The following is a 54651-nucleotide window of genomic DNA, read 5'->3' on the forward strand; positions in this document are numbered from 1 at the left end:
GCCGCCCGGTCGCGTACCGCTGTTCCGACCCCATCCGCCCCCGCGGGGGCCGGGCCGCGCCGGGCCGCCGCCGCGCCGCTCCCGGCGGACGCCGCGCAGGCGCCCGCCGGGAGTGCCCGGCCGCTGCCGGCACCGCCCGCCGCTTCATCCGAGGGGGCGGACGGCTCCCAGGCGGCGGCCCACGAGGCCGGGCCCGCCCGGTGGCGCACCGGGCTGGCCGGCGGCCTCCTGCTGCTCGCCGCGATCGGGCTGATCACCCGCCGGGTGTTCGCCCGGGGCCCGGGTGCCCGACGGCGCTGACCTGCGCCGGAACGTCCGAGACCACACCAACGGCCACTTGACATCACCCCGACCGATCGATCATGTGTCTGCGCGTCAGGTCAACTTCGGACGATTCGTCAGGAAATGTCGACACACGACGGATCAAATGTCGCATTTGATGACGTATGAACTTAGCCTGACTCTGGCACTGCCCGTCAGATCCGGGCCGCCCGTTGCGCGACACACCGACCCCGAGGATCCGTGCATGGACGTCACCCGCGATTCTTCGCAGCGACCCGACCACCTGCCCACGACGTTCCCGCCGGTACTGCCGGAACGTTCCGTCAGCGGCGCGAGTGCGCTGGCCAAGCCCGCCAGGACGGCCGCCGCGGCCGACGGCGGGGAGGCCACCGCCCCCCTCGTGGTCGTCCCCGGACCGGCCTTCGGCAGAGCCGACCCCCGCGACCCGCTGGAGGCGGCCGCCGCGGAGGCCGTCGAGCTCCCGGACGCCACCCCGGCCGGCGGCATCGTGGCCGTGACCTCCCGCCGCCCCCCGCGCGCCGACCAGGCGCTGCGCGAGCACGTCGCCACCGTCCTGCCGGGCTGGTCGGCGCTGTTCGCGGTGCTCGTCGGCGTCGCCGGCGTCCTCGCGGTGCTCCTGCACGACGGAGTCGTCCCGTACTGGGACGCGCTGCCCGACCTGCGCGGCACCGCCGCGCGGGAGAGCGGCCGGACCGAGGTGGACGTCCTGTCGGTCGCCGCGGTGGGCGCCGCCGGGCTGCTCGTCGTCTACGCCCTCGCCGGACTGCTCGCCAACGCCGGCGGCGAGACCCGGGTGCTCACCCGGTGGGGCCGCTACCGGGGCACCGTCCGCCGCGCCGGCCTCGTCTGGGTCAACCCGCTGCTGCGCCGCCGCCGGGTGGACGTGCGGCTGCGGCACTGGCGCAGCGAGCCGGCCAAGGTGGTCGACCGCACCGGCACCCCGATCGTCGTCCGGCTGCTGGTCGTCTGGCGGATCAAGGACACCGCGCGGGCGCTGCTGGCGATCGACGACCACGAGGGCTACCTGCGCGAGCAGATCCAGGCGGTGCTCACCCGCACCGCGTCCACCCTGCCGTGCGACAGCAACGCGGCCCCCGGGCCCGCGCTGCGCGACGGGCAGTGGTTCGCCGACGAGCTGACCCGGGCGCTGGCCGCCGAGGCGGCCCCGGCGGGCCTGGAAGTGTACTCGGTGCAGCCGCTGGCGCTGGACTACGCGCCCGAGGTCGCCGAGTCGATGCGTCGCCGCCGGCTGGCCGACCTGGACGCGGGTCTGCGCACGGTCCTGGTGGACGACGCGGTCGAGGCGGCGGCGCTCGCCGTCCGCCGGCTGGAGCGCGCGACGGCGCACGAACTGGACGAGGCCGCCCGCAGCGCCCTGATGGAGCAGCTGCTGGTCGCCTTCGTCGCGCCGGCCGGAGTGGCCGCCTCGGTACCGTCCCCGGCCGCCCGGGCCGGGAGGAAGGAAGGACGACCCGCATGAGGATAGCCACCGGCGCGTACGCCGGCCCCGGGACCGCCGTCGCCGACGTCGACGCCGACTTCGGGACGATCGGCTTCGAGGAGAGCCTCGGCAGCATCCCCGCGATCGCGGGCTGCGGCTGCCCGAACTGCGCGGCCCGTCCGCGCACCGCCCGCTCCGGGGCGGCGGCCGGGGGCAGCCGAATACACCGCGCCGTGCGAAGTACCTGCCTGGCCACCACGGTGCTGGCGGGCGCCGGCGTCGTCGGTCTGACGGCCGGCGCCGGATCCGCGCACGCCGCGGCCGGCAAGCAGGGCTGGGACGGATCGCGGTACTGGTTCAAGAACTCCGGCGGCGAGTGGCGCTGGACCGGCCACTACGACGTCTACGCGAGCCGCACCGGCCAGTCCGCGAAGCCCGGCAAGTCCGGTGGCTCCGGCGGCTCGGCCGACACCGGCGGACGGTCGTCCGGGTCCAACGGCCAGGCCGCGTCCGCGGGGCTGCGGCAGGGCTGGGACGGGGAGCGGTACTGGTTCAAGAACTCCGGCGGCGAGTGGCGCTGGACCAGCCACTACGACGTCTACCTGAACCGCACCGGCCGGTCCGGCGACTCCGGCCCGGCGCCGTCGCGGCCGTCCTCCGACGGCGGCTCCTCCGGGAGCGCGTCCTCCGGGAGCACGGAGTCGGCCGTCGACTACGCGCTCGCCCAGCTGGGCAAGCCGTACGTCTGGGGCGGTGACGGGCCGTCCGGCTACGACTGCTCGGGACTCGTCCAGCAGGCGTACCGGCGCAGCGGGATAAGCCTGCCGCGGGTGGCCGACGACCAGTACGCCGCCACCACACCGATCGGCGCGGGGCAGCTGCGCCGCGGTGACCTGGTGTTCTGGTCGGACAGCGGGCGCGCCTCGGGGATCCACCACGTGGGGATCTACCTGGGCGGCGGCACGTTCGTGGAGGCGCCGCGGCCGGGCAGGACGGTGCGGATCTCGACGCTGAACGCGGGGTACTACCCGACCCACTTCGGTCGGCCGTAGTACGGCCGGCTCCGGGCCCCCGGCGGTTCGTACCGCCGGGGCCCGTCGCGTTCCCGGTGGGGTCAGCCCCCGGAGCGGCCGAGGGCCGCGGCGGCGTCGGTGCGGCCGGTGCCGTAGACGGCGCGCAGCTGCTGCTTGTCCCAGTCGGCGGCGAGGCCGTCCGGGTCCGGGTGGCCGTGTTCGCGCCGCCACTGCTCGACCATCGCGGTCACGCCCTCGTGGCCGGTGCGGCCGTCCGGGCCGGTGAGGGTGTTGCGCTCGATCCGGCCGGCCGCCGCGGCGTCGATGGCATCGAGGGCGCCGCTCTGCCAGTCGGCGATGCCGGCCGCCAGGACCCGCCGGGTCAGTTCGCCGAGCCCGGGGCCGGGGACGAGCTTCAGCGGGGCGTCGAGGCCGGTGTACAGGCCCTTGGCCTTCCAGGCGGCGACCTTGGCGGCGTCGTCGCGCTGGTCGAGCACCGCGTCGGCCTGGACGGCGTCGAGCACGCCGAGGGCGACCGCGGAGTTGGCGAGCAGCCCCTTCCACTCCGGCTCGGAGGTGCCGGCCGGGAGAGCGCCGATCCGTTCCGCGATGTGCGTCAACTCGGCCTGCTGGACGAGGTGGTGGGCCTCCGGGAGGTCGGCGAGGCCGCGCAGGGCGCGGATCAGCGGGCCCTTCTCCACGGCCATCCGGACCTCGCCGGTGCGCTCGTCGGTCCACACGCCGGCGGCCGCGGCGGCCGCGTGGTCCTTGGCGGAGCGGCTGGTGCCGGAGAGGACGGCGTGGGTGTCGGCGGCGTAGTCGGCGAGGGCCGCGGCGACGGGGGCGTGCAGGCCGGGCGGGAGGTGTTCGCGGCCGATGCCGGCGTCCAGCAGGGTCATGGTGTCCCGCATCACCCGGGCCTGGGCGGCGCTGTGGGCGTGGAACCCGTCCGGGTGGCCGCCGGTCGCGGCGGCCTGGACGGCGAGGCCCAGCGCGTGGTGGCCCCGGACGTGGGCGCCGGCCACCAGCTCCTCGGGCCAGCGGCGCTCGCGCAGCAGGTAGGCGAGGTGGTCGCCGCGCCGCGGGTCGCCCGGGTCCAGGAACGCGGTGGCGGCGGCCGGGTGGTGGGCCAGGGCGGCCAGGAAGCCGGTCACCGGGTCGCCGCCGCGGCCCTCGCCGAGGTGGTCCCAGGCGGGCTCGGTGCCGTCGGGGCACCACAGCAGCTGCGGGGGCACCCTGGCGCCGCGTTCGGTGGCCAGCAGGCCCTCGCCGTAGGCGGCGAGGAAGCCGGGGGCGTACCGGCCGGAGCGCAGCAGGGCGCTCATCAGGTGGTAGCCCGTCGGCATCGGGCCGCCGCCGGCGCGGGCCAGTTGCTTCGGGCCGAGGCGCAGGACCTCCTGCTCCCAGGTGCGCATGGCCGGGTCGGTGCTGTGGGTGGCGGTGCCGAGGACGGTGCCGAGGGAGGACTGGAGGCGGCGCAGGGCGTCCGCCCGCCCGCCGGCCGAAGTGGCGGACAGCGCTGGGTCGTTGAGGTCTCGCCAGAGTTCGAGGGCGGGGCGCGGGCCGAGTGTGGTGGCGAACCCGGCGGCGAAGGCGGGGTCGTCGGCGTGGGCGGAGAGCAGGGCGTCGAGGCGGGTCAGTTCGTCGGGGGTGAGCGCGGCGCGTTTCGCCGCCAGGGTGAGGGCGGCGCCGAGGTCCGCGCGGGCCTGCCGGGCCTGGGCGAGGGAGTGGCAGCCGTCCGGGCCGAACGGGCGGTTCCCCGGGACGGGCGGGGCCGAGCGCAGGGCCCAGGCGGCGGCCTCGTCGGCCTCGGTGGCGGCGCGCCGGGCGGACTCGATGCGGCCCGCCAGCTCGGCGATCACGCGGTGGCGCTCGGGGAGGAAGACCGACCGGTACTCGGGCTGGTGACGGGCCGACTCGTCGTCGTGCAGCGGGTGGACGTCCGTCACGGCGCCGGTGGGGGAGACCCGGAGGTGGGCGGCGGGGGCGTCCTCGTCGGCCAGGCGGACGAGCTGTCGCTGGGCGTCGGTGAACTGGCCGGCGGCGTCGGCCAGCAGGGTGCCGAGGTCGGCGGACTCCTGGCTCGCGGCGGTGAACTGGCCCGCCACCTCGGCGATCAGCGCGCGGGCGGCGGTGGCCGCCTCGCCGTCCCACCCCTCGGCCAGCGGGCCGGCGATCTCGCCGTCGAGCCGGTCGCGCAGGCCGAGGTAGCGGGCGCGCAGGGCGGTCCACTCCTCGGCGGCGGTGGTGAGGGCGTCGAGGCGGGTGGAGCGGACGGTCTCGTAGCTCAGCACCGGCCGCTCCCCGCCGGGCGGGAGGCCGAAGCCCGGCACGGGCGGGGTGGCACCGCGCTACTCCTCGGCGTCCGGGCCGCGGTCGGTGGCGGCGTACGCGGCGCCGGTGGTGCGCAGGCGGTGGGCGAGGTCGTGGAGGATGCCGCCGAAGGCGGCCACCTGGTCGTCCCAGCGGTCGGCGCGGGCGCGGAGTTCGGCTCCGGTGCGCCAGCCGGCCAGGGCGGCGTGCGCGCCGGCGGTGCGGTCGCGGGCGGGGTCGTCGGCGGCGGTGAGGCCGGCGTGGAGTTCGTCGACCGTCCCGGCGTGGGCGGACAGGTCGGACGGGGAGACGGCGAAGCCGTTCCGGGCGGGTTGGTCGGGCACATCGGGCCCCCGGGTTGCGGTGGGTCGGTCGAGCTCGAACCATGGTGGCCCGGAAACGGCCGCGGGCCGCGTGTCACCACCCGTACGGGCGGCGCGCACGTGGCCCGCGGGGGCGCGCGGTGGTGCCGTCAGGCGGACGCCTCGTCGAGCAGCGCCGTCTGTTCGGGGGTGAGCTCCAGCGCGGCGGCGGCCAGCAGCGGCGGGAGCTGCTCGACCGTGCGGGCGCTGGCGATCGGGGCCGCGACCGTCGGGCGGCCCGCGAGCCAGGCGAGGGCGACCGTGCCGAGCTCGACGCCGTGCTCGGCGGCGACCACGTCCAGCGCCTTCAGCACCCTGGGGCCGCGCGGGTCGTCCAGGTAGCGGGCGGCGCCCTCGGAGCGGGCGCTGGCCACGCCGGGGCCACCCGGGCGGTACTTGCCGGTGAGGAAGCCGGAGGCCAGGGCGTAGTACGGCACGGTGGCCAGGCCGTGGTCGGCGACCACGTCGGCCAGCGGGCCCTCGAAGGTGCCGCGCGACACCAGGTTGTAGTGCGGCTGGACGGCCACGTACTTGGCCAGGCCCTCGCGCTCGGCGAAGGCCAGCGCCTCGGCGAGCCGCTCGGCGCCGATGTTGGACGCGGCGACCGCGCGGACCTTGCCCTCGCGGACCAGCTCGTCCAGCGCGGTGACGAACTCCTCGACCGGGGTGTCGTCGTCCCGGTGGGTGTAGTAGAGGTCGATCCGCTCGACGCCCAGGCGCCGCAGCGAACCCTCCGCCGAGGCCTTGATGTTGGCCGCGCCCAGGCCGCCCGCCTCGGGGTGCATGCCGACCTTGGTGGCGATCACGACGTCGTCGCGGTTGCCGCGGCTGCGCACCCAGTTGCCGATGATCGTCTCGGACTCGCCGCCGGTGTTGCCCGGGGCCCAGGCGGAGTAGACGTCGGCGGTGTCGACGAAGTTGCCGCCGGCCGCGGCGTAGGCGTCCAGGACGGCGAAGGACTGCTCCTCGTCGGCCGTCCAGCCGAAGACGTTGCCCCCCAGGGAGAGCGGGTGGACGCTGAGGTCGGAGCCGCCGAGCCGGATCCGGCGTGCGGCATCACTGTGGTTTCCGGTCATGGACGCAGTCAACAGGATCACGCCGTACGGCATTCCGGGCTTCGGGCGGTCTTCACGTGGTCGTCGTACCGCCGTTGCGCGTGCGGGTGGTCCGGGGCCGGACCGAGGGTCCGGGGTGTCGGGCCGGGTGCCGGATTCGTTAGAGTCCGTGCCATGGCTGACAACGACTACGACCCCGCCGGCAGCACCCAGATGTTCCGGGCGTTCGTCGACGAGACCCCCGCGCCGCAGAGCCCCGGCTCCGTCTCCACTTACGGCCGCAGCAGCGGCAACCGCACCGGCGTGATCGCGCTGATCGCCGTCATCACCCTGGTCGTGCTGGGCGGAGTCGTCTGGCTCGCGGTCAAGTGACCTTCGCGCGGGTGACCCCCGTCCGGGTCACCCGCGCGACGGGAGGCCGTCGGGCGCGGCTCAGCAGGGCTTGCGCCACGCGTCCAGGTCGAGCTTCTTCTGCATCGAGCTGAAGCCGAGCGCCTTGGCCTTGGTGCAGAACTGGTCCGTGCCGACCTTGTACTCGACGTGGAAGACCGCCTTGCCCTGCTTGACGAACGGTTCGACCCGGTCGCACTCGTCGTACTGCGAGCACTCCTCGTTGACCGCGAAGTCGAAGTCGTTCAGCAGCGCCGGGATCTGGTCCAGGTCGTTCTTCAGGCCGATCGCCAGGCCGCGCTCGTGGGCGAGCTGGGCCAGCATGCGGTTGTACCGGATCTGGTCGTCACCGGTGAGCGGGAAGCCGCTGTCCTGGTTGTAGGCCTCGATGGTGTCCGGCTCGACGGCGTCGAAGCCCTTGCTCCTGCACATGTCGAAGCGGGCGGCCATCAGCGGCTTGAGCTGGTCGACCTGCCGGATGTCGAACCACTTCTCGCCCTTCCAGCCGGTGTCCGAGCCCTCCAGGGTCTTGGCGAAGGCGGCCGCGTCGGGGCGGAAGCTCTCCCAGGAACCGGCGTTGATGTAGCAGATCACCTTGCGGCCCTTGGCGTGCAGCGAGGCGACCACCGAGGCGTCGTTCTCGAAGCCGTCGATGTCGTAGACCGGCACGTCCACCGACTGGTCGACGCCGCCGCCGAGCTGCCACTGCCAGGCGAGGCCCGGGGCGGGCTGCCAGCGGGCGCCGGACGGCGGCGGGGCGGTGGTGCCGCCGCCCGGGGTGCCGGGGGCGGACGGCCTGCCGGACGCCGACGGGGTCCCGGGAGTCCCGGTCGGCGTCGGCGTGGGTGTGTCGGGAGCGCTCGGCGTGCCCGGGGCGCCGGGGGGCGCGGTGTCGCTCGGGGTGCCGGGAGTGCCGGGAGCGGTCGCCGCGGGCGGCTCGCTCGGGGAGTCACCGGCCGACGGGCCGTGGTCGTCCCCGGAGCTGCTGCACGCGGTGGCCAGCAGGGCGACGGCGAGGGCGATGGCGGCCGGTAAGGGCCGGGTGCGGCGGTTCACGGTTGTCGAACTCCGGATCTGGTCAGGTCAGTTCAGCGGCGGTCAGACCGTGGGGGAGGGTGCACCAGGGGTTGTCCCCGGAGCCCGGAACGGCGGCGCTGACGCCCGCCCGTCGGGCGGCGATCAGCGCGGTGACGTCCCCTGCCTGGTCGGCGGGGACGTCGTACACCAGGTGGCAGAAGCGGGAGGCCGCGTGGCGGCCGGTCCACAGGGGCAGGGTCATCTCCCGGTAGGCGTCCCAGGTGCCCTCGAAGGTGACCAGCAGGTCGGCGAGGCCGACCTCGGCGTAGCCGGGGTCGGGGTGCTCGCCGTGGCCGAACACGACGGTGCCGCAGCCGGCCGCGCGGGCCGCCGTGGCCAGCCGCCGGTAGTGCGCCAGCGCGCCCGGGTGGCAGGCGACCTGGTCGAGGTACACGCCGGTGATGCCGTGGCGCTGGCGGTACGTCAGGATGTCGGCCACCACGGCCGCGTGGGAGCGCCGGCCGTAGTCGGTGTCGGCGTAGCCGAGCAGCGGCAGGCCGGCGGCCCGCAGTTCCTCGGCGGCCTCGGCGAAGACGTTGTCCGGGACCTCGCCGGGGCCGTCGGCCAGGTTGAGCACGATGGCGGCGATCCTGGCGGGGTCGGCGGCGGCGACCGCCCGCCAGGCCGCCGGGTCCACCGCGGGGTGGACGTACAGCGGCACCAGCAGGCGGCCGTCGGGGGTGGTCCCGGTCATCCGAGGACCGGGGTCGGGCCGGGCCCGGTGCTGAGCCACAGGTCGCGCAGGGTGTCGGCGAGGTCGGTCTCCGGGTGCCAGCCGAGCTCCCGGGCGGCGGCCGACACGTCGGCCTGCTGCCAGGAGACCGCGGCCGAGCGCTCGGAGCCCGCCCCGCTCTCGTCGATCCGGCCGGTGAAGCCGGCCGCCGCGACCAGGCCGTCGGCGATCGCCCGGACCGGCCTGGCCCGCCCGGAGGCGAGGTTGAGCACCCGGGGGAGCGGACGGTCCGCGGCGGCGGCCAGGCCGACCGCGCGCGCGATGTCGCGGGCGTCGACGAAGTCGCGGTGGGCGGAGAGGTCCCCGACCCGCACGACGCCGTCGGTGCCCTCGGGCGCCACCCGGCGCAGCTCGGCGGCGAGCCGGCCGGGCAGCGAGCCCGCCGGTGCCCCCGGGCCGACCGGGTTGAACACCCGCAGCACCACCGCGTCCAGCGGCGAGCCGGCCACCGCGAGGGAGCCGGCCAGCTTGGTCGCGCCGTACACGCCGACGGGACGGGCGTCCGCCTCCTCGGACAGCGAGCTGCCCGTCTCGCAGACGCCGTACTCGCCGGCCGAACCGATGTGCACCAGCCGGGTCTTCGGGGCGCCGAGCTGCAGCGCCTCGCAGAGCACCGCCGGACCGCGGGCGTTCACCTCGGCCAGCTTGACCGCGCTGCCGGCCACCGCGCCGGCGAAGTTGACCACCACGTCGGGGGCCAGCGCGGCGAGTTCCTCGCCGAGCGGGCCGGGCTGGGCGGTGGCCAGGTCCAGCCGCAGGTCGTGGGCGGGCCGCCGGCCCGCGGTCAGCACGGTGGCACCGGGCAGCGACCGCAGGACGGCGGTGGCGTGGCGGCCGAGGAAGCCGTCCCCGCCGAGAAGCAGGATCCTCACGCGGCCCGTCCGTCGCTCTCGGCGCCCGCGGTGGCGGGCGTCTGGTCGGTGTCCGCCGCAGTGCGGGCGGCGGGGACCGGCAGCTCCGTGACCGACGGCGTGACGGTGCCCGCCTCGAAGGGCATCAGCACCGGGCGGATGCTCGCGAACTCGGCGTTCGCGCGGTCGTAGTCGTCCGGGCGGCCGATGTCGAGCCAGTAGCCGCCGAAGTCGTAGGAGGACGGCGGGGTCTTGGCGGCCAGCAGGTCGAGCACCAGCTCGTCGAAGCCGAGCGGCAGGCCGGGGGTGTACTTGGCGAGCGCGGAGCGGGACACGCCGTACACGCCCATCGAGACGCGGTAGTCGATGCTCGGCTTCTCCTGGAAGCCGGTGATGCTGCCGGACTCGGTGGTCAGGACACCGAAGTCGATCTTCACCTGGCGGGCGTAGGTGGCGATGGTCAGCGGAGCGCCGGACGTCTCGTGGTGCTTGAGCACCCCGGCGAAGTCCAGGTCGGTGAGGATGTCGCCGTTCATCACCAGGAAGTGCTCGGGCAGGCGGTCCTGCATGGTGAGCAGGGGGCCCATGGTGCCGAGCGGGCTGTCCTCGACGGCGTAGCCGACGCGCAGGCCCCACTGGGAGCCGTTGCCGACGTACGCGCGGATGATGTGGCCGAGGTGGCCGATGGCCAGGGTGACGGTCTTGAAGCCCGCGGCGGCGAGCTGGCGCATCACGATCTCCAGGATCGCGTGCTGGTCGCCGATCGGGACGAGCGGCTTGGGGAGCGCGGTGGTGTACGGGCGGAGACGGACGCCCTTACCGCCGGCCAGGATCACTGCATGCATGGTGTTTCCCCCACGGAAGGTATGTGCAGGACACGAGCCTTGAGAACCAGAGATGGCTGGATCGGTGCGGCGGGTCAGACGTTGTAGATGTCGGTCTTGTAGCGGGCCAGGTTGGCCGGGTCCTGGAAGAACTCGATGGTCTGCTCCAGGCCCTGCTCCAGGCTGAAGCCGGGCGCCCAGCCGGTCGCCTCGCGCAGCTTGGTGGCGTCCGCGACCAGGCGCATGACCTCGGAGTTGGTCGGACGGATGCGCTGCTCGTCCTCCTTGACCACGAGGTCGACGCCCATCAGCTTGCCGACCAGGGTGACCAGGTCGCCCACCGAGATCTCGCCGCCGGTGCCGGCGTTGAAGGTCCGGCCGACCACGGCCTCGGCGGGCGCGGTGCCGACGGTGCGGAAGGCGTTCGCGGTGTCCTTGACGAACATGAAGTCGCGGGTCGGGCGCAGGTCGCCGAGGGTGATCTCGGTCTGGCCGGCGGCGACCTGGGCGATCACGGTCGGGATGACGGCGCGCATCGACTGGCGCGGGCCGAAGGTGTTGAACGGGCGCAGGGTGACGACCGGGGTCTCGAAGCTGGCGTAGTAGCTGTCGGCCAGCCGGTCCCCGCCCGCCTTGGAGGCGGCGTACGGGGACTGGGTGTTGATCGGGTGCTCCTCGGTGATCGGCACGGTCTGCGCGGTGCCGTAGGTCTCGCTGGTCGAGGTGTGCACCAGGCGCTGGATGCCCAGGTGGCGCACCGCCTCCAGCACGTTCAGGGTGCCGGTGACGTTGGTGTCGACGTACGAGTGCGGGGCCCGGTAGGAGTACGGGATCGCGATCAGGGCGGCCAGGTGGTAGACGGTCTCGGTGTTCTTGACCAGGTCGATGACCGAACCCGGGTCCCGGACGTCGCCCAGGATGATCTCGACCGAGTCCAGCACGTCCTTCGGCAGGGTCTCCAGCCAGCCGAACGAGGAGAAGGAGTTGTACTGGACCATCGCGCGGACCTGGTGCCCGTCGGCGACCAGGGTCTCGACGAGGTGGGAGCCGATGAAACCCTCGGCTCCGGTGACGGCGACGCTGCTCATGCGTGATTCGCTTTCTGCTTCTCGGGGGAGCGGCCGGGCCTGTCGCGGTCCGGCCGGTGGTGTTGTCGGCCGGCGCTGCGGTGTGCGTCCGGCCGGGCACGTGGTTCGGTCGTGCGTGTTCTTCGGTGGTGTTCAGCGGTGCTGGGTGGTGCGGCCGAGCACGGGCCCGGCGATGGCGGTGAGGACGAAGGCGGCCGTCCCGCAGCCGATCAGCTGCAGGAGGGTCGGATCCGCACCGGTCAGCAGCCCGGCGCTCTCGGCACCCGCGGCGGCCAGACAGATGAGGGCGGTGCTCCAGCTGAGCCCGAAGGCGTTCAGCAGCAGCGCCAGCCAGAGCGAGCCGCCGAGGAGCAGCAGCGCGCCGAGCTGCGGGACGCCGAGCGCGGGGGCGCCGGGCCACAGCACGGTCGCGGCGGCGTCCAGCGCGGCCACGGTGGTGAGGTAGATGAAGAGGCAGCCGAGCAGCACCCCGCCGGTGCGGCGGACGAACTCGCCGGAGGTGTGGCTGACCCGCAGCGCGGCGACGGCCATCGCCCGGTAGCGGAAGAGCAGCCACTCGGCGAGGCCGAGGCTGAGCGTCAGGGCGATCATGGCCGGGCCGGTGGGGGCGGTGTGGGCGCCCCGCGCGGCGCCGGTCTCGACCGCCTGGTGGATGGTCACGCCGAGGCCGGCGATCAGGGTGAGGGTGCCGCAGGCCAGGCCGAACAGCAGGTGCGGGATCTCCTGACGGAGCTGCAGCCTGACCGCGGCGGCGTCCTTGGCCTCCTTGTCACCGCGGATGCAGTTGACGAGCTCGCGGACCGCCAGGCCGACGGCCAGCACGAGCGAGCTCAGCAGGACCACCGTCCGGACGACCTGCGGGACGTCCACCGCGAGCACCACGCCCGCGCCGATCGAGGCCGGTGCCAGCGCCAGCAGCAGGAACTTCTCCCGCCCGAGCACCAGCAGCACGGTCGCCGCGCCCAGGTAGGCGGACTGCCCGGCGGCGAACAGCAGGGAGGCGAGCGGCCCGCCGACGACGTACGCCGCGGCGGAGGCGATCAGCGCGCCGATCGGTGCGCCGATGCTCAGGCAGACCGCGGAGTCCCGGCGCCGCAACCGGCTGAGCCAGCGGTACGCGCGGTGCGCGAGCGCCTGGTTGAAGGCCCAGCTGGCGACGGTGGCGACGGTCAGCGCGAGCATGCCCGAGGGCAGGCCGAAACGCATCCGGGTGGCCGCGAACAGGTTGGCGCCGAGCAGGTAGCCGAGCCCGGGCAGGGCGAACACCAGGCCGCGCACGACGCAGCGCCAGGGGTCGGCCCGCCAGGGGTTGGCGAACTCGGAGCTCGGGCCGGGGTAGCGGCGCTCGACCTTCTCGAACAGCTCCTCGGCGACGGTGAAGGCGTCGGGGCGGCCGTACAGGAGGGCGGCCTGCTCGTCGGAGAGGCCGTCGGACTCCAGGAAGGCCGCGATCTCGAAGGGGTGGACGGCGTCGGCGCAGACGTCGCGCAGCCGCTCGGCGAGTTCGTCCAGCGGGTCCGCGGAGAGGCCGAGCTCCTCCTCGGGCGCCGGCTGGGCCGGCAGGACCGGGCGGCGGCGCCCCCGCGGCAGCGTGCGCAGCTGCATCGTCCGGTCGGCGCCGGCCTCGTCCGGAACGAGGCGAATGGGACCGCTCATGCGCCCACCTCGCTGCACTCGGCGGCCGCTTCGCGGAACGCGCACCTCTTCATGGTTCTCTTGCTGCGCTCGTTCACGCCCCCACCTCGCTCGGCTGGGGCCGGGCGACGGCGAGCTGCTGGTCCCAGTCGGTCGGGACGTCGTCGCCGACGGCCACCACGCCCTCGGGCATCCAGCGGGCGGTGCCGAGGAGCTCGGTGTAGATGCCCCGGAAGCCGTCGATGTTCTGGCGCAGCGTGAACTGCTCGATGACCCGCAGCCGGGCCTGCTCGCCGAGCCGCCCGCGCCGCTCGGCGTCGCGCAGCAGCTCGATCGCGGCGGCGGCCATCGGCTCGGGCTCGCGCGGCGGGACGACCAGGCCGGTGTCGCCGACGGCCTCGCGCACGCCGCCGACGTCCGTCGAGACGGTCGCGCGGCCGCAGGACATCGCCTCGATGAGGGTGAACGGGAAGCCCTCGCTGATGCTGGAGAGCATGACCACGTTGCCCGCCGCGTACGCGTCGGTGATGTCGGCGACGCGGCCCTCGAAGGCCACCGAGTCGGCGATGCCGAGCTCGGCGGCCAGGGCTATGCAGCCGTCCCGGTACGCCTCGCCGCCCTTGGGAGTGCCACCGAAGAGCCGCAGTCGCGCCTCGGGGATCTCCCGCTGGACGATGGCGAAGGCGCGGATCAGCGTCTCCAGGTCCTTGATCGGGTCGACCCGGCCGGCCCAGCTGAGGGTCGGGGTCTGCGGCTCGGGTCCGGCGGGCGGGAAGGCCGCCGGGTCCACGCCGTTGTAGACGGTCCGGATGTTCTCCGACGGGGTGCCGCCGCGCTCCTCCCAGCGCCGGTTGTACCGGTTGCCGGGGGTGACGAGGGCGGCCTGCCGGTAGCTCTCCTCGGCGAGCATCCGGTAGAAGCCGAGCAGCAGCGCCTTGACCGGCCAGCGGTACGGGCCGGTGCGGTAGCCGAGGTAGCGCTCGCGCAGGTAGATGCCGTGCTCGGTGAGCAGGAACGGTACGCCGTACTGCTGGGCGGCGATCAGCCCCGGGAGCGTGGCCAGGCCGCCGCTGGCCGCGTGGGCGACGCCGTCCGTCGGCGGCTCGACCGACAGCGGGCGCAGCGCGTGCTCCAGGAGGTCGGTCGCGTTCAGGGCGTCGTGGAGGGTGGGCCGGGAGACGGCGGTGGGGAGGTAGTCGCGGGTCCAGACGTGCTGGAGGGTGCGCAGGGCCCGCTCGCTGCGCAGCGCGGGGCTGAGCAGTCCGCGCCGGGCGAGGTCGGCGAAGCCGTACAGCTCGGTGCCGAAGTGGGTGGTGTAGACCGGGTCGAGGATGGAGTGCAGGAAGCGCTCGTACGCGTTGAGGAAGCGCCGCATCTCGCTGCCGCGCGGCGCCCTGGCCTCGGCGGCCGGGCCCCACAGCGGTGCGGTGGTGACGGACCGGACGTTGGCGGGCAGCTCCCAGGCGAGCGGCTCGTGACCGGTTCCGGTGACGGCGATGATGTCGAAGTCCACGTCGGGCATGCCCTGAACGAGCTGGTCGCACCAGACGCTCACGCCGCCGTGCTGGTGCGGATACGTCCCCTCGGTGAGCAGGGTGACGCGCATCTCCTGTCCCCCCTCCTGTTCTTGCGTCGGGTGTCCGGCCTGGGTGGCCGGAACGTGAGCCGTGGCAGGGCCGGGCCGGGTTCGCCGGCGCCGGCCCCACCATCGGGTCTTGCGTGTTACCGGGAGCCGGGCTTGCCGGCCTGCTTCTTGTTGAGCCCGGCCGTCCCCCCGGAGGCCACGGAGCTCTTCACGACACCGGCTGCGCCGCCGTTGCCGTTCTGCTGGACGCCCTTGCCGGGCACCGGGGTTCCGCTGCCCGGGACCAGGACCGGAGCCTTGGTGCGGGTGGTGTCGCTGGGGCCGGCGGGGACCGGGGTGGCGACGCCCTGGGGAACCACCTTCTTGTCGGCCGGGGCCGGGGCCGGGACGGACTTGGCCGCGACGCTCGGCGCGACGGCGGCCGGGGCCGCCGGAGTGGCACCCGAGGACAGCTGCAGCGTGACGGAGCTCTGCAGCGCGCCCGGCGCCACCCAGCCGGAAAGCGTACCGGCGTAGGCGGAACCGAAAGCGGTCGAACCGATGGCCAGCTTCTGAGTAGTTCCCGTCGGCATGGTGGCCTCGATCTGAACGCCGGCCGGCGCGGAGACGGTGACGTTGTTGCCGATCTTGTACGCGGTCACCTGGCCGGCGGCGACGGCCGCGCTCCAGGCCCCGCGCTTCTGGAACTCCTGGCCGATCTCGCGCTCGCCGAGGTTCACGACGGGGGCGCTGTCGGCGTAGAGCGCGCGGTAGTTGCCGAGGATCTTCTCCAGCACCGGGTAGATGATCCGGCCCTCGGAGAGGTTCGACTGGTGGATGTAGTGCGGCCGCGGGTCGTTGCTCATGATGTGGCCGAGGTCGATCCGCGCCTCGAGCGGCACGATGTACGACTGGAAGCCGGTGTTGACGTCCAGCGGCTTGGGCAGGCAGGTGGAGCTGGGGTTGTTCTCGCAGATCCCGCTGCCGCCGTTGGCCTTGCTGGTGTAGATCCAGTTGTACTCGTCGGTCTCCTCCACCGCCGAGCCGGCGTTGTAGAAGACGTTCATCGGGTAGCGCGGCACCGTCAGCGTGGAGGGGCCGACGGCCCGCTGGCCGGACTCGCGGGAGGCGTCGCTGCCGGTGAACTTGATGCCGTTGGCGGCCAGCGCCGGCGCCAGGTTCGGGTTGTCGCTGGTCTCCTGCGGGGCGGTCAGCAGCCCGGAGTGCTCGCCGGTGACGAGGACCTGCGGGTCGACCTTGGTGAGGCCGTTCTTGGTGGCCCAGTCGAAGTTGTTCTTGACCTGGGTCTGGATGGTGTTCTGGTCGACCCAGACGGTGTTGCCGGTGGCGTCCTTGGTGCAGCGCCACGGCACCACGGTGACGTCCTGGACGCAGCCCAGGTACGGGTGGCTGTAGGTGTGGTTGACCCAGCGGTAGCTGTTCTGGTCGGCGATCAGCTGCTGCGCCGTCGGGTCGACCGTGGTGCTGTGGTCGGCCTTCCAGTCCTCGCTGCCGCCGCCGTTGTACAGCAGGTCCAGCGTGAAGTTGTTCGTGGTCATCCACTGCTTGGCGTACTGCGCGTCGGCGGGGCTCATCCGGATCGGGGTGCCGGTGTCCGGGGTGCCGGGCGGGCAGGTCACGTCGCCGGGGGTGCACTTCAGGGTGGTCGACCAGCGGTCGTCCGCCAGGAAGACGTCGTCGATGTGGGCCGCGAAGTAGTTGCGGTCGTACCCGAGGTGGACGCCCTGGGTGATCCAGTCGACCATGCCGCGCGCCAGCAGGCGGTACTGCTGCTGGTACTGGTTGTAGACGAACGTGACGACCAGTTCCTTGCGGCCGTCGTGGGTGTACTCACCGACCAGCGAGCCGCGCGAGGAGGCGCCCGGGATCGGGGCGTCGACGAGCGGGGTGAACGAGGCGCCGGCCGGGAGGCTCGCCAGGGGGGTGGCGAGGTACCCGTAGCTCTCGCTGACGTTCGGGTCGTTGTCCTCGAAGGGCACGGCGCCCTTCAGGTAGCCGAACGGGCCCGAAGTGCCGGCGGTGGTGGTGGCGGCCTGGAAACCGTCCAAGGTGCCAATGTAACCGGGATTTTGGGCCCAGTTCAGACCGACCGCCGGGCTGGCGAACGTGTACGCGTCGATCTGGCGGACGTTGAATGCCGCCTCGTACGTCGCGATCGCCGTCATCTCGGCCGGCGAGTTGGCGAAGGGGTTTTCGTTGGGCATCACGATGCCCTGGTACTTGCCCCGCGGCAGCCCGTTGATCGTGTCGCTCAGGAAAGCGGCGTTGATGACGGGGCGGTTGGGGTCGCTGAGGGTGACGACCTTGTACGGGGTGCCCTGGCTCTTCAGTTCGGCCGTGATGGCCGCGACGGAGGGACCGCCGTCGTCGATGACGAGGACGGTGAGGTCGATCCTCGGCGTCGTGGTGTCGCCGTGGGCCAGGGTGATCTGCAGGCCGCTGGCCAGCAGAACTGCCGCCGCGCAGGCGGCAACTCTTCGGGTCGCTCGACCCATGGTGATCCTCCCCTTGGGACAGGCGCATCGCTGCTCGGCGGTCGCCTGCCCTGTAGCTGTTCGCGGGCAGCAGGACTGCCCGGCGCCCATCCTGGTCGAGGGTCGGCTCCGCGAGGGACCAATTGGGCGAGAGTGCAGCAAACCTGTTACCAACGTTCATGGCGAAGCCATGAAGGCGCTGATTGTGACCGGAACAGCATCGGCCATGCAAATGATGAATTGAAAATGAAAAACCGGAACCTGAGTGCTACGCGTCGTTACCAAGCGTTGTTACCGCTCGGGCGAGGTGGTGGGGCCCGGCGGACACCTACACTGGGGTCGTTGCGCATGACACTCTCGCACATCTCGCCGCCGCATTGGGCAGGTTCATGCAATATCGGGCACCGCTGTGCCATGTGACAGTCCGAATATGCAATGGAGGCGCCCGCATGGCCGATCAGCAGACCGAGGCCGGGGGATTCGGCGGCGTCCGGAATGCGGTGTCCAAGTGGAACGGAATGCCCCAGGTCGGGCGCAGTCTCGGTCTGCGCGGCGCGGTCAATGCCCGCGATCTGGGGGGCTGCCGGACGGCCGACGGAAGGGTCCTTCGCCCCGGGACGGTCCTGCGCAGCGATGGCCTGAACCACGTCACCGAGGATGACCTGAACGCGCTCCGGGCCCTCGGGCTGCGCCGCGTGGTCGACCTCCGCAGCCTCGACGAGGTCCGCGAGGCCGGCCCCGACCGCGTCCCCGGACTCCCCGTCCCCGAGCTCGCCCGCGACCTCCCCGCGGGCACCGCGCTGACCGTCGAACCGGACGCCGAGGACGGCGTGACCCTGCACCATCTCCCGGTGTTCGCGCCCGATTTCGACATCTACGTGACGCTGCGCGACGCCCTGGCCGACCGCAGCCCGGCGAGGCAGCGCGCGCTGCTCGGCGACGGCCGCGCCGCCGCGATGATGACCGGGCTCTACCGCTGGTTCGTCACCGACCGGCTCGCACGCGAACGGTTCGCGGACGTGCTGCGCCTGCTGGCCGCCCCGGACGGCCCGCCGCTGCTGTTCCACTGCACGGCCGGCAAGGACCGCACCGGCTGGGTCTCGGCGCTGCTGCTGACCGCCCTGGGCGTCGACCGCGAGGCCGTCGTCGCGGACTACCTGCTGACCAACGAGCGCGCGGCGCCGGTCGTCGCGCGGGTGATGGACGACTTCGGCACCCGGGGCCTGATGCACGAGCCGCGGCTGCTGCTGCCGGTGTTCCGGGCCGACGCCGCCTACCTGACGGCGGCCTTCGAGGAGATCGAGGCCGGCTGGTCCGGCTTCGGGGCGTTCTGGCACGACGGCCTCGGCCTGGACGACGGCGTGCTGGCCGGGCTCCGCGACAACCTGCTGGACGGCGCGGCGGGCTGAGCCCCGCCGCGCTCGTCAGCCCTCGCTGATGAGCCCCTCCCGGAGCTGGGTGAGGGTCTTGGTGAGCAGCCGGGAGACGTGCATCTGGGAGATCCCGATCTCCTCGCCGATCTGCGACTGGGTCAGGTTCCCGAAGAAGCGCAGCATGATGATCCGGCGCTCGCGCGGCGGCAGCTTGGCCAGCAGCGGCTTGAGCGACTCCCGGTACTCGACGCCCTCCAGCGCGAGGTCCTCGTAGCCGAGCCGCTCGGCCAGCGGCCCGTCGCCGTCCTCCTCGCTCGGGCTGGAGTCGAGCGAGCTCGCGGTGTACGCGTTGCCGACCGCGAGTCCCTCGACCACGTCCTCCTCGCTGACGCCGAGGCAGGCGGCCAGCTCGGGCACGGTGGGGGAGCGGTCCAGCCGCTGGGCCAGTTCGTCGCCGGCCTTGGTGAGGGCGAGCCGCAGCTCCTGGAGGCGCCGCGGCACCCGGACGGACCAGCTGGTGTCCCGGAAGAAGCGCTTGATCTCGCCGACCACCGTGGGCATCGCGAAGGTGGGGAACTCCACCCCGCGCTCCGGGTCGAACCGGTCGATCGCCTTGATCAGCCCGATCGTGCCGACCTGGACGATGTCCTCCATCGGCTCGTTGCGGCTGCGGAAGCGCGCCGAGGCGTAGCGGACCAGCGGCAGGTTGAGCTCGATCAGGGTGTCGCGGACGTAGGCGTGCTCCGCGCTGCCGGGCTCCACGGCGGCCAGCCGCAGGAAGAGCGAGCGGGAGAGCGTGCGGGTGTCCAGCCCGGCGCCGGCTGACGCCGCGGGGGGCGTGTCGGGGACGGGCGGTGCGGTGGACGGCCCCCGCTGCAGCGGGATGCGCTCCTCGGCGACCGCGGTGCCGTTGGCCTGACCAGCGTGGATCTCCGCAGTGCCCAGCTCTCCGGACATGCGCCCACCCCCTTGTGACTGACGGTTGAACGGGCGCCGACGCGCGGATGTTCCCGGCGACGGCCCTCCCCCTCCATACCGGCACACGATCCCCGGCAAACCCGATCGTCGCAAGATGTCACGCGGCGGTAACGCGGAGCGATGTCACTCTTCCCAGGAGTTGCCGGTGCGAAGCCTCGTCAGGATCCGCGAGAGCAGCCGGGAGACGTGCATCTGCGACATCCCGAGCTCGGTGCTGATCTGGGACTGGGTCAGGTTGGCGAAGAACCGCAGCATGACGATCCGCCGCTCCCGCTCGGGCAGCTGGACCAGCAGGTGGCGGACCACGTCCCGGTGCTCGACCTCGGCGAGCGCGGAGTCCTCGTAGCCGAGGCGGTCCAGCAGGGCGAGCCCGCCCTCGTGCTCCTGGGCCGCCTCCAGGGACGCCGCGTTGTAGGCCCGCCCGGCGTCCAGGCAGGCCCGGACGTCCTCCTCGGGGATGCGCAGGCTCGCGGCGATCTCGGGCACCTTGGGGGCCCGTCCGTGCAGCACCGTCAGCTCCTCCATGGCGCCGCTGACCTGCACCCACAGCTCCTGGAGCCGGCGCGGGACGTGCATCGTGCGGACGTTGTCCCGGAAGTAGCGCTTGATCTCGCCGAGGATGGTGGGCAGCGCGTAGGTGGGGAACTGGACGCCCCGGGTGGGGTCGAACCGGTCGATCGCGTTGATCAGGCCGATGGTGCCGACCTGGACGACGTCCTCCATGGGCTCGCTGCGGCTGCGGAAGCGGGTGGCCGCGTAGCGCACCAGCGGGATGTTCACCTCGATGAGCGCGGCGCGCACCCGCTCGCGCTCGGGCGCGTCGGGGGGGAGCTCGGCCAGGCGCTCGAACAGCACCCGGGTCAGCGTCCGGACGTCGACCACCGGGCGTCCGCCGGGGCCGCGCAGGCCGTCCGGCCGGAGCTCGCCGGCCGGACTGATGATCCCCGCGAGCGCCTCGTCCACGGACACGTCACCCCTCCCAAAGTCGACTACGGCGGGCCCTGCGGAGCGGGTGTCGTGGCTGGTTCTTCACCTCGCCATGTCCGGCAAAACCGGTCATAGCATCACAAGGCGGGCGCAGGTCGGGCAAGCACCCGGTGGAGGTGTGTTGGTGCGGTGCCGGGCCTGCACGGGGCCGATCGGGGAGGCGCCGCAAGGATCGTTCCCGGACGGACCGCGGCGCCCCGCCCGAGGCCCGGGCGGGGCGCCGCGATCCGTCCGGGGGAAGCGCCCCGGGCGGATGGTGGTATCAGACCTCGATGTCAGCGATCACCCAGGTGGCGAACTCGCGCCACTGGCCGGCCGCGGCCTGGTGGGCCGGGTGGGTCAGGTAGGCCTGGAGCGCGTCGCGGTCCTCGACCAGGCTGTTGATCGCGTAGTCGTACGCGATGTCGCGCTCGGTGGTGTTCCAGGCGCACTCCCACTCGCGCAGCTCGGGGATCACCGAGCCGAGCCCGGCGAACGCCTCGGCGCCCGCGAGCGCGCGCTCGTCGTCCTTGCTGACGCCTTCGTTGAGCTTGAACAGGACCAGGTGCCGGATCACGATGCCGCTCCTCGCGGACGGGGGTACAGAGGGTCCCGCCCACCGTAGCCGGTGTGCAGCGGCGCCTCCGCGGCCGTCCGCCCCCTGGTCGGGCCCGTCCGGCGCCCGGGGCGGTCACCCGCCCGGGGCGGTCACTTGATCAGCCCGGTCATGAAGGTGCCGACGGCCTTGGCGGCGTTCGAGATGCCCTCGAAGCCCGACTGGACGAGCTCGGCCGAGCGGGCCGGCGAGGTGATGATCGAGTAGAGGACGAAGACGAGCAGGAGGACCATGCCGATCTTCTTCGCCTGCGCCATCGGGTGACCTTCCTCCCAGCCGTGGGCCGCCGTCATCCGGGTCCCCGAGCGGCCCTGCAGGGGCAGCTTATCCACCGGACGGGCTATCAAGTGTGCGACGCGTTCGCCCGGCGGGACGAAGGTCCCCGCGAGTGGGGTCTTTCTCCGGGTGCCCACGGGCGTACCGGGCGGCAGGATGGATGGCGTACCGGGGATCTGGCAGGAATTCCCGGTGCGTGGATCCGGAGCTCCCCGCTGTGGGACCGGTACCGCGGCTCCTCCCCCGACCGCGGCACCGGTTGTGGGACTCCGTCGGGGGAGCGGTTGGTCCCCCCGAACCGCTCCCCCCTCCAGGCTCCGTACTCGACAAGGGCGTTGGTGGTCATCGGCCCCGGGTGCGGAGCCCTTTCCGCGTCACGAGGGTGCGCGGAAACGCCGAGGGCCCGTCCGGATCGGACGGGCCCTCGGGCTTTCTGGCGGTAGCGGTGGGATTCGAACCCACGGTGGAGTTGCCCCCACACACGCTTTCGAGGCGTGCTCCTTTGGCCGCTCGGACACGCTACCGAGAGGAACTCTACCGGACGGGTGCGGCGGTCACGAAATCCGTATCCCGGCGGACCTTCAGCGGGGGGTTTCGCGGTGGTCGCCGAAGAACGCGCGCAACTGCTCGCCGCACTCGTCGGCGAGGACGCCCCAGATCACCTCGGGGCGGTGGTTGAGCCGCCGGTCGCGCATCACGTCGAAGAGCGAGCCGGCAGCGCCGGCCTTCTCGTCCAGGGCGCCGTAGACCACCCGGTCGATCCGGGACAGCACGATCGCGCCGGCGCACATCGTGCAGGGCTCCAGCGTGACGACCAGCGTGCAGCCACCGAGCCGCCATTGCCCGACCTTGTCCGCCGCCTGGCGGATCGCGACCACCTCGGCGTGCGCGGTCGGGTCGCCGACCGCCTCGCGCTCGTTGTGGCCGCGCCCGATCACCTCGCCGTCCGGGCCCAGGACGAGCGCCCCGACCGGGACGTCGCCGGTGGCCGGCGCCAGGGCGGCCTCGGCCATCGCGAGGCGCATCGGCGCCGCCCAGCGGTCACGGACCGGGTCGGGGCGGACGGGGGCGGGCAGCGGGGTGATCGGGAGGGCTGCGGGGGTGGCGGACTGCATGGCATCCAGTGTCGGGCATCCGGCGGCGGACACCGGTCGGCCCGCTGCCCGCTACCGGACCGCTTCCAGGACCTCGCCGCAGCCGAGGGCCTCGGCGATCTCCTCCAGGGCGTCGCCCGGCACGGCGCCCTCGCCGCTGAGGGCGAGCAGCTCCTCGGAGGGCAGGCCGAACTCGGTCAGCAGGTGGGAGTCGCCGAGCGGGCCGACCGGGACGCCGCCGTGCGGGGCCGCGTCGTCGGCGGCCTCGTCGGCCTCCTCCGCCTCCTCGCTGTCCTCCAGCTCCACGACCAGGTGGTCGAGGTCGCCGAACTCGCTCTCGCCGGCCTGGTCGACCAGCTCGTCGGTGAGGACCGAGCCGTACGAGCTGCGGGCGGCGGCGGCGCCGTCCGACACGAAGATCCGCGGGTCCTCCTCACCGTCCACCCGGACGATGGCGAACCAGGCGTCCTCCTGTTCGATGAAGATCAGGACGCTGTCGTCGTCCTGCGCGGCGTCGCGGGCCAGGTCGGCCAGATCGGCCAGGGTTTCGACGTCGTCGAGCTCCGTCTCGCTCACGTCCCACCCGTCCTCGGAGCGAGCAAGCACTGCAGCGAAATACGCCACCAGGGACACTCCCAAGATCATCGGTCTCGGCTGTCGGCGCGCACGGGCGACGCGAACATCTGGCCGCCCCCGCGCCAGAGGCGGTCCGCTGTTCGGACCGTCCCATCGGAATCGTGACAGAAAGCCCGCCCTCGCGGGGGGTGTTCGGCAGCGCGTCTTTGCAGGTCGTGTCGGAAGCGTCGGCCGGCGGCCGGCCGCGCGCCGCCCCGACCGTCCGGGGACGGCCGAACGGCGGACCCGGGCCCTCCGGAACCGCCTCAGATCCGGAAGGTTCGCATCCGCATCGCTTCGCGCATCCGGCGCTCCTTGGTCCGCCTGGGCTGGACCCGCTCCCGCAGCTCGCGCGCCTCGGTGAGCTCGCGGAGGAAGACGGCCCGCCGCTTGCGGCGCTCCGCCTCGGTCTCCTGGGGGCTCGCGGGCGGGCCCGCGCGGCCGCCCGAGGGGCCCCTGGGCTCCTCCGCCGAGCCGTCCCCGGCCTTCGGGTTGCTCGTCATAAGACGTGACATTCCCAGAACGGCCCGGTTGATACCACGGCGACCGGTTCCGTCCTGACATTCGCCGTGCGTCACGGCGTGTCACGGCAGAGTGAGCCCCGCCGCGCGCCGCGGGCCCGCGGCGTGTCGTACAGGCGTCCAGGGCCGGGCTAACCTCGGTACATGCGTCTCCACGTCGTCGACCACCCCCTGGTCGCCCACAAGCTCTCCACCCTGCGCGACGAGCGCACCGACTCGCCGACCTTCCGTCGCCTGACCGACGAGCTGGTGACCCTCCTCGCGTACGAGGCCACCCGGGACGTCCGCACCGACGAGGTGGAGGTCACCACGCCGGTGGCGGTCACCACCGGCACCCGCCTCAGCTACCCCCGTCCGCTGGTGGTCCCGATCCTGCGCGCCGGCCTCGGCATGCTGGACGGGATGACCCGCCTGCTGCCGACCGCCGAGGTCGGCTTCCTCGGCATGGTCCGCAACGAGGAGACCCTGGAGGCCTCCACCTACGCCACCCGGATGCCGGACGACCTCTCCGGCCGCCAGGTCTACGTGCTCGACCCGATGCTGGCCACCGGCGGCACCCTGGTCGCGGCGATCAGGATGCTGATCGAGCGCGGCGCCACCGACGTCACCGCCGTGGTCCTGCTGGCCGCGCCGGAGGGCGTCGAGGTGATGAAGCGGGAGCTGGCGGACCTGCCGGTCACCGTGGTCACCGCCGCCCTGGACGAGCGCCTGAACGAGAACGGCTACATCGTCCCCGGCCTCGGCGACGCGGGCGACCGCCTCTACGGCACCGCCGGCTGACGCACGATCCCCCGAACGACCGAGAGCCCCCCGGCGCACTGCCGGGGGGCTCTCCGCGTCCGAGTGCGCCGTGCGCTCAGCAGCTGCCGGTGGCGGTCGGGGTGGGGGAGGGCTTGGTGGCCAGGGCGAGCGCGGCGGCGGCCTGGGTCTCGTCCAGGAGGGCGTTGTAGCTGTCGCCGATGACGAAGTCCACGCTGGCGTCGGTCCGCGCGTCGGCGGTGGCGGTGGCCCCCGCGATCTGCGAGCTGAGCAGGGTGGACGCGCCGGCGCCGGCCGGGCCGGCGATCACCTGGGCGGTGCCGGGCACCTTCTTGTCCAGCTCGGCCGGGGCGTTGCCGACCTTGCCGATGGTGAAGCCGCGCTTCTTCAGCTCGTCGGCGGTCCGTCCGGCGAGGCCGGCCTTCGTGGTCGCGTTGTAGACGTTCACGGTGATCGTGGCCGGCTGCGGGATCGCGTGCGGGTCGCCCGGCGCGCCGGCCGGCGCGCCGGAGGCGGCGGGTGCGCCCGGCGTGGCCCCCGGGGTGGGGGCGGCCAGCGCCTTGCCGGAGGGCGTGGCGCAGGCCTGCGCGCTGGTGTGCTTGTTCTTGCCGGTGAAGATGTCGTAGAGCTGCACGCCGCCGAGTCCGATGAGGGCCAGCGCGAGCAGCGCCGCGAGCCCGGCGATCACCTTGCGGCTCTTCTTGGGCGGCCGGCCGAGACGCGGATAGGCGTTGCCGGTGACGCGGTACTGCTTCCCCTTGAGGCCTTGGGGAGTCAACATGCTCACGGTTTGTCTCCCCCTCGGTGCCGGGGCGGGGTCGGGATGACACGGGATCTCGGGATGACGACGAGTCGGCCGGAGGGGTCGGTTCCCCAGGTCGCGGCCGTAGTCAGCAGATTAGTGCCCGTTGCCTGCGAAGGTACTAAACGATCATCATCTGGAGTACCCGGCTACCCGAAAGGGTGTACGAGAGGGGCGTGCGGAGGCGCCCGGGTACGACGGGACCGCCCTCCGCCTCGGCGGCGAGGGGGCGGTCCGGAAGCGTGCGGGCGGGCCCGTCACTCCATGTCGAGGACACGGGCGTGCAGCACCTGGCGCTGCTGCAGCGCGGCCCGTACGGCCCGGTGCAGCCCGTCCTCCAGGTAGAGGTCGCCGCGCCACTTCACCACGTGGGCGAAGAGGTCCCCGTAGAAGGTCGAATCCTCGGCCAGCAGGGTTTCGAGGTCGAGCTGGCCCTTGGTGGTCACCAACTGGTCGAGTCGCACCGGGCGCGGGGCGACGTCGGCCCACTGGCGGGTGCTGGTCCGGCCGTGATCCGGGTACGGCCGCCCATTGCCGATGCGCTTGAAGATCACACGGAAAGCCTACCGTTCGGACGGCGGATGGCGCAGCAGCCGCGACGCCGCCACGCGCTCGGGTGTGAACTGCGGGTGGACGTTTGCGGCTGTTTGATGGGAAATGTCGCGAACTTCGCCCACGATTTCCGACCGGGTTCCGCCCCATTGGCGCGGCCCGGTCCCGCTCTGCCCAGGAGTGTGCCCCGATGTCCTCCGCCCTCACCCCGCCGGCCGTCCGGGAGATCGCCGACGGGTACGCCTTCACCGGGCCCGCCCTCGACCTCGGCGCGGTGCTCCTGGACGGCACGGCCTACCCCGACGCCCAGGTGCGCATCCCGCTCGCCGTGCTCAACCGGCACGGGCTGGTCGCGGGCGCGACCGGCACCGGCAAGACCAAGACCCTCCAGCTGATCGCCGAACAGCTCTCGGCCCAGGGCGTGCCGGTGTTCCTCGCCGACGTCAAGGGGGACGTCTCCGGGGTGTCCGCGCCGGGCGCGCCGAGCGAGCGCACCGCCGCGCGGGCGGCCGAGGTCGGTCAGGAGTGGACGGCCACGGGCTGCCCCGCCGAGTTCTTCTCGCTCGGCGGAGAGGGCACCGGTATCCCGGTCCGGGCCACCGTCACCAGCTTCGGGCCGCTGCTGCTGTCCAAGGTGCTCGACCTGAACGAGACCCAGGAGTCCTCGCTCAGTCTGGTGTTCCACTACGCCGACCGGGCCGGCCTGGAGCTGTACGACCTCAAGGACCTCACCGCCGTCATCGGCTTCCTCACCTCCCCCGAGGGCAAGGAGGAGCTGCGGACCGTGGGCGGGCTCTCGTCGGCCACCGCCGGGGTGATCCTGCGCGCCCTGACGGTGCTGGAGAACGAGGGCGCCGGGGCGTTCTTCGGCGAGCCCGAGTTCGACACCGCCGAGCTGCTGCGCACCGCGGCGGACGGCCGGGGCGTCGTCTCGGTGCTGGAGCTGCCCGCGGTGCAGGACCGGCCGCGGCTGTTCTCCACCTTCCTGATGTGGCTGCTCGCCGACCTCTACCAGGAGCTGCCCGAGGTCGGCGACCTCGACAAGCCCAAGCTGGTGTTCTTCTTCGACGAGGCGCACCTGCTGTTCAAGGGCGCGTCCAAGGCCTTCCTGGAGGCGATCACCCAGACCGTGCGGCTGATCCGCTCCAAGGGCGTCGGGATCTTCTTCGTCACCCAGACCCCGAAGGACGTGCCCGCCGACGTCCTCGCCCAGCTCGGCAACCGGGTGCAGCACGCGCTGCGCGCGTTCACCCCGGACGACGCCAAGGCGCTCAAGGCGACGGTCTCCACCTTCCCCCGTTCGTCGTACGACCTGAGCGAGGTGCTGACCTCGCTCGGCACCGGGGAGGCCGTGGTGACCGTCCTGTCGGAGAAGGGCGCGCCGACGCCCGTCGCCGCGACCCGGCTGCGGGCGCCGCAGTCGCTGATGGGGCCGGTCGACGAGGGCGAGCTCCGGGCGCTCGTGGACGCCTCGCCGCTGACGGCGCGCTACCGGGACGCGATCGACCGCGAGTCGGCGTACGAGAAGCTCGCGGCCCGGGCGGCGCGCGCCGAGCCCGCGCCGGCGCCCGTCCCCGAGCCGTCGCGCGACGCGGCGCGGGAGGCGGGGCGGGCCGGCGCGCAGGCCGGGGCGGGCGGGCTGCTCGGCTCGCTGCTGAACAACCCGACGGTGAAGTCGCTCGCGCGCTCGGCCGGGAAGCAGCTCGGGCAGGAGATCTCGCGCAGCCTGTTCGGGACGTCCAAGCGGCGGCGGTAGGGCCGCCGGTGGGGGCCGCCGGTGCGGCCTACGCGCGGAGCGCGGCGCCGATCCGGTCGAGCGAGGACAGGCGCATCAGGCCGTAGTTGTAGAACTCGACCTCGGGGACGCCGAGTTCGCGCAGGACGGCGAGCTTGGCGGCGAGGTTCTCCGGGCCGTCGCAGTCCGAGGACATCGGGCGCAGGATCACCGCCATGTCCTGCGGGCGGACGCCGTGCAGGGCGAAGGCGGCGATCTTCTCCCGGACGGCCTCGGGGGTCCTCGCGTAGCCGAGCGTCTCGATCTGGTCCGCGGCCCCGGCGAGCGCGGGCAGGTCGATGCCGGACAGCCAGCCCTTGCCGGGGCCGCCGCCGTCCATGAAGCTCAGCCGCATGCCGTGGCGACGGGCCTCCGTGGACAGCTCGGCGGCCAGCGAGGTGACCGTCGCGGCGGAGGCGTCCACGTAGGCGGCGAACGCGCCGTCCGCGAGCTCGTCCAGCGCACCGGGCTCGGCGGCGGCCCTCTCGTCGGCGAGGCGGCGGCGCAGCTCGGTGCGCACGGCCTCGGCGACCTCGTCGGCCGGGACGCCCGCGCCGGCGGCGGCCGTGCGGCAGTGCGGGCAGAAGCAGACGCCGAGCAGCGCCTCGGCGACGGGACCGAGCTCCTCGAAATAGCGTTCGTGGTGGTAGCCGTGGCGCAGGCCGTGGAAGTGCAGCGACTCGGCCCGGACCGCGTCCACGCCGTAGCGCGCCAGGTCGGCGACGAGGGTGTGCGCGTACTCGCGGACCTCCGGGTTCGCCGGGCACAGCTCGGTGAGGTGGCGGTCGCCGAAGGCGTTGGCCGGGGCGCAGTCGGGGTGGGCGAAGCCGAGCCGGTCGTTGTGGCAGAACACCGTCCAGGCGTGCAGCCCGAGGCCGCGGCGGCGGGCCTCGGCGGCGGCCTCGGAGAACGGGTCGCGCTCGCCGATGGCGGTGGACGGGACGGGCGCGAGGCGGCGGCCCCGCCAGCGGGCCGGGTCGGGGCGGAAGTAGGCGGCGCCCGGTTCCAGGTAGCGGACCACCCGGCGCGGGTTGTGCGGGAAGACGTCCCGGGCCTCGTGGTAGACCGAGGCGAGGGTGACGCCGCCGACCCCGGCACGGTCGGCGAGGTTGCCGAAGAAGGTGTCGGGGCCCTCGTCCAGCAGGTCGGTGGCGAAGGCGAGGACGGACGACTCCACGGTGCGGCTCCGGAGCAGGGGGCGGGGGCGCCGTCCACGCTAGCCGCAGGGGTTCGGATTGGTCTATACCTGGCCGGTCGGGCGCTGCGCCGGACGGGCTAGAGGCCCAGGTCGTCCAGCTCCTTGAGCAGGGCGGAGCGGGAGTCGGCGGGTGCGGGCGCGGGCGCCGGCTTCGGTGCCGCCTGGTCGCGGAGCAGGACGGCGGCGGCCAGTCCGCCGGCCAGCCCGCCGAGGTGGCCCAGCCAGCTGACGCCGTGGGCGACCGGCAGCACGCCGATCAGGATGGTCCAGTAGACCGCGGCGACGCCGAGGCCGACCACCGCGTCCAGCACGTTGCGGTCGAGGACCCCGCGCAGCACCACGTAGCCGAGGTAGCCGTAGACCATGCCGCTCGCCCCGGCCGTCACGGTGTTCGGGCTCTCCAGCAGCCAGACCGTGAGCCCGCCGGAGACCACGATCACCAGGCTGGCCAGCAGGAACTTGCGCATGCCCCGGTAGGCGGCCAGGAAGCCGAGCACGAATAGCGGCCAGGAGTTGGAGACGATGTGGTCCCAACTGAAGTGCAGGAACGGCATGGTGAACATCTCGGGCAGGTCGCCGATCCGTTCCGGGCGCAGACCGAACTCCCGGGACAGGTCGTAGTCGTCCAGCCAGTTCAGCACCTGCACGGACCAGATGACGGCCTGGATCCCGAGCATGGTGAACAGCGCGCGGCGGGAGTCCGAGAGCAACCGGGCGAATTTCGAGGCCATGACGTCGACTTTAGGGGCGACCGGATCGGACGTGCACCCCGTTACAGTGACCGGTGTCATCCCGACCGTGAGAGGTGCACGCCATGAGTGTCCGTCCGCCGCTTCCGTACGAGTTCCTGCCGCAGGTGCCGTCCTTCCCGCTGACCAGCGCGGACCTCACCGAAGGCGGCACGCTGGCGCGGGAGTTCATCCACGCCGGCGGCAACCTCTCGCCGCAGCTGTCCTGGTCGGGCCTGCCGGAGGGCACCCGCGGCATCGCCGTCACCTGCTACGACCCGGACGCGCCGACCGGCTCCGGCTGGTGGCACTGGCTCGCGCTGAACCTGCCCGCCGGCACCACCGAACTGCCGCGCGGCGCGGGCTCCTCGGACGACGCCCTGCCGGGCGCGGCCTCCTTCCACGGGCGCAACGACTTCCCGGGCAACCGGTACGACGGCGCCGCCCCGCCGCCCGGCGCCCCGCACCGCTACGTCTTCGCGGTGCACGCGCTCGACGTCGAGAAGCTGGACGTCTCGGCCGACACCCCGCCGGCCCAGGTCGGCTTCCACCTCACCTTCCACACCCTCGGCCGGGCGCTGCTCACCGCCGAGTTCGGGGTCTGACGGCTCAGGGAGGACCGGCCAGGTCGGCCGCGCGGGTGGCGCGGCCGGCCAGGGTGCGCAGGTGGGCGATCAGCTCCGGGGGCTCGTGCACCTCGAACTCGCAGTCGAGCAGCAGCAGTCCGGACGCGAGCCACTTGAGCGAGTCGCCCCGGGAGTGCAGCCGGCAGGTGCGGTCGTCGATCGGCTCGATCCGGTACTCCCCGGTCCACGGCATCCAGCGGTCGACCTCGTCGGCGGGGCGGTGCACGGTGGCGACCATGCGGTACGCCGTGTTCCGGCGGCGCAGCTTGTCGGCCACGAACGCGGCGGCGTCCTCGGCGGGCAGCGGGCGCGGGGTGAAGCGCGCGCCGGTGGCGAAGGGCTCGCGGAGCCGGTCGACCCGGAAGAGCCGCCAGTCGTCCCGGTCCAGGTCGAAGCCGACCAGGTACCAGCGGCGGCCGGTGGAGACCAGGCGCTCGGGCTCGACGTTGCGGCGGGTCTCGGCGCCGTCGCGGGCCCGGTAGGCGAAGCGCAGGCGCTCGTGGTTGGCGACGGCGCCGGCGAGCAGGGTGAGGTCGTCCGGGTCGACGGTCGGGCCGTCGCCGGTCATCAGCGGCACGGTGGCCGTGTTGAGCGCGCCCACCCGGTGCCGGAGCCGTCCGGGCAGTACCTGGAGCAGCTTGCCCAGGGCCCGGACGGACGCCTCCTCGATGCCCACCACCGCGTGCCCGGCCGCGGCCCGCAGCCCGACCGCGATGGCGACCGCCTCCTCGTCGTCCAGCAGCAGCGGCGGCATCGCCGTCCCCGCGACCAGCCGGTAGCCGCCGATCGCGCCCATCGTCGCCTGCACCGGGTAGCCGAGGTCGCGCAGCCGGTCGATGTCGCGCCGGATCGTCCGGGCGCTGACGCCGAGCCGCTCGGCGAGCTCGCTGCCGGGCCACTCGCGCGGGGTCTGCAGCAGGGAGAGCAGGTTCAGCAGACGGGCCGGGGTGTCGGTCATGCCGTCCAGGATGCCGGAGAACTGGGACAGGATCTGGCCTACATGCCCCCTACCGTCGTCCACGTGCCGACGAGCGAGACGAACGAGGAGCGTGTGATGAGCACAGTGGACACCGACCGGCGGAGGTGGATCGCGCTGGCGATCGTGATGGTCGCCTCCTTCATGGACCTGGTGGACGTGACGATCGTCAACATCGCCGTCCCCAGCATCCAGGAGGACACCGGCGCCTCCTTCAGCGCCATCCAGTGGGTGACCGGCGGCTACGCGCTGGCCTTCGCGATCGGCCTGATCACCGGCGGGCGCCTCGGCGACATCTACGGCCGCAAGCGGCTGTTCCTGATCGGCATCGGCGGCTTCACGCTCGCGTCCGCGCTGTGCGGCCTGGCCACCGGGCCGGACATGCTGGTCGCGATGCGGGTGCTCCAGGGCGGCACGGCGGCCCTCATGGTGCCGCAGGTGCTCTCGATCATCCACGCGACCTTCCCGGCGGAGGAGCGCGGCAAGGTGTTCGGCATGTTCGGCGCGGTGGTCGGCCTGGGCGCCGTCTCCGGGCCGTTGATCGGCGCGCTGCTCACCGAGTGGGACCTCCTCGGCCTGGCCTGGCGGCCGATCTTCCTGATCAACCTGCCGGTGGGCCTGGCCGGCCTGCTGGCCGGGCGCCGCTTCATCAGCGAGTCGAAGGCCGAGAAGGCGCTCAAGCTCGACCTGGTGGGCGTGGCCCTCGCGAGCGTCGGCCTGCTGATGCTGATCTACCCGCTGACGCACGGGCGGGAGGCCGGCTGGCCGCTCTGGGGCTACCTGTCGATGGCCGGCAGCCTCGTGGTGTTCGCGCTGTTCGTGGTGTACGAGAAGGCCAAGGCCCGGCGGGACGGCTCGCCCCTGGTGGAGCTCTCGCTGTTCCGGGTGAAGTCCTTCGCGGCCGGGATCGGCGTGCAGCTCACCTTCGGCGTGGTCTGCGGGATCTTCTTCCTGGTGTGGACCCTCTACATGCAGATGGGCCTCGGCTGGAGCCCGCTGAAGGCCGGCTCGACCGGCATCCCGTTCTCGCTCGCGGTCTCGACGGCCGCCGGGCTGTCCGTGCAGAAGCTGGTGCCGCGGTTCGGGCGCCGGGTGCTGCAGACCGGCGCGCTGGTGATGGCGGCGGGCGTGCTCACCTACATCTGGGAGGCGCACCGCTACGGGACGGCGATCGCGCCCTGGCAGATGGCGCTGCCGCTGGTCGTGATGGGCCTCGGGATGGGGCTGATCGTCGCGCCGATCACCGACGCGATCCTGGCGGAGGTGCCGCGCGAGCACGCCGGATCGGCGTCGGGCCTGATCAACACCGTGCAGCAGGTGGGCAACGCGCTCGGGCTCGGCCTGGTGTCGGTGGCCTTCTTCGGGGCCATGGACGACGTCGTCGCGCCGACGGCGGTGGGGGACGCGTTCAGCGGGGCCTTCGTCCACGCGATGTGGTGGGTCGCGGGGGTGCTGGTGGTGGTGTTCCTGCTGATGTTCGCGCTGCCGCGCCGGAAGGCCGTCGCCGCGGGTGCGGAGTCGGACGCGGCCGTCGGGGCCCGGGAACCCGAGCTGGTCTGACGGTTCCGTGCGGACGAGGGCCCCGGTCGCGATGCGCGGCCGGGGCCCTCGTGCGCACACTGGACGGGTCATGGACCGTACGGCGGTGGAGTCCTCGGTGCTGCGCTCGGTCGGGTACGACCGCCCGGCGCGGCGGCTGGAGCTGGAGTTCCTCGGCGGGCGCGTGTACGAGTACGCGGCCGTGCCGGCCCGGGTGCACCGCGAGTTGATGGCGGCGGACAGCCACGGCCGGTTCTTCGTCCGGCGGATCCGGGGGCGCTACGCCTATCGGCGGCTCAGCTGACGTCCCCGGCGGTGCGCGGCCAGTCGGGGGCCGGGTCGACGGGCAGCAGCGGGCGGAGGGCGCCGATGCAGCCGCCGATGCACGCGTCGCGGAGCTCGGTGCGGGTGCAGGTCTCCTCGGTGAGCCAGTCGACGACCAGGACCTGGACGAACACCAGCCAGCTGCGCAGGACTTGGGACACCGCCGCGCGGGTGCCGTCGTCGGCGAGGGGGAGCACGCCGAGGAGCCGGGCGCGCAGGGCGTCGAGCTCGTCGGTCATGATCGTCTGGATCACCGGGTCGCCGGCCAGCACGCGGTTCGCGGCGAGGACGGCGTGCCGGTTGGCGACGAAGTAGTCGAGGTGCGCGTCCATGCCCTCGACCAGTTGCTCGACGAGCGTGTCGGCCGGGTCGAAGCGGGACTTGCCCAGCAGCTGGTCGGCGGCCTGCTGGTAGACGGCGGCGAAGAGGTCCCGCTTGCCCGGGAAGTGCCGGTAGAGCAGGGCGCGGGAGACGCCCGCCTGCGCGGCGACCTCCTCCATCAGCACCTCCTCGTAGGGCCGGGCGGCGAAGAGCCGGGCTCCGACGGAGAGGAGCTGGGCGCGGCGGTCGGCGGGGGAGAGGCGTTGGCGTGGTGGCACGGGTGAAGACTACTTGACACGTGTCTACTAAGGGGTGCCTCATGGAAGTAGACACGTGTCAACCAAGCGGCACGCGTCAACCGAGGCATGGGGTGGGTGCGTCATGGCCAAGGCGCTGCGGGCGCTCGTGTGGACGATGGGGATCGCGTGCGTGGCGATCGGCCTCGCGCACGTACTGGTGGGCAACGCCGTGCTCCCCGGCGAGGAGCACGCCGGGGCGACGATCGACAGCTGGGGCCGCTTCATGGGCGCGATCTTCGCCGGGTACGGCGCCGCCTGGATCCGGCTCGCCCGGCAGGCGACGATCCCGGCGCGCACCGTCCGGTGGCTCGCCGGCGTGTTCCTGCTCGGAGGCGCCGGGCGGCTGCTGTCGCTCGCGGCGACGGGCTGGCCGGGCGCGTTCCAGGCTGCGCTGGCCGCGCTCGAACTCGGGCTGCCGCCGGTGTACTTCTGGCTGGCGGACGCCGACGAGCGCCGGACCGCGGCCGGTCGGGCGGTGGCCTGAGCCGGTCCGGTGGGCGGTCGGGCGGTGGCCTGAGCCGGTCCGGTGGGCGGTCGGGCGGCTCAGCGCGCCTTGGCGGTGGCCTTGGCCTCCTTCGCGGCGCGCTTCGCCTCCTGCTTGAACTCCCGTACCAGGACGAGCGATTCGGGCCCGGTGATGTCGGCGACCGAGCGGTGCGCGCCCTCGTCGCCGTACGCGCCGGCCGCCTCGCGCCAGCCGTCCGGCCGCACGCCGTACTGCTTGCCGAGCAGTGCGAGGAAGATCTGGGACTTCTGCTTGCCGAAGCCGGGGAGCGCGTTGAGCCGGCTCAGCAGCTCCTTGCCCGTCCTGGCGTCCTTCCACAGCGCGGCGGCGTCGCCGTCGTACTGCGCCACGAGGAACTGGCAGAGCTGCTGCACCCGCTTGGCCATCGCGGCCGGGTAGCGGTGCACGGCCGGCTTCGCGGAGAGCAGGGCCACGAACTCCTCGGGGTTGTACGTGGCGATCTCGTGGGCGTCCAGGTCGTTCCGTCCGAGCCGCTGGGCGATGGTCAGCGGGCCGGTGAACGCCCACTCCATGGGCACCTGTTGGTCCAGCAGCATGCCGACGAGCGCGGCGAGCGCGCTGCGTCCGAGCAGTTCATCGGCCTCGGGCTGCTGTGCGAGCCGAACGGTGACGTCCATGGGGCCCTCCTCGGAGTGAATCGGTCGGGTAGGCGCCCAGTCTGGTCGACGGGGTGGGAGGGGTGGTGGTCAACACGCCCGTAGGAGGGGAAGTCTTGGGGATCGAGGCCATGGCGGAGCTGGTTTGTTCGTTGGCGTAGCGGTTGTTGGGGGCGTCCGGAGCCAACACCCCACCCCTGGACGGAACATTTTTTCCCCGTGGCGGTCACACTCTCCGCTTCCGGCGGGTCGAAGGAGTGTCGGACCAACCAGCCACCGAGTGGGGAGCACTTCAATGTCCGTGGCCTACGTCATCGTCACCGTCCTCGGCGCCGTCATGGCCGGATTCTCGGCCGGCTCGGTCTTCGCCGGAGCCAAGTACGTCGTCGAGCCGCTCGCCCAGTACGGCGTCCCGCGCAGCTGGTGGGTCTGGCTCGGGATCGCCAAGGCCGCGGGCGCGGCCGGCCTCCTGGTGGGCCTCCTCGTCCCGGGGGTCGGCCGCCTCGCCGCCGTCGGCCTGATCCTCTACTTCGTCGGTGCCGCGCTCACCGTCGTCCGCGCCCGCCACTACGCGCACGTCCCGTTCCCGCTGGTCTACCTCGCGCCGGTGGCGGCTTCGCTGGTCCTCGGTCTGGCGGCCTGAGCGGCCGGTGCCGCGGTGCGCGGCCGGTGCTGCGGTGCGCGGCCGGTGCTGCGGTGCGCCTCCCGGGAAGGACGGGCCGAACTCGGCCCGTCCTTCCGGCCGTTCGGGGTGGTGGGGGCTCGTGGGTGGTGCGTGCGTGGTGAGGACGTGGCGCCGGTGGCGTGTGCCCGGTGGGTGTGCGCTCCGCTGGGCGGGTGGTTGTGGCGGATGGTGCGGGTGGGGCTCCCGATCCCGCACGGGTGAGCCACCGTTGGCCGGTCGCTCGGGCGGAAGTTCGACCGGGGGTTCGAGCATGTGGGTCATCTCATATGACTGTTCTTGTTGTGCCGGTGCCGGGCCGGGGGCGCGCGTCATCCTTGGTCCAAGTCGACGCGTCCAGAAAGGCTCGCCCGCCGTGACCCAGCCGTTCGAACTGCCGTCCTTCTACGTGCCGCACCCGGCACGTCTCAACCCCCATCTCGACGGGGCCCGGGCCCACTCCTCCGACTGGGCGCGGGAGATGGGCATGCTGGAGGGGTCCGGCATCTGGGACCAGGAGGACCTCGACGCCCACGACTACGGCCTGCTCTGCGCCTACACCCACCCCGACGCCTCCGCCGAGGCGCTGTCGCTGGTCACCGACTGGTACGTGTGGGTCTTCTTCTTCGACGACCACTTCCTCGACATGTACAAGCGGACCAACGACCGCGAGGGCGGCAAGGCGCACCTCGACCGGCTGCCGCTGTTCATGCCGGCCGACCCGGCCGCCCCGGTCCCCGAGCCGGAGAACCCGGTCGAGGCGGGCCTGGCCGACCTCTGGCGGCGGACCGTGCCGGCGATGGGCGAGGACTGGCGGGTCCGCTTCGCCGAGAGCACCCGGAACCTGCTCGACGAGTCGCTGTGGGAGCTCTCCAACATCAACGCCGGCCGGATCGCCAACCCGGTCGAGTACATCGAGATGCGCCGCAAGGTCGGCGGCGCGCCGTGGTCCGCGCAGCTGGTCGAGGTGGCCGCCGGGGCCGAGGTGCCGAAGGAGGTCTCGGGCTCGCGCGCGCTGCGGGTGCTGATGGACGCGTTCGCCGACGCCGTGCACCTGCGCAACGACATCTTCTCCTACCAGCGGGAGGTGGAGGACGAGGGCGAGCTGAGCAACGGCATCCTGGTGCTGGAGCGGTTCCTGGAGTGCTCCACCCAGGAGGCCGCCGAGGCGGTCAACGACCTGCTCACCTCACGGCTCCAGCAGTTCGAGAACACCGTGTTCACCGAACTGCCCGTGCTGTTCGCCGAGACCGGGCTCGAACCGATCGGCCGCGCCAAGGTGTTGACGTACGTCAAGGGGCTGCAGGACTGGCAGTCGGGCGGGCACGAGTGGCACATGCGGTCGAGCCGCTACATGAACGGCAGGGGCATGAACGGCGGGGGCGCGGCGGCGGAACCGGAGTCGGAGTCGGTCGAGTCCCTTGACGCCCGGGCCGGGTGGGACCCGTTCGCGATCGGCGGGATCGGCACGTCGGCACTGGACCTGGTGCGCGGCGGCGGGCCCGCGCCGGCGCCGCCGGCGGCGCCCGTCGGGCCGGGCGCGGTGGATCCCGCGGTGCGGCGGGCGCGTTCGCACGGCCACGTGCCGTTCCAGCACGTCGGGCCGTCCCGGCTGCCGGAGTTCAAGGTGCCGTTCCCCCTGACCCTGAACCCTGACCTGGCGGGCGCGCGCGACCGGGCCGTCGAATGGGCCCGGCGGATGGGCCTGTTGGACGACCTGCCGGGCGTCCCCGGTTCCGCGCTCTGGACGGCCGAGTCCACCCGCGACTACGACCTCCCGCTCTGCATGGCGGGCATGCACCCGGACGCCACGGCCGCTCAACTCGACATCGGCTCGGCCTGGTTGCTCTGGGGCACCTGGGCGGACGACTACTTCCCCCGGGTCTACGGGCGCACCCGCGACCTCGCCGGTGCCAAGCTCGCCGTCGAGCGGCTGCCGCTGTTCATGCCGGTCGACGACGGCGGCCCGGCCGCGGAGCCGGCCACCGCCCTGGAGCGGGGCCTGGCCGACATCTGGGAGCGGACGGCGGGGCCGATGACCGCCGATGCCCGGCGGACGCTCCGCAGCAGCATCGAGGACATGCTCCACAGCTGGATCTGGGAGATCTCCAACCAGGTGCAGCACCGCATCCCGGACCCGGTCGACTACCTGGAGATGCGCCGGGCCACCTTCGGCTCCGACCTCACGATGAGCCTCAGCCGGATCGGCCACGGGCAGACCGTGCCGCCCGAGGTGTACGAGCACGGCGTGATGCGCTCGCTGGAGAACTCGGCGGCCGACTACGCCTGCATGATCAACGACCTTTTCTCGTACCAGAAGGAGATCGAGTACGAGGGCGAGGTGCACAACGTCGTCCTGGTGGTCCAGAACTTCTTCGGCTGCGACTACCCGTCGGCCGTCCGGATCGTCGACGACCTGATGCACTCGCGGCTCGCCCAGTTCCAGCACGTCGCGGCCGAGGAGCTCCCGGTCCTGTACGACGACCTCGGGCTCGACGACGCGGCGCGCGAGCTGCTCGGGGGGTACGTCGGGGAACTGGAGAACTGGATCGCGGGGATCCTGAACTGGCACCGGGGGTGCCGCCGGTACACCGAGGACGACCTGAAGCGGCACTTCGGGCGTGAGGGGCACGACGCGGCGCGGGCGGAGGTGCCGCGGCTGGGCGTGGTGCCCGGCGGGCCGACGGGGCTGGGCACGTCGGCGGCCCGTGTGGCGTCGGCGCTGGTCGGGTAGCCGGCGCGGGCGAGGGCCCCGGTGCGGGGCGTGGTGCGGCCGGTCGGGACGGGCTCCGACCGGCCGCGCCGTGTGCGGGCGCGCGGGCGGCGAGGGGACTGGCTAGGGTGACGGAATGGGGGCAAACCGGGCGTAAATGCCACGCGAGAGCCGTACGAGAGGGCAGACAGATGGCCGCGCTACCTGAAGGCACACCCTGCTGGGCCGACGCGATGTTCACCGACCTGGAGGGCGCCAAGACCTTCTACGGCGACGTCCTGGGCTGGACCTTCGGCGAGAGCTCGTCGGAGTTCGGCAACTACACGCAGGCCTACTCGGACGGCAAGGCCGTCGCCGCCGTCGTGCCGCCGATGTCAGGCCCGGACGGTACCCAGGCCCCGTCCGCCTGGTGCCTGTACCTCGCCTCGCCGGACGCCGCCGCCACCGCCGAGAAGATCCGCGGCAACGGCGGCGAGGTGCTGATGGGCCCGATGCAGGTCGGCGAGTTCGGCACGATGGTGATCGCGAAGGACCCGGGCGGCGTCGTGTTCGGCGTCTGGCAGGCCGGTACCCACGAGGGCTTCGAGAAGCAGGGCGAGCCCGGCGCGTACTGCTGGGCCGAGGTGGTGACCCGCGACCCGGCCGGGGCGGACGGGTTCTTCCCCGCGGTCTTCCCGTACGGCGTGCAGAAGATGGACAGCGAGCAGGTCGACTACAAGATCTTCCGGCTCGGCGAGCAGCCGGTGCTGGGCCGGATGGCGATGGGTCCGGCCGACCTGCCGCCCGAGGTGCCCTCGTACGTGAGCGTGTACTTCGCGGTGGCCGACGTCGACGCGGCGCTCGTCCGGCTGCGCGCGGGCGGCGGCGCCGTGCACATGGAGCCGATGGACAGCCCGTTCGGCCGGTTCGCGGTGGTCGGCGACCCGCAGGGCGCCGCCTTCGGGATCATCGACACGGGGACGACCGCCGGCGACCTGCCCACCCTGGCGGACGCCTGATGGGCGAGCGCGAGGACCTCGTCGCGACGCTCGGCAAGCACCGCGGCCTCCTGCGGTACACCGTCCGCGACCTCACCGACGAACAGGCCGCCCGGCGCACCACGGCCAGCGAACTGTGCCTGGGTGGCCTGATCAAGCACGTCGCCGCGGTGGAGGCGCGCTGGATGCGGTTCGCGGTCGGCGGCGCCGAGGAGATGCGGCGCGGCGGCGGCTCGCAGGACGACTGGGCCGCGATGTTCCGGATGCTCGACGGCGAGACGCTCGCCGGGCTGCTCGCCCGCTACGAGGAGGTGGCCCGGGAGACGGACGAGCTGGTCCGGACGCTGCCGGACCTCGACCTCGCGCACGAGCTGCCGAAGGCGCCGTGGTTCGAGCCGGGGGCGACGTGGTCGGTGCGGCGCGTCCTGCTGCACGTCCTCGCCGAGACGGCGCAGCACGCGGGGCACGCGGACATCCTGCGGGAGTCCTTGGACGGCGCGAAGACGATGGGTTAGCCGGCTTCCGGCTCCAGCCTCAGACCGAGGAGTTCGCGCAGCGCGCGGTCCCCGTCCGGCGTGACGCGCAGGGCCCGGCCGGAACCGATCCGCTGCACCCACGCGCGCTCCAGCGCCGTCCGGCAGAGCGCCGCGCCCAGCGCTCCGCCGAGGTGGGTGCGGCGTTCCGTCCAGTCCAGGCAGGTGCGGACCACCGGGCGGGCGCCCCTGCCGCCCGCCCGGGGCGGCAGGTCGATGGCCTGCTCGGCGAGCCAGCCGAGGCCGTCCCCGGTGAGGGCGAGCCCGGCGTCGTCGCTGACCAGGCCGCGGTCGAGCATGGCGTCGGCGACGGCCACGCCGAGGCGCCCGGCCAGGTGGTCGTAGCAGGTGCGGGCGCGGGCCTCGGCGCTGCGGCGGGTGGCCTCGCGGAGGGTGCCCGGGGCCGGCCCGCTACCCCCGGTGGCGTCCCCCGCCGCCGTCTCGGCGAAGACCGTGAGGTCCTCGATCAGCGTGGCGACGGCGGGCCCGGCCAGCCGGACGTACCGGTGCCGCCCCTGCCGCTCCTCGGCGAGCAGGCCGCCCGCGATCAGGCGCGACAGGTGCTCGCTCGCCGTGGACGGCGCGACGCCCGCGTGCCGGGCCAGCTCGCCGGCCGTCCAGGCGCGGCCGTCGAGCAGCGCGCCGCAGAACGCGGCGCGGGTGGGGTCGGCGAGCAGGGCGGCCAGCTGGGCGAGTGACATGCCTCCATGGTCGCGCGGAGTCGTTTCGGCCGGGGCCGAAACGGTGGCAGGCCTCTTCAGGCGGCTGCCGCCAGCTGCCCCGCCAGCGCCGCCCGCAGCCAGGCGTGCGCCCGGCCGAGGGTGGGCTCGTCGGGTGTGGTCAGTACGCCGGCGAGCTCCCAGTAGCGCGCGATCACCGGGTCGTCGGTGACGTCGAGCATGACCCGCAGCCGGCGCCGGAAGTCCGGCGTGTCCCGGACGGAGCGGGAGGCGGCGTGCGCGGCGACGAAGTTGTCGAGCGCCCCGCCGTCGTACGGGTCCCGGCCGGCGCGCAGCTCCGCCGAGGCCAGGTCGTAGGCCTCGCCGAGCCCCTCGTAGAGCACGGCGGGCCGGTACTCGTGGTCCGTGCGGGCGAGTTCGTTCGGGCAGCCGCCCTTGCCGGTGGCGGAGTGGCTCGGGCCCGAACAGCCCTGGGAGACGAGCGCGTTCAGCCGGGCGAACGCCAGCACCTGGTCGGGCGCCGGGTCCGCCGGGGGCTGCGGGACGGCCGCGTCGACGATCGCGGCGGTCAGCCGGGCGGGCATCCGCAGCGGCAGCGCGCGCCGCCAGAAGCGGGCCAGCGGGGTGGTGTCCGGCGGGGTGGTCAGCCCGCCGATGAGCGTCAGGCGGTCGGCGCGCTCCTCGGGCGGGCACTCGTGCAGCAGCCGCAGGGCGGCCTCCCGCCAGCGCAGGGCGGTGAGTTGGGAGCCGAGCTCGCGCAACTGCCGGGCCACCGCGTCCTCCAGGGCGTCGCCCAGCCCCCCGTCCTGCTCCAGCAGCCGGCCGACCTCCGGGACGGGCAGGTCGAGCGTGCGCAGCGAGCGGATCAGCCGCAGCCGCTCCAGCGCCTCCGGCCCGTACCGCCGGTGGCCGCCGGAACTGCGCCCGGCTTCGGGCAGCAGGCCGCGGTCGGAGTAGAAGCGGACGGTCTTGACGGTGACGCCCGCGTGCTCCGCGAGCTCACCAATGCTCCACAGGACGGCCGGTGGCAAGGCTTGAACCTCCCTCAGGGGGAGTTCCTACGGTACCCGCATCGCCCGGCCGGACGGGGGTCGGCCGGGTGATCACCGGCGTTGTCGGGCGACTGCCTGCGACTGCCTGCGACTGCCTGCGACTGCCTGCGACGCCGGGTGACGCCGGGTGACGACGAACGACGAGGAGGAGATGCGACATGACCGCATTCGTGCTGGTACCGGGCCACTTCACCGGGGGCTGGATCTGGCGGGAGGTGAGCGCCCGGCTCCGCGCGGCCGGCGCCGAGGTGCACGAGGCGACGCTCGCCGGCGGGGGCGGTGCCGGCCTGGAGGCCCACGTCGAGGACGTCCTGCGCCTGATCGACGCCGCCGCCGACCCCGAAGTCGTCCTGGTCGGCCACGAGTACGGCATCCACCCGGTGCTCGGCGCCGCCGACCGGCGGGCGGACCGCCTCACCCGCATCGTCTACCTGGACGCCGGCCTGCCGGTGGACGGCGACCGGGCCGTCCAGCTCGTCCCCGACCAGCTCGCCCGCGAGGTGCTGACCGACCCGGCCCGCCGGCCCGCGGACGGCCTCCTCCCGGCGCCCGGCCGGGGCGAGTGGCACCGCTGGGGGAGCACCGACGGCCTCACCGCCGAAGCGCTGGACCGGCTCACCGGGCTGGCCACCGCGCAGCCCGTCGCCAGCCTCACCGAGCCGCTGCGGCTGTCCGGCGCCGTCGCCTCGGTGCCGACCACCGGGATCCTCTGCACCTCGGGCGGCGTCACCATCGCGAGCGTCGAGGCCATGGTGCGCACGGGCATGCCGCAGTTCCGGTTCCTGGCCGACCCCCGGGTGGGCTTCTTCGACCTCGACACCGGCCACTGGCCGATGCTCTCCCGCCCGGAGGAGCTCGCCGACCTCCTGCTCAGGGCCGCCGCCGGCGAGGGCCACCGGATCGCCCCGCCGCCCGCCGCCGAGGCGCCGGTGTTCTCGCGCCCGCACGTCCTGGACACCCCGGAGCACCCGCTGCCGGACTGCGCGCACGAGCGGGCCGGGAACCTCGACGTCTACCTGCCGGAAGCCGAAGGCCCGTTGCCCGCCGTGCTGTTCGTCCACGGCGGCCCCGTCCCCGCCGGCACCCGGCCCACCCCGCGCGACTGGCCGGTGTACGTCGGCTACGGCCGGTACGCGGCGAGCCTCGGCGTCGTCGGCGCGACGGTCGAGCACGGCCTGGACGAGCTCTACGGGTACCCGCGGGCCGCCGACGAGATCGCCGCGGCCGTCGAGGCGCTGCGCGCCCACCCGCGCGTGGACGGCGACCGGATCGCGCTCTGGTTCTTCTCCGGCGGCGGCCTGCTGACCACCGACTGGCTCGCCGAGCCGCCGTCCTGGCTGCGCTGCCTCGCCGCGAACTACCCCGTCCTCGCGCCGCTGCCCGGCTGGGAGGCCGTCGACCGGCGCTTCCGCCCGGCGGAGGCGGTGGCGGGGGCGGGCCGGCTGCCGATCGTGCTCACCCGGGCCGGGCTGGAGGCGGACGCGATCGCGGCGACGGTCGCCGGGTTCGTCGCGGCGGCGGGGGAGCACGAGGCGGCGCTGGAGGTGATCGACGTCCCGAACGGGCACCACGGCTTCGAGCTCGCGGACCACACCGACGAGGTCCGGGACGCCGTCGCCCGCGCCGCCGCCTCCGTCCTGCGGCACCTGCGGGCGTAGCCGTCCGGGGGTGGCCTTCCGCGCGTGGCCTTCCGCGCTTCCGGGCGTAGCCTTCGAGGCGTGGCCCCCGAGTACGCCGAGCGCGCGTCCCTCCTCCCCGGTGCGGTGGTGTGGACGCGCGCTGCGGTGCTGCCCGCTCCCTCCGCCGCGCCGGTCCTGCCCGACGGCTGCATGGACCTGCTGTGGACGGAGGGCCGGCTGCTCGTCGCGGGCCCGGACACCCACGCCTTCCGCCCCGGGCCCGGGCTCGCCGGCCCCTGGGCGGGCGTCCGCTTCTACCCCGGTACGGCCCCCGCGCTGCTCGGCGTCCCCGCCCACGAGCTGCGCGACCGCCGCGTCGACCTGGCCGACCTGCGCCCCGCCGCCGAGGTGCGCCGCCTCACCGGCCGCATCGACGCGGCCCCCGACCCGGTCGCTGCCCTGGAGGACCTCGCCCTGCGCCTCGCGGCCGACGCCGGGCCCGCCGACCCGCTGCTGCGCGCCGTCGTCGCGTCCCTGGCGGCGGGCCGGTCCGTCACGGCGACCGCCGAGCGCGTCGCCCTCGGCGAACGCCAGCTGCACCGCCGCTCGTTGAGCGCCTTCGGCTACGGCCCGAAGACCCTCGCCCGCATCCTCCGCCTGCAGCGCGCCCTCGCCCTGGCCCGCTCCGGCGTCCCCTTCGCGGACACCGCGGCCCGGACGGGCTTCGCCGACCAGGCCCATCTGGCGCGCGACGTGCGGGAGTTGACCGGGCTGCCGCTGACCGACCTGGTCCGGTCCTAGGGGGTGTCCTCGGTGAGGACGGCCAGCAGGTCGACGCCGTTGCCGTCGGGGTCGTGCACCGAGGCGTACCGCTGGCCCCAGAACGCGTCGAACGGCTTCAACTCCCCGTGGTACCCGACTCCGACGAGGTCCTCGTACACCGCGTCCACGTGCGCGGGGCTCTCGCAGCGGAACGCGAGCCCAGTCCGGCTGCCGCCGGTCGGGGGCCGCCAGTCCGGGTGGAAGGAGCGGATGGTCGACTCGGCGTCGAGCACCAGGAGCAGTCCGCCCGGCAGCTCCGCCTCGACGTGCGGCTCGTGCTCGGCCCCGTCGGGGAACAGGAGCCCGAGCCGCCGGTAGAAGGCGACCGAGGCGGCCATGTCGGAGACGGCGATGCCGACGAACGCGAACCTCGGTGCCGGCGTGGTGCTTTTCGTGCTGCCGGTGCCGCTCGTACTGCTCGTGCTGATCGTGCTGTTCTCGCTGTTCATGCCCGTCACGCTAGGCGGCGGTGCGGGCGCCCGTCTTGAAGGAAACGGACACTCTCCCGGCGTTGGCGTTGGCGTTGGCGTTGGCGTTGGCGTTGGCGTTGGCGTCGGCGTCGGCGTTGGCGTCGGCGCCGGCGCCGGCGGCCTCAGCGGGCGGCGAGTTCGCCCGTGACGACCGGCCGGACCTTGGTGAGCATGAGCTCCAGGAACTGCTCCGGCTCGCGGAAGGACGCGAAGTGGCTGGCGTTCCGGATCAGGGCGAAGTCCTTGACCGGCGCGCTGACGGCGTCGAAGAGGCGGCGGGCCGGCGCGGGCGGGGTGAGGACGTCGCTGTCGCCCTGGAAGACGAAGAACGGGAGCGCGAAGTCGGTGCCCTCGGCGTACTCGTCGACCGCCATCGCCTGCGGGCCCAGCTGCTCGGCGAAGGTCATGCCCTTCAGGTACGTCCTCAGTTCGCGCAGCGTGTGCAGCGGCGAGAACCAGAGCGAGCGGACCACGACGGTCTTCATGGTGTCGAAGGTCAGCGGGTCGGTGGTGACGACCAGCTTGTTGAACTCCGACCACTGGTGGGTGCTCCACGCCGTGGCGTCCGGGCCCATCGCGGTGACGGCGGCCAGCTCCTTGCGCTTGCCGCCCGCCCGGAGCCGCTCGACCAGGGCGTCGTACGCGGGGTGCGGGCGGCCGCCGACGAGGACGTTCTGGTCGGTGCCGACGTAGGCCGAGTACAGCTCGGGGTGGTTGCGGGCCAGGCGCAGGCCGAGCACGGTGCCGATCGAGTTGGCGACCAGCAGCACCTTCGGCACGCCGAGCCGGGCGCGGACGTACTCGGTGACCTCCAGCGCGTCCCGGTACAGCCGGTCGAGGCTCATCTCGCCCTGCCCCTCCGGGCCCCCGTGGCCGAAGGTCTTGCCGCCGCCCCGCATGTCCCAGCGGACGATCGTGAAGTGCCGCTCCCAGGCCCGGGTGCGGGGGACGAACGGCAGGTTGGAGGCGCCGGGGCCGCCGTGGATCTCCAGCACCACCGGGTTGTCGAGGCTCTCGCCGCGGACGGAGACCCACTGGTCGATGCCCCCAATGCGGACGAACCCGGACTCGTCGATGCCCTTCGGCGACGTGATGCGCATCCGCTCGGCGGCGGCGTGGCGCTTGAGCCCCCGGTAGCCGAGGAGCCCGGCGACGGGGGCGGCGAGCGCGGTGGCGGCGGAGGCGGCGATGACGGTGGCGAGCATGGTGGTTCCCCCAACTGTTTATGGCATCAGCAGTTCGATGTGTTTAAGGTATATACAGTTCCTGTCGGGTGTCAACGGCCCGGCCGGACCGGGCACGGGAACCGGACCCGACACGAGGCACGGGAACCGACACGAGAAGGAGGGCCGCATGGCCAAGGAGAAGGTGCGCGACCTGCGCGCGGGCGTCGCGCTGCTGTGGGGCGAGCAGGACCTGCCCACCCGGGGTCCCAAACCGAGCCTCACCCCGGGCCGGATCGCCGAGGCCGCGGTCGGGCTGGCGGACGCCGAGGGCCTGGAGGCCGTCTCCATGAACAAGGTCGCCGCCGGGTTCGGGATGTCCGCGATGGCGCTCTACCGCTACGTGCCCGGCAAGGCCGAACTCGTCGAGCTGATGGTCGAGTCCGTCCTCGCCGACGCCCCCGACCTCACCACGGCCGGCCCCGACTGGCGCCCGCGGATCGTCGCCTGGGCACGCGCGTCCGAGCAGGTCCACCGCAGCCACCCCTGGCTACTGGCCGCCACCGCGATGCGCCACCAGCTCATGGGCCCCAACCAGCTCGGCTGGCTCGACGCCGCCCTCACCGCCCTGGCCCCCACCGGCCTGACCGCCGCGCAGCAGCACCGCGTCTTCGTCCTCGTCGCCGGATACGTGCGCACCCACGCGCAACAGCAGCTCGACTTCGACGAGGCCCACAGCCGCGAATGGGCCCACCTCACCGGCGAACTGCTCACCCGGCAGCCCGACCGCTTCCCCGCCCTGACCGCCGCCCTCGCCGCCGGTGCCTTCGCCCCCGGCGACGCCGCCGCGCCGACGGACACCCTCCGGTTCGGCCTGGACCGGATCCTCGACGGCGTCCAGGTCCTGATCGACCGCACCTGATCGACCGCACCTGATCGACCGCGCCTGACCGATGGCGCCTGACCGACGACGAAGGGCTCGGACCGCGACGTGCGGTCCGAGCCCTTCGCCCGCCTCGGAGTTCGCTTACGCGGCGCCCGAGCGCAGCGTGAGCACGGTGATCTCGCTGGGGGCGAAGACCCGGAAGGGCGGTCCCCAGAAGCCGGTGCCCCGGCTGGTGTAGAGCTGGGTGCGCTCCCCGTGCCGGCTCAGGCCGTGGACCACCGGCTGGTCGATCCGGACGAGGAAGTTGAACGGCCAGATCTGGCCCCCGTGGGTGTGCCCGGAGACCTGCAGGTCGATGCCGGCGGCCGCGGCTTGCGGGACGTACTTGGGCTGGTGGGCGACAAGCAGCACCGGCAGGGCGGGGTCCGCCCCCTCCAGCGCGCCGGTCAGGTTCGCGCGGTGCCCGGCCAGTCCGGAGGACTCCGCGGTCACGTCGTCCACGCCGGCGAGCACGAGGGCGTCCCCGCCGCGCTCCACCACGACGTGCCGGTTGTGCAGCGGCTCCCAGCCCAGGTCCGCCATGCGGTCCAGCCAGCCCTGCGCCTCCCCGCCGTACTCGTGGTTGCCCGTGACGTAGACCCTGGCCAGCCTCGACCGGATCGTCCCGAGCGGCGCGGACTGCTCCCGGCGCTGGGCCGGGGTGCCGTCGGCGATGTCTCCGGCGTGGACCACGACGTCCGCGTCGAGCGCGTTGACCACCCCGGCCACCCGCGCCGACCAGCCCGCCCGGTCGATCGGCCCGTAGTGGGTGTCCGCCAGCACCACGACCCGGGTCCCGTCCAGACCCCCGCCGAGCCGCGGGACGTGGACGTCCAGCCGCTTCACCCGGGGTACGCGCATCGCCTCGTAGTGTCCCCAGCCCAGCAGCCCGGCCGACACCACGGCCACGGCCAGGGCCACGGTCCTGGCCCGCCCGGCCCCGCCGACGTCGAGCCCGCCCAGCACGAGGTTCACCAGACCGCCCAGCACCGACCAGGTCCACAGCACCCAGACGACGCCGAGGCTGGTGTCCGCGACCCGGGCGGCCCGGTCGGCCCGCCGCGACCCGTGGCCCGCGACCATCAGGAAGGGGAAGGAGACCAGCCAGGCCGCGAAGACGGCGGTGCCGGCCAGGAAGACCGGGAACGGCCAGTCGGCCCCGGAACCGAACAACGTCCACCAGGGCGGAAGGCACAGGACGACGAGAACGCCGACGAGTACGGCCACCCGCCGCCCGACACCCCGCCGCCGCCTCCCGTCCCGGGTGCCCCCGGACTCCTCACTGCCCAGCCGAGGCTCCGCCTCCGACCCGATGGATCCACTCTCGACCACTGCGCCGCCCCTCACGTCTCTGCCCCCATCATCCGCCACGCACCACCGGCCGGGAGGGCCTCGGGGCGCACGAACGGCGGCCGAGACCCGGCGCTTCCGCTGAAGCGCTCCAGCGGAAGCGCCGGATCGGGCTGAGTGACGCGGGTTGAGTGCCGTGGGGATATCGGGGCGGGGCGGGCCGGCCCCGGGCGTAGCTCCAGGCCGTGGGCAGCTACCCGCGAAGCGGCGCCGAGTACTGACGCGCGGTCCGCTCCGGACGGACCACAGACCCTCGGCGGTGGTCCGTCCGGAGCGGTGGCCCCGCCGCCGTGGCGGGCGCCACGGCCGTCCCGCCGGCTACGCGGGTACCGGCCAGGCGGCGGCCCGGCCGCGGGCGACGTCCGCCCGCCTGTCCGCCTCGGCGGCGTCGTCGGAGGGAGCGACGGCCGACGGCAGGAAGTCGGAGCGCGGCCCCGGCGCCTGCACTCCGCTGCCCGTCACCATGGCGAGCAGGGCGCTCGCGTCCATGGTGTTCGCGGGACGGGCGGCTTCGGCCATCAGCCGGGCGGCATCGACGGCATCCGTCTCCGGCGGGACGACCAGCAGGTTCAGCCTGCGGGGGGCGTACGAGAACACCGCGATCGTGTGCTCGTCCTGCTCGGTGGTGAACCAGCCCGCGTGGACGGTGTGCCCGGCGACCGGGATGCGCGGGGGGATGACGGGCCACTTCGCGGGGTTCACGGTGATCCGGGTGATCCGGCCCCACCGCTCGTCGATTTCGGCGGCCAGGGCGGGGAGTTCGAGAAGGAGATCACGCGAGCGGGGCCACCAGGCCCCGTCCAGCCGGCCCGGCCGCACGCCACGGGGCGCGAGCGCGAGGGAGAGCCGTGCGGTGGAATCCGGGGCGGCGGGCGTCGTCGCACGATCGAGTGTCGTGGTCATGACCGAGGACCTGTCTCCGGGTCCGGCCCACGGGGTCGGGCCCGGCATTGCCGTTCGCCGGAGACGACGCCAGTATCCGGTGCCGGCATGCGAAGTGCCTTCGGTGACATCCAGGTTACTCCCGGTCCGGCCCGGACCGGGCATGGTCGCGGTGGCGGGGTTTCAGCCCGGCGCCGTCGGACTGGCCCCGGAACCGCGGGCGTCCTCAGACCCGCCCGTAGCGGACCGCCTGGTCGGCGAACTCCCGGGCCATCTCCTCGGAAACGGTGGGGCGGGTGCGGTGGATGGCGTCCAGGTAGTCCTGGGTGCTGGGCTGGGTCCGCTCCCCGGTGTCGAGCGTGCGCTCGAAGGCGCTCTGGGCGACCGCCATGGCGACCTGCCTGATGTCGGCGGGGGTGAAGCCCTCGCTGGCCCCGGCGAGGACCGCGGTGTCGGCGGCGGTACCCGTTTTCGCCGTGTAGCCGGCCCACAGCACGTCGCGGGCCACGGAGTCGGGCGGCCCGACCGGCAGGACGTAGTCGAACCGGCCGTGCCGCAGGAACGCCGGGTCCAGGGCGGTCACCGAGTTGGTGGCGCAGACGAGCAGCCGGCCGTCGCGGTCGCGGAACCGCACGATCGACTTGAGGAGTTCGTTGACCACGCCGACCGACGCGGGGGCGGCGAGGCTGCGCGTGCCGGCGACCTCCTCGACCTCGTCGATGAAGAGCAGCACGTGGTCGAGCTGCGCCACCTCCTCGAAGCGGCGGCCGAGTCCGGTGGCCAGCCCCTCCTCGGACGCGAGCCGGGAGGGGAAGAGCTCGACGAACGGCCAGCCGAGCCGGCCGGCCACGGCCTTGGCGAACGTGCTCTTGCCCGTGCCCGGCGGACCGAACAGCACCACCGCGCGGGGTGGTTCCACCCCGTGGGCGTCCGCCAGCCCGGGATTCGCCAGCGGCAGGACCAGACGCCGTTCGATGAGCCGCTTCTCGTCGGCCATGCCCGTGAGCTGCTTCCACAGGCCGGCCTCGGGCATGACCGCGCCGAGCGCCGCCAGGACCGTCGCGCCCTGAGCGCCCACGGCCTCCGACTTCTCGAAGTACGTGAGGCCCCGGTGGGGGTGGAATCCGGAGTTGACCAGTGCGGTGGCCCCGGTCTCCTCGTCGGGCAGCAGCGCCGCGACGATCCTGGCGCCGGCGTCCCGCAGACGGTGCTCCAACGCCGACAGCAGGGCGGAACCCATGCCCAGGTTCCGCCAGGCGGGGTGCAGGGCGATGCGCAGCACCCAGGCGCGGTCCCCGTCCACCCGGCCCACCGCCGCGCCCACGAGGTGTCCGTCGGCCACCACGACGACGCTCGGGTTCCGTGCCTGCAAGGCGGCGACGACGTCGGAGAGCCGGAAGACGGCGGCGCGGTCCGTCGTGGTGCTCTCCGCGTCGAGGCGGACCACCGCTTCGAGGTCGTCCGGCGTGAAGTCCCGGACATGCCATACAGCCATACGCCGCTCTCGGACGTCGCTCCCGGACGTCGCGCTCTCCTTGGCTTCCATCATCGGCCGACCCCGCTGCGGCCGCCTGCCCGGACCGCTCAGCGGAGCAGGAGCTCCGCCGCCGGGGTGTGGTTCCCGGTCGCCGAGGCGCCGGCCATGGCCGAGGCGGCCGTGGCCGAGGCGGTGCCCGGCGGGACCACCAGCAGCAGGAAGTGGTCCTGGAAGCCCCGGGTGACGCTGATCGTCGCGTCGCTGCCGGTGAACCAGTTGATCCGGATGGTGAGGCCGTTCGCCGGGACGGACCGGGGCACTCCGTCCCAGGCCGAGGTGTCGAGGCCGACCCGGACGATGCGCCCGAAGTGGGCGCCGAGCGCCGTGATCAGGTCCGGCAGTTCGGCGAGGACGTGGTTCGAGCGGGGCCACCAGGCGCCGTCGAAGACACCCTCCCGCGACATCGTCGGTTCGAGTTCCAGCCGCGGCAGCAGCGGGGAGCCGGGCACCGTCCACGGCCCGGAGGAGGAAGAGCTGGGGAATGGAATCGGCATCATGCGAAGCCGCCCGTCCGGTCCGCGAGGGACCCGTCAGACCCAGGGCGACGTCGGCGCTGATGCCGGTGTGCGGAATGTCCTCGGTTGTCTCCCACGCTACTCCGCGGCGGTGCGCTCCGAGCCGCTCCGGGCCGCTCGCCACCGGAGTAGGGTCGTAGACATCCAGGGCATCCCGCATTCCGGTACCCGTTCCGGCTTCGTTCTGGTTGAAGGACAGCCCGGCAGCCCCCCGGCGGGCAGCCGGAGACGGGAACGGTGAGCACCGTGACCACGCACTCCCCGCAGCCGGCACGGCGCAACCGCGGCCTCACGGTCGCCGACGCCATGGACCCCTGCGACTACCGGATAGCCGACGACGACACCGTCGACCAGGCCAACGACGTCCTCCGCGGCGCCGGCGTCGAGTACCTGCTGGTCCGCGACCACGACGGCCGGTGCGAGGGCCTGGTCACCCGGACCGGACTCCACGCGTTCCTGGCCGGTTCCTGGTACACCGAGCGAACCGCGATCAGCGCCACCGCGCACCAGCGCGGCCCGTTCGCCTGGCCGACCATGGGGCTGGCCCTGGCCGCGATCGCGATGCGGATCAAGCACCTGGAGGTCTGGCCCGTCGTCGACGAGGACGGCTTCATCCTCGGCGTGCTCACTGCGGACCGCGCCACCGGGCTCCTGGCCGTCGCTCCGGCCGCCTGAACCCGTCGGCGCAAGTGCCTGACATGTCGTCAGGCAGTCCGCACCGCAACAGCAGAGACACCACGCTCACGGCGTGGCCCCGGGCTTCGAATACCCGGGGCCACGCCGTCGCGCGAGCAGGGTCGGTGTGGCCGGGACGACGTCGTTGCGATCGGGCTACCGGTCCGCCGGGGTCCTGGTGAAGAGGCGGCCGGCGAGGTCGGCTCCGGTGATCGTGCCGGCGTCGTCGCGGGTGAAGAAGCCGCGCTGTCCGGTGAGGCCGCCGCTGGTGACGATGTACTCGTCTCCGTCGCCGGGCAGCAGGCCGAGGGCGGCCGGGGGCAGGTCCGCGGGCAGTTCGGTGTCGGCGGCCGCGCGGATCTCCGGCTTGATGGCGCAGGCGATCGTCAGCCCGGCGCCGTCGACGGCGATGGTGAGCGCCATCACGTCGTTCTCGTAGGTCCCGGCGGCCTCCTGGGCCCGGGCCTCGTCGAAGGGGAGGGGCTCCGGATCCCGCTCGACCAGCCCCAGGTGGTGTTCGAGCGCCCACCGGAGGGCGGCCCGGTTGAAGGCGAGGCCGCCGTCGGGCCCCGCGTTGGACAGCGCGGCGACGGCGAAGTCGCGCTCGGGGACGATGAGGAGTTCGGCGAACTGGCCGTTGGTGGAGCCGCCGTGGCCCACGGTGCGCACGCCGTCCACGTCGCGCAGGAACCAGCAGATGCCGAAGGCGTCGCCGAGCGTGCTGCCGTGCAGTTCGACGGTCTGCTGCCGCATGCGCCGCAGGGCTTCGGCGGGCAGGACCGGGGTGCCGTCCTGGGCGCGGCCGTCACCGAGGTGGAAGCGGGCCCAGCGGAGCAGGTCCGCCACCGAGGACGCGCCGCCCCCGCCGGGGTTGTTGGCGCGGGTGTCCTTCCACTTCCGCGCGACGGTGGGTGTGCCGTCCTCGCCGACGGTGTGTCCGACGGCGAAGCGCCGGGTCATGACCTCGTTGACCGCGAAGGAGGTGTGCGACAGGCCGAGCGGCTCGAACAGGAGTGAGGAGACGGCCTGTTCGTAGGTCAGACCGGTGACCTTCTCGATGATCCGCCCGGCCAGGTTGAACGCCATCTGGCTGTAGGAGGCCCGGGTGCCGGGCGGCGCGATCGGCTGCGACTCGGACATCCTCGCCACGTACGCGGCCAGGGCGTCGTCTCCCTCGCCGGTGTCGACGTTCATCCGCCAGTCCAGTCCGGCGGTGTGGTTGAGCAGGTTGAGGACGGTGATCCCGGCCGCGGCCCGCTCGTCCGGGAGCACCAGCTCGGGGACGTAGCGGCGCACCGGCGCGTCCAGTTCGACGCGCCCTTCGGCGACCAGGCGCATCAGCACGGTCGCCGTGAACGTCTTGGAGACCGAGCCCAGCACGAACAGCGTCCGCTCGTCGACGGGCAGCGGGTTGTCGACGCTCGTCACGCCGTGGCAGGCGTAGATCTCCTTCCCGCCGGCCCATACCCCGACGGCGACGCCGGGCAGCCCGTACTCCTCGGCCGTCGCCTCGACGAACGCGGCCAGCGACTCCTGCGACTGCGCCATGGCACTTCCCCCTTCTCCCTCGCGCACGCCACCCCGATGGCCGCGGCGCCACACTGCGAACTGAACCGTGATCAAGTGCGCGCCACAGCACGATGTCCACGGTCAGGAAAGCCGCCGGCCCGTCAGGTGGGCCGCAGGCGGCTCGCCGAAGCTATCGCCCGAACCGGTTTTGAACAAGTGTCTTGCACAAGTGTCTAACACTGCAGTACTGTCAGTGCCGGTTCAGACCTGACTCGGGGGGCTTCCCATGAAGAACACGAACGTCCTGATCTCCGGTGCCGGCATCGCGGGCACGGCCCTTGCCTACTGGCTGCGGCGCCACGGCTTCACGCCCACGGTGGTGGAGCGGGCTTCCGGGATCCGGGAGGGCGGCTACAAGGTCGACATCCGTGGTGCGGCGCTGGAGGTGGTCCGGCGGATGGGCGTGCTGGACGAGATCCGCCGGTTGCGCACCGACGTGCGAGAAGGGTCCGTGGTCGACGCCACCGGCAAGCGGGTGGCGAGCATGGACGGCGACACCTTCGGAGGGCGCGTCCACGGAGATGCCGAGATCCTGCGCGGCGACCTGAACCGCATCCTGTACGAGCTGACCGAGAACGACGTCGAATACCTCTTCGACGACTCCATCGCCTCGCTCACCGACGGCCCCGACGGGGTGAAGGTCACCTTCGACAGCGGCCGCACCCAGGTCTTCGACCTCGTCCTCGGCGCCGACGGGCTGCACTCCCGGACCCGTGACCTGGCCTTCGGCCCGGAGAACCGGTACGTCCGCGACCTCGGCCACTACATCTCGATCTTCAGCGTCCCCAACCGGCTGGACCTGGACCGCGAGGAGCTCACCTACGTCGGCGCCGGCCGCACGGTACTGACCTACAGCACCGCCCGGGACACCGGAGCCAAGGCGATGTTCCTCTTCGCCTCCGAGCCGCTGACCTACGACCACCGCGACCGCGCCGAGCAGCAGCGCCTGCTCACGGACGCCTACGCCGGAGAGGGCTGGGAGGTCCCCGGCCTGCTCGAAGGCATGGCGAGCGCCCCCGACTTCTACTTCGACTCGCTCAGCCAGGTCCACATGGACCGCTGGTCCCAGGGGCGCGTGGCCCTGCTCGGAGACGCGGCCTGCTGCGCCTCCCCCGCGTCGGGGCAGGGGACCGGTCTCGCCCTGGTGGCCGCCTACGTCCTGGCGGGAGAACTGGCCGCGGCCGGCGGCGAGTACGAGGCCGGTTTCGCGGGCTACGAACGGCAGGTGCGGCCCTTCGCCGAGCAGAACCAGAAGCTCGGGCCGGCGAACGTCAAGCGGATGGTCATGCGCACCAGCGGCCAGGTCCGGTTCTCGATGGCGATGCTCTCGCTGATGGCGCGACTGCCCGGCAAGGAGCGCATCATGGCCAAGCTCATCGAGCCCATCCACAAGGCGGCCACCGCCATCACCCTCGGCGAGTACTGAGCGGCCCCGCCGCCGCGGCGCTCGGGTCGCCCGCGGCGGATTCGGGCAACTCCGGTAGATGGCCGACGGGTTCCAGCTCGCGGCCCCGCCGGAAGGCCGCTGCGAAGGCGTCCTTCCCGAGGGCCTCGGTCGCGCGCAGGCTGATGCGGTCGACATCACCGCGTTCGGCCCGGGGAAGCGGTGCGCCGAGCGACTCCCGGACGGCGGCGGCGGTGCCGAGCAGCCGGGCGGCGTGGTCGGGTCGGTCCGCGAGGGCCTGTGCTCCGGCCAGCCCTTCGAGCGCGAGTGCGACCGCCCGGGGATCGCCGGTCCTGCGGGCCGCGGTCAGACCCTCCAGGTGCAACTCCCGTGCCTGCCGGGCGTCGCCGCGCTGCTCGGCGACGAAGCCGAGTTCCGCGAGGATCAGGGCCAGCCCGGAATCCACACCCAGCCTGCGGTTCCACTCCAGCCAGGGACGCAGATGCGCCTCGGCGGCATCG

The 54651-nt window shown here is 73.6% G+C and carries 53 protein-coding genes, 1 tRNA gene and 2 pseudogenes (1 of these 56 only partly in view); 20 read left to right on the plus strand and 36 right to left on the minus strand.

Annotated elements, in window-relative coordinates:
- The 3 genes and pseudogenes from ACFVU9_RS28935 to ACFVU9_RS28945 all read left to right on the plus strand — a co-directional run.
- A pseudogene (locus ACFVU9_RS28935) lies at positions 1 to 300 on the plus strand (hypothetical protein); the annotation flags it as partial.
- A gap of 226 nt (positions 301 to 526) precedes the next feature.
- Positions 527 to 1783 carry an SPFH domain-containing protein gene (locus ACFVU9_RS28940; protein ID WP_387598346.1) on the plus strand — a complete coding sequence of 419 codons (1257 nt, stop codon included), beginning with the start codon at positions 527 to 529 and terminating at the stop codon, positions 1781 to 1783.
- The gene (locus ACFVU9_RS28945) at positions 1780 to 2796 is read left to right on the plus strand and encodes a C40 family peptidase (protein WP_380504018.1); all 1017 of its coding nucleotides are present in this window, start codon (positions 1780 to 1782) and stop codon (positions 2794 to 2796) included. The genes ACFVU9_RS28940 and ACFVU9_RS28945 overlap by 4 nt, the downstream gene beginning before the upstream one ends.
- A 62-nt stretch (positions 2797 to 2858) precedes the next feature.
- Here ACFVU9_RS28945 and ACFVU9_RS28950 read toward each other — a convergent pair whose 3' ends face one another.
- The 3 genes from ACFVU9_RS28950 to ACFVU9_RS28960 form a co-directional block, all read right to left on the minus strand.
- Positions 2859 to 5051, minus strand: a complete 2193-nt coding sequence (locus ACFVU9_RS28950) for a hypothetical protein (RefSeq protein WP_380504021.1) — start codon at positions 5049 to 5051, stop codon at positions 2859 to 2861.
- A 57-nt stretch (positions 5052 to 5108) separates the two neighbouring features.
- Positions 5109 to 5414, minus strand: a complete 306-nt coding sequence (locus tag ACFVU9_RS28955) for a hypothetical protein (protein ID WP_380499493.1) — start codon at positions 5412 to 5414, stop codon at positions 5109 to 5111.
- Positions 5415 to 5542: 128 nt separating this feature from the next.
- Positions 5543 to 6508: an aldo/keto reductase gene (locus ACFVU9_RS28960; RefSeq protein ID WP_380442829.1), complete on the minus strand. Its 966-nt coding sequence runs from the start codon at positions 6506 to 6508 to the stop codon at positions 5543 to 5545.
- A gap of 153 nt (positions 6509 to 6661) precedes the next feature.
- On the opposite strand from ACFVU9_RS28960, the gene ACFVU9_RS28965 reads away from it, so the two are divergent.
- Positions 6662 to 6859 (plus strand): hypothetical protein, encoded by a 198-nt coding sequence (locus ACFVU9_RS28965; protein WP_380504023.1) that lies wholly within the window; start codon positions 6662 to 6664, stop codon positions 6857 to 6859.
- A gap of 60 nt (positions 6860 to 6919) precedes the next feature.
- On the opposite strand, the gene ACFVU9_RS28970 is transcribed toward ACFVU9_RS28965, so the two are convergent.
- The 8 genes and pseudogenes from ACFVU9_RS28970 to ACFVU9_RS29005 form a co-directional block, all read right to left on the minus strand.
- A complete protein-coding gene (locus tag ACFVU9_RS28970) occupies positions 6920 to 7933 on the minus strand; it encodes an endo alpha-1,4 polygalactosaminidase (protein ID WP_380442833.1) in 1014 nt (337 codons plus the stop codon).
- 22 nt (positions 7934 to 7955) lie between these two features.
- The gene (locus ACFVU9_RS28975) at positions 7956 to 8648 is read right to left on the minus strand and encodes a spherulation-specific family 4 protein (protein WP_380442835.1); all 693 of its coding nucleotides are present in this window, start codon (positions 8646 to 8648) and stop codon (positions 7956 to 7958) included.
- A complete protein-coding gene (locus ACFVU9_RS28980) occupies positions 8645 to 9559 on the minus strand; it encodes an NAD-dependent epimerase/dehydratase family protein (RefSeq protein ID WP_380442837.1) in 915 nt (304 codons plus the stop codon). The genes ACFVU9_RS28975 and ACFVU9_RS28980 overlap by 4 nt, the downstream gene beginning before the upstream one ends.
- A gap of 122 nt (positions 9560 to 9681) precedes the next feature.
- Positions 9682 to 10383 (minus strand): annotated as a pseudogene (locus ACFVU9_RS28985) (NDP-sugar synthase); the annotation flags it as partial.
- A gap of 74 nt (positions 10384 to 10457) precedes the next feature.
- Positions 10458 to 11450 (minus strand): SDR family NAD(P)-dependent oxidoreductase, encoded by a 993-nt coding sequence (locus ACFVU9_RS28990; protein ID WP_380444582.1) that lies wholly within the window; start codon positions 11448 to 11450, stop codon positions 10458 to 10460.
- Between the two features lie 132 nt (positions 11451 to 11582).
- Positions 11583 to 13106: a hypothetical protein gene (locus ACFVU9_RS28995; RefSeq protein ID WP_387598353.1), complete on the minus strand. Its 1524-nt coding sequence runs from the start codon at positions 13104 to 13106 to the stop codon at positions 11583 to 11585.
- A gap of 73 nt (positions 13107 to 13179) precedes the next feature.
- The gene (gene pelF / locus ACFVU9_RS29000; protein WP_380444580.1) at positions 13180 to 14691 is read right to left on the minus strand and encodes a GT4 family glycosyltransferase PelF; all 1512 of its coding nucleotides are present in this window, start codon (positions 14689 to 14691) and stop codon (positions 13180 to 13182) included.
- Between the two features lie 116 nt (positions 14692 to 14807).
- Positions 14808 to 17165, minus strand: a complete 2358-nt coding sequence (locus ACFVU9_RS29005; protein ID WP_387598357.1) for a hypothetical protein — start codon at positions 17163 to 17165, stop codon at positions 14808 to 14810.
- A 428-nt stretch (positions 17166 to 17593) separates the two neighbouring features.
- Here ACFVU9_RS29005 and ACFVU9_RS29010 point away from each other — a divergent pair, with 428 nt between their 5' ends.
- Positions 17594 to 18553, plus strand: coding sequence for a tyrosine-protein phosphatase (locus ACFVU9_RS29010; RefSeq protein ID WP_387598359.1), 960 nt, complete (start codon positions 17594 to 17596; stop codon positions 18551 to 18553).
- Positions 18554 to 18568: 15 nt separating this feature from the next.
- On the opposite strand, the gene ACFVU9_RS29015 is transcribed toward ACFVU9_RS29010, so the two are convergent.
- The 8 genes from ACFVU9_RS29015 to ACFVU9_RS29050 all read right to left on the minus strand — a co-directional run bounded on the left by ACFVU9_RS29015 (position 18569) and on the right by ACFVU9_RS29050 (position 23565).
- On the minus strand, positions 18569 to 19474 hold the full coding sequence (locus ACFVU9_RS29015) for an RNA polymerase sigma factor SigF (RefSeq protein WP_380494637.1): 906 nt from the start codon (positions 19472 to 19474) through the stop codon (positions 18569 to 18571).
- 144 nt (positions 19475 to 19618) lie between these two features.
- A complete protein-coding gene (locus tag ACFVU9_RS29020; protein WP_380444586.1) occupies positions 19619 to 20458 on the minus strand; it encodes an RNA polymerase sigma factor SigF in 840 nt (279 codons plus the stop codon).
- A 286-nt stretch (positions 20459 to 20744) separates the two neighbouring features.
- Positions 20745 to 21038, minus strand: coding sequence for a Dabb family protein (locus ACFVU9_RS29025; RefSeq protein WP_380444574.1), 294 nt, complete (start codon positions 21036 to 21038; stop codon positions 20745 to 20747).
- A gap of 131 nt (positions 21039 to 21169) precedes the next feature.
- The gene (locus ACFVU9_RS29030; RefSeq protein WP_380444587.1) at positions 21170 to 21409 is read right to left on the minus strand and encodes a hypothetical protein; all 240 of its coding nucleotides are present in this window, start codon (positions 21407 to 21409) and stop codon (positions 21170 to 21172) included.
- Between the two features lie 378 nt (positions 21410 to 21787).
- A tRNA-Ser gene (locus tag ACFVU9_RS29035) sits at positions 21788 to 21877 on the minus strand.
- Positions 21878 to 21934: 57 nt separating this feature from the next.
- Positions 21935 to 22468: a tRNA adenosine(34) deaminase TadA gene (tadA, locus tag ACFVU9_RS29040; RefSeq protein WP_380444572.1), complete on the minus strand. Its 534-nt coding sequence runs from the start codon at positions 22466 to 22468 to the stop codon at positions 21935 to 21937.
- A gap of 51 nt (positions 22469 to 22519) precedes the next feature.
- Positions 22520 to 23092, minus strand: a complete 573-nt coding sequence (locus tag ACFVU9_RS29045) for a tRNA adenosine deaminase-associated protein (RefSeq protein ID WP_380444570.1) — start codon at positions 23090 to 23092, stop codon at positions 22520 to 22522.
- Between the two features lie 236 nt (positions 23093 to 23328).
- Positions 23329 to 23565, minus strand: a complete 237-nt coding sequence (locus tag ACFVU9_RS29050) for a hypothetical protein (RefSeq protein WP_380444569.1) — start codon at positions 23563 to 23565, stop codon at positions 23329 to 23331.
- Between the two features lie 162 nt (positions 23566 to 23727).
- Between ACFVU9_RS29050 and upp the strand changes: the two genes are divergently transcribed.
- A complete protein-coding gene (upp, locus tag ACFVU9_RS29055) occupies positions 23728 to 24363 on the plus strand; it encodes a uracil phosphoribosyltransferase (RefSeq protein ID WP_380444567.1) in 636 nt (211 codons plus the stop codon).
- Between the two features lie 76 nt (positions 24364 to 24439).
- Here upp and ACFVU9_RS29060 read toward each other — a convergent pair whose 3' ends face one another.
- Both ACFVU9_RS29060 and ACFVU9_RS29065 read right to left on the minus strand, forming a co-directional pair.
- Complete coding sequence (locus ACFVU9_RS29060; RefSeq protein WP_380444585.1) at positions 24440 to 25123, minus strand: LytR C-terminal domain-containing protein; 684 nt, start codon at positions 25121 to 25123, stop codon at positions 24440 to 24442.
- Between the two features lie 278 nt (positions 25124 to 25401).
- The gene (locus ACFVU9_RS29065; protein WP_329927244.1) at positions 25402 to 25698 is read right to left on the minus strand and encodes a type II toxin-antitoxin system VapB family antitoxin; all 297 of its coding nucleotides are present in this window, start codon (positions 25696 to 25698) and stop codon (positions 25402 to 25404) included.
- A gap of 188 nt (positions 25699 to 25886) precedes the next feature.
- On the opposite strand from ACFVU9_RS29065, the gene ACFVU9_RS29070 reads away from it, so the two are divergent.
- Positions 25887 to 27452, plus strand: a complete 1566-nt coding sequence (locus ACFVU9_RS29070; RefSeq protein WP_380444565.1) for a helicase HerA-like domain-containing protein — start codon at positions 25887 to 25889, stop codon at positions 27450 to 27452.
- Between the two features lie 28 nt (positions 27453 to 27480).
- Here the strand turns inward: ACFVU9_RS29070 and ACFVU9_RS29075 are convergent, their stop codons facing one another.
- Together ACFVU9_RS29075 and ACFVU9_RS29080 are read right to left on the minus strand one after the other, a co-directional pair.
- A complete protein-coding gene (locus tag ACFVU9_RS29075) occupies positions 27481 to 28647 on the minus strand; it encodes a hypothetical protein (protein ID WP_387598366.1) in 1167 nt (388 codons plus the stop codon).
- Between the two features lie 98 nt (positions 28648 to 28745).
- Complete coding sequence (locus ACFVU9_RS29080) at positions 28746 to 29399, minus strand: rhomboid family intramembrane serine protease (RefSeq protein WP_387598369.1); 654 nt, start codon at positions 29397 to 29399, stop codon at positions 28746 to 28748.
- A gap of 83 nt (positions 29400 to 29482) precedes the next feature.
- Between ACFVU9_RS29080 and ACFVU9_RS29085 the strand changes: the two genes are divergently transcribed.
- Complete coding sequence (locus ACFVU9_RS29085; protein ID WP_380444561.1) at positions 29483 to 30001, plus strand: YbhB/YbcL family Raf kinase inhibitor-like protein; 519 nt, start codon at positions 29483 to 29485, stop codon at positions 29999 to 30001.
- Between the two features lie 4 nt (positions 30002 to 30005).
- On the opposite strand, the gene ACFVU9_RS29090 is transcribed toward ACFVU9_RS29085, so the two are convergent.
- The gene (locus ACFVU9_RS29090; RefSeq protein ID WP_380444584.1) at positions 30006 to 30980 is read right to left on the minus strand and encodes a helix-turn-helix transcriptional regulator; all 975 of its coding nucleotides are present in this window, start codon (positions 30978 to 30980) and stop codon (positions 30006 to 30008) included.
- 96 nt (positions 30981 to 31076) lie between these two features.
- Between ACFVU9_RS29090 and ACFVU9_RS29095 the strand changes: the two genes are divergently transcribed.
- Both ACFVU9_RS29095 and ACFVU9_RS29100 read left to right on the plus strand, forming a co-directional pair.
- Positions 31077 to 32558: an MFS transporter gene (locus ACFVU9_RS29095; protein WP_380444559.1), complete on the plus strand. Its 1482-nt coding sequence runs from the start codon at positions 31077 to 31079 to the stop codon at positions 32556 to 32558.
- A gap of 70 nt (positions 32559 to 32628) precedes the next feature.
- On the plus strand, positions 32629 to 32841 hold the full coding sequence (locus ACFVU9_RS29100; RefSeq protein WP_380444558.1) for a KTSC domain-containing protein: 213 nt from the start codon (positions 32629 to 32631) through the stop codon (positions 32839 to 32841).
- On the opposite strand, the gene ACFVU9_RS29105 is transcribed toward ACFVU9_RS29100, so the two are convergent.
- Positions 32834 to 33460, minus strand: a complete 627-nt coding sequence (locus ACFVU9_RS29105; protein WP_380444556.1) for a TetR/AcrR family transcriptional regulator — start codon at positions 33458 to 33460, stop codon at positions 32834 to 32836. The two genes, ACFVU9_RS29100 and ACFVU9_RS29105, sit on opposite strands and share 8 nt — an antisense overlap.
- 103 nt (positions 33461 to 33563) lie before the next feature.
- On the opposite strand from ACFVU9_RS29105, the gene ACFVU9_RS29110 reads away from it, so the two are divergent.
- On the plus strand, positions 33564 to 33965 hold the full coding sequence (locus ACFVU9_RS29110) for a DUF4345 domain-containing protein (protein WP_387598375.1): 402 nt from the start codon (positions 33564 to 33566) through the stop codon (positions 33963 to 33965).
- Positions 33966 to 34024: 59 nt separating this feature from the next.
- Here ACFVU9_RS29110 and ACFVU9_RS29115 read toward each other — a convergent pair whose 3' ends face one another.
- Complete coding sequence (locus ACFVU9_RS29115) at positions 34025 to 34624, minus strand: HhH-GPD-type base excision DNA repair protein (protein ID WP_380444552.1); 600 nt, start codon at positions 34622 to 34624, stop codon at positions 34025 to 34027.
- Positions 34625 to 34898: 274 nt separating this feature from the next.
- Here ACFVU9_RS29115 and ACFVU9_RS29120 point away from each other — a divergent pair, with 274 nt between their 5' ends.
- From ACFVU9_RS29120 to ACFVU9_RS29135, 4 genes are all read left to right on the plus strand, one after another.
- The gene (locus tag ACFVU9_RS29120; protein WP_380444551.1) at positions 34899 to 35246 is read left to right on the plus strand and encodes a DoxX family protein; all 348 of its coding nucleotides are present in this window, start codon (positions 34899 to 34901) and stop codon (positions 35244 to 35246) included.
- Between the two features lie 394 nt (positions 35247 to 35640).
- Positions 35641 to 37998, plus strand: coding sequence for a germacradienol/geosmin synthase (locus tag ACFVU9_RS29125; protein ID WP_387598379.1), 2358 nt, complete (start codon positions 35641 to 35643; stop codon positions 37996 to 37998).
- Between the two features lie 170 nt (positions 37999 to 38168).
- Entirely contained in the window at positions 38169 to 38975 is an 807-nt protein-coding gene (locus ACFVU9_RS29130; RefSeq protein WP_380494532.1) for a VOC family protein, read from the plus strand.
- Positions 38975 to 39469: a DinB family protein gene (locus ACFVU9_RS29135; RefSeq protein WP_387598382.1), complete on the plus strand. Its 495-nt coding sequence runs from the start codon at positions 38975 to 38977 to the stop codon at positions 39467 to 39469. The genes ACFVU9_RS29130 and ACFVU9_RS29135 overlap by 1 nt, the downstream gene beginning before the upstream one ends.
- On the opposite strand, the gene ACFVU9_RS29140 is transcribed toward ACFVU9_RS29135, so the two are convergent.
- Both ACFVU9_RS29140 and ACFVU9_RS29145 read right to left on the minus strand, forming a co-directional pair.
- A complete protein-coding gene (locus ACFVU9_RS29140; RefSeq protein ID WP_387598385.1) occupies positions 39466 to 40188 on the minus strand; it encodes an ArsR/SmtB family transcription factor in 723 nt (240 codons plus the stop codon). The genes ACFVU9_RS29135 and ACFVU9_RS29140 overlap by 4 nt on opposite strands.
- A 56-nt stretch (positions 40189 to 40244) precedes the next feature.
- Positions 40245 to 41198, minus strand: a complete 954-nt coding sequence (locus tag ACFVU9_RS29145) for a MerR family transcriptional regulator (protein WP_380509033.1) — start codon at positions 41196 to 41198, stop codon at positions 40245 to 40247.
- Positions 41199 to 41377: 179 nt separating this feature from the next.
- On the opposite strand from ACFVU9_RS29145, the gene ACFVU9_RS29150 reads away from it, so the two are divergent.
- On the plus strand, positions 41378 to 42877 hold the full coding sequence (locus tag ACFVU9_RS29150) for an alpha/beta hydrolase (protein WP_387598388.1): 1500 nt from the start codon (positions 41378 to 41380) through the stop codon (positions 42875 to 42877).
- 60 nt (positions 42878 to 42937) lie between these two features.
- Entirely contained in the window at positions 42938 to 43639 is a 702-nt protein-coding gene (locus ACFVU9_RS29155; RefSeq protein ID WP_387598391.1) for a helix-turn-helix domain-containing protein, read from the plus strand.
- On the opposite strand, the gene ACFVU9_RS29160 is transcribed toward ACFVU9_RS29155, so the two are convergent.
- Positions 43636 to 44109 carry a VOC family protein gene (locus ACFVU9_RS29160; protein WP_387598394.1) on the minus strand — a complete coding sequence of 158 codons (474 nt, stop codon included), beginning with the start codon at positions 44107 to 44109 and terminating at the stop codon, positions 43636 to 43638. The genes ACFVU9_RS29155 and ACFVU9_RS29160 overlap by 4 nt on opposite strands.
- Before the next feature lie 143 nt (positions 44110 to 44252).
- Positions 44253 to 45335 (minus strand): alpha/beta fold hydrolase, encoded by a 1083-nt coding sequence (locus tag ACFVU9_RS29165; protein ID WP_387598397.1) that lies wholly within the window; start codon positions 45333 to 45335, stop codon positions 44253 to 44255.
- A gap of 148 nt (positions 45336 to 45483) precedes the next feature.
- Here ACFVU9_RS29165 and ACFVU9_RS29170 point away from each other — a divergent pair, with 148 nt between their 5' ends.
- A complete protein-coding gene (locus ACFVU9_RS29170) occupies positions 45484 to 46215 on the plus strand; it encodes a TetR/AcrR family transcriptional regulator (RefSeq protein ID WP_387598400.1) in 732 nt (243 codons plus the stop codon).
- 105 nt (positions 46216 to 46320) lie between these two features.
- Here ACFVU9_RS29170 and ACFVU9_RS29175 read toward each other — a convergent pair whose 3' ends face one another.
- The 4 genes from ACFVU9_RS29175 to ACFVU9_RS29190 form a co-directional block, all read right to left on the minus strand.
- Positions 46321 to 47445, minus strand: coding sequence for a metallophosphoesterase (locus ACFVU9_RS29175; protein WP_380494514.1), 1125 nt, complete (start codon positions 47443 to 47445; stop codon positions 46321 to 46323).
- Positions 47446 to 47886: 441 nt separating this feature from the next.
- Positions 47887 to 48471: a DUF5994 family protein gene (locus tag ACFVU9_RS29180; protein ID WP_380444531.1), complete on the minus strand. Its 585-nt coding sequence runs from the start codon at positions 48469 to 48471 to the stop codon at positions 47887 to 47889.
- Positions 48472 to 48676: 205 nt separating this feature from the next.
- Positions 48677 to 49945 (minus strand): ATP-binding protein, encoded by a 1269-nt coding sequence (locus tag ACFVU9_RS29185; RefSeq protein ID WP_387598404.1) that lies wholly within the window; start codon positions 49943 to 49945, stop codon positions 48677 to 48679.
- 89 nt (positions 49946 to 50034) lie between these two features.
- Positions 50035 to 50484, minus strand: a complete 450-nt coding sequence (locus ACFVU9_RS29190; protein WP_380444527.1) for a DUF5994 family protein — start codon at positions 50482 to 50484, stop codon at positions 50035 to 50037.
- Between the two features lie 264 nt (positions 50485 to 50748).
- On the opposite strand from ACFVU9_RS29190, the gene ACFVU9_RS29195 reads away from it, so the two are divergent.
- Positions 50749 to 51177: a CBS domain-containing protein gene (locus ACFVU9_RS29195; RefSeq protein WP_380444526.1), complete on the plus strand. Its 429-nt coding sequence runs from the start codon at positions 50749 to 50751 to the stop codon at positions 51175 to 51177.
- A gap of 156 nt (positions 51178 to 51333) precedes the next feature.
- Here ACFVU9_RS29195 and ACFVU9_RS29200 read toward each other — a convergent pair whose 3' ends face one another.
- Complete coding sequence (locus ACFVU9_RS29200; protein ID WP_387598408.1) at positions 51334 to 52725, minus strand: serine hydrolase domain-containing protein; 1392 nt, start codon at positions 52723 to 52725, stop codon at positions 51334 to 51336.
- Between the two features lie 247 nt (positions 52726 to 52972).
- Here ACFVU9_RS29200 and ACFVU9_RS29205 point away from each other — a divergent pair, with 247 nt between their 5' ends.
- On the plus strand, positions 52973 to 54172 hold the full coding sequence (locus ACFVU9_RS29205) for an FAD-dependent monooxygenase (RefSeq protein ID WP_387598411.1): 1200 nt from the start codon (positions 52973 to 52975) through the stop codon (positions 54170 to 54172).
- Here ACFVU9_RS29205 and ACFVU9_RS29210 read toward each other — a convergent pair.
- A protein-coding gene (locus ACFVU9_RS29210; RefSeq protein ID WP_387598414.1) for a BTAD domain-containing putative transcriptional regulator crosses the window boundary here: on the minus strand, positions 54153 to 54651 show its end. The gene runs 2750 nt beyond the window's last position; only the last 499 of its 3249 coding nucleotides appear in the window; its start codon lies off the right edge, out of view; it ends in the stop codon at positions 54153 to 54155. The genes ACFVU9_RS29205 and ACFVU9_RS29210 overlap by 20 nt on opposite strands.

It is taken from the genome of Kitasatospora sp. NPDC057936, assembly GCF_042887525.1.
GTDB lineage: Bacteria > Actinomycetota > Actinomycetes > Streptomycetales > Streptomycetaceae > Kitasatospora.

Coding starts and splice junctions, on each gene's coding strand:
- ACFVU9_RS29045 (WP_380444570.1), bottom strand. CDS start 23,092: ATGATCTTGGGAGTGTCCCTGGTGGCGTATTTCGCTGCAGTGCTTGCT.
- ACFVU9_RS29140 (WP_387598385.1), bottom strand. CDS start 40,188: ATGTCACTCGCCCAGCTGGCCGCCCTGCTCGCCGACCCCACCCGCGCC.
- ACFVU9_RS29070 (WP_380444565.1), top strand. CDS start 25,887: ATGTCCTCCGCCCTCACCCCGCCGGCCGTCCGGGAGATCGCCGACGGG.
- ACFVU9_RS28990 (WP_380444582.1), bottom strand. CDS start 11,450: ATGAGCAGCGTCGCCGTCACCGGAGCCGAGGGTTTCATCGGCTCCCAC.
- ACFVU9_RS29150 (WP_387598388.1), top strand. CDS start 41,378: ATGACCGCATTCGTGCTGGTACCGGGCCACTTCACCGGGGGCTGGATC.
- ACFVU9_RS29185 (WP_387598404.1), bottom strand. CDS start 49,945: ATGGCTGTATGGCATGTCCGGGACTTCACGCCGGACGACCTCGAAGCG.
- ACFVU9_RS29080 (WP_387598369.1), bottom strand. CDS start 29,399: ATGGCCTCGAAATTCGCCCGGTTGCTCTCGGACTCCCGCCGCGCGCTG.
- ACFVU9_RS28975 (WP_380442835.1), bottom strand. CDS start 8,648: ATGACCGGGACCACCCCCGACGGCCGCCTGCTGGTGCCGCTGTACGTC.
- ACFVU9_RS29135 (WP_387598382.1), top strand. CDS start 38,975: ATGGGCGAGCGCGAGGACCTCGTCGCGACGCTCGGCAAGCACCGCGGC.
- ACFVU9_RS29170 (WP_387598400.1), top strand. CDS start 45,484: ATGGCCAAGGAGAAGGTGCGCGACCTGCGCGCGGGCGTCGCGCTGCTG.
- ACFVU9_RS29110 (WP_387598375.1), top strand. CDS start 33,564: ATGGCCAAGGCGCTGCGGGCGCTCGTGTGGACGATGGGGATCGCGTGC.
- ACFVU9_RS29050 (WP_380444569.1), bottom strand. CDS start 23,565: ATGACGAGCAACCCGAAGGCCGGGGACGGCTCGGCGGAGGAGCCCAGG.
- ACFVU9_RS29200 (WP_387598408.1), bottom strand. CDS start 52,725: ATGGCGCAGTCGCAGGAGTCGCTGGCCGCGTTCGTCGAGGCGACGGCC.
- ACFVU9_RS29005 (WP_387598357.1), bottom strand. CDS start 17,165: ATGGGTCGAGCGACCCGAAGAGTTGCCGCCTGCGCGGCGGCAGTTCTG.
- ACFVU9_RS29120 (WP_380444551.1), top strand. CDS start 34,899: ATGTCCGTGGCCTACGTCATCGTCACCGTCCTCGGCGCCGTCATGGCC.
- ACFVU9_RS29095 (WP_380444559.1), top strand. CDS start 31,077: ATGAGCACAGTGGACACCGACCGGCGGAGGTGGATCGCGCTGGCGATC.
- tadA (WP_380444572.1), bottom strand. CDS start 22,468: ATGCAGTCCGCCACCCCCGCAGCCCTCCCGATCACCCCGCTGCCCGCC.
- ACFVU9_RS29010 (WP_387598359.1), top strand. CDS start 17,594: ATGGCCGATCAGCAGACCGAGGCCGGGGGATTCGGCGGCGTCCGGAAT.
- ACFVU9_RS29160 (WP_387598394.1), bottom strand. CDS start 44,109: ATGAACAGCGAGAACAGCACGATCAGCACGAGCAGTACGAGCGGCACC.
- ACFVU9_RS28945 (WP_380504018.1), top strand. CDS start 1,780: ATGAGGATAGCCACCGGCGCGTACGCCGGCCCCGGGACCGCCGTCGCC.
- ACFVU9_RS29100 (WP_380444558.1), top strand. CDS start 32,629: ATGGACCGTACGGCGGTGGAGTCCTCGGTGCTGCGCTCGGTCGGGTAC.
- ACFVU9_RS29130 (WP_380494532.1), top strand. CDS start 38,169: ATGGCCGCGCTACCTGAAGGCACACCCTGCTGGGCCGACGCGATGTTC.
- ACFVU9_RS28965 (WP_380504023.1), top strand. CDS start 6,662: ATGGCTGACAACGACTACGACCCCGCCGGCAGCACCCAGATGTTCCGG.
- ACFVU9_RS29085 (WP_380444561.1), top strand. CDS start 29,483: ATGAGTGTCCGTCCGCCGCTTCCGTACGAGTTCCTGCCGCAGGTGCCG.
- ACFVU9_RS29015 (WP_380494637.1), bottom strand. CDS start 19,474: ATGTCCGGAGAGCTGGGCACTGCGGAGATCCACGCTGGTCAGGCCAAC.
- ACFVU9_RS29090 (WP_380444584.1), bottom strand. CDS start 30,980: ATGACCGACACCCCGGCCCGTCTGCTGAACCTGCTCTCCCTGCTGCAG.
- pelF (WP_380444580.1), bottom strand. CDS start 14,691: ATGCGCGTCACCCTGCTCACCGAGGGGACGTATCCGCACCAGCACGGC.
- ACFVU9_RS28960 (WP_380442829.1), bottom strand. CDS start 6,508: ATGACCGGAAACCACAGTGATGCCGCACGCCGGATCCGGCTCGGCGGC.
- ACFVU9_RS29165 (WP_387598397.1), bottom strand. CDS start 45,335: ATGCTCGCCACCGTCATCGCCGCCTCCGCCGCCACCGCGCTCGCCGCC.
- ACFVU9_RS29060 (WP_380444585.1), bottom strand. CDS start 25,123: ATGTTGACTCCCCAAGGCCTCAAGGGGAAGCAGTACCGCGTCACCGGC.
- ACFVU9_RS28940 (WP_387598346.1), top strand. CDS start 527: ATGGACGTCACCCGCGATTCTTCGCAGCGACCCGACCACCTGCCCACG.
- ACFVU9_RS29115 (WP_380444552.1), bottom strand. CDS start 34,624: ATGGACGTCACCGTTCGGCTCGCACAGCAGCCCGAGGCCGATGAACTG.
- ACFVU9_RS29205 (WP_387598411.1), top strand. CDS start 52,973: ATGAAGAACACGAACGTCCTGATCTCCGGTGCCGGCATCGCGGGCACG.
- ACFVU9_RS29180 (WP_380444531.1), bottom strand. CDS start 48,471: ATGACCACGACACTCGATCGTGCGACGACGCCCGCCGCCCCGGATTCC.
- ACFVU9_RS28995 (WP_387598353.1), bottom strand. CDS start 13,106: ATGAGCGGTCCCATTCGCCTCGTTCCGGACGAGGCCGGCGCCGACCGG.
- ACFVU9_RS29190 (WP_380444527.1), bottom strand. CDS start 50,484: ATGATGCCGATTCCATTCCCCAGCTCTTCCTCCTCCGGGCCGTGGACG.
- upp (WP_380444567.1), top strand. CDS start 23,728: ATGCGTCTCCACGTCGTCGACCACCCCCTGGTCGCCCACAAGCTCTCC.